Raw genomic sequence first — 55,294 nt, 5'->3', positions numbered from 1 at the left:
AGGAGGGGTTCCCGAGCGGCCAAAGGGATCAGACTGTAAATCTGACGTCTACGACTTCGAAGGTTCGAATCCTTCCCCCTCCACCAAATTTCGAGCGTAAGCAGCATGCTCGGCGGGTATAGTTTAGTGGTAGAACCTCAGCCTTCCAAGCTGATGATGCGGGTTCGATTCCCGCTACCCGCTCCAAGTTTGCTGGTTGTGCAAAGTGTTTCGCTCTTGTAGCTCAGTTGGTAGAGCACACCCTTGGTAAGGGTGAGGTCAGCGGTTCAAATCCGCTCAAGAGCTCCATTTATAAAGGCAGATATGAAAGTATCTGCCTTTGTTTTAAGCGGTTGGTTGGGCCTAGTGTCGTGGCTTCAGGCCTGGGTTCAAGTGGTCGGTAGCGGTGGTTTGGAAGCGTCGAGAATCGACTTTCCGAATGGCTGTTGAAATCTTTCTGTCGGGCCAGCATAATGGTCGGCCTGATTTCGCTTTTAGGTCAGTAGCTCAATTGGCAGAGCGACGGTCTCCAAAACCGTAGGTTGGGGGTTCGATTCCCTCCTGACCTGCCAGATTCGCATAACGTATCTGGCTTTCTTTTCACAGGATTTTAGTAGATGAATCCAAAGGCTGAAGCCCCAGACTCCCGTTTTGATCTCGTGAAGTGGCTCGTTGTAGTCCTCCTGGTCGTGGTGGGTGTTGTCGGAAATCAATACTACTCGGCACAGCCAATCCTGTATCGCGTGCTCGCTTTGCTCGTGATCGCCGCTGTCGCAGCCTATGTAGGCCTGCAGACTGGCAAGGGCAAGGCTTTCTTCGTGTTGGCCAAGGAAGCTCGCGCTGAGATTCGTAAAGTTGTTTGGCCTACTCGTCAAGAAACTACCCAGACTACCCTGATCGTGGTGGCTGTGGTTCTGGTTATGGCGCTGCTGTTGTGGGGTCTTGATTCCCTGCTCGGCTGGCTTGTTTCCTTGATTGTTGGCTAAGGGTGTCCCGTGGCTAAGCGTTGGTACGTAGTGCATGCCTACTCGGGTTACGAGAAGCATGTTATGCGCTCTCTGATCGAGCGTGTAAAGCTGGCAGGCATGGAAGATGGTTTTGGCGAAATTCTGGTCCCTACCGAAGAAGTGGTAGAGATGCGTAACGGCCAGAAACGCAAAAGCGAACGTAAATTCTTCCCTGGTTATGTGCTTGTCCAGATGGACATGAATGAGGGTACTTGGCACTTGGTCAAGGACACTCCACGTGTCATGGGCTTCATCGGCGGTACGGCAGACAAGCCGGCACCGATCACCGATAAGGAAGCTGAGGCTATCCTGCGTCGCGTTGCCGACGGCAGTGACAAGCCCAAGCCCAAGACGCTGTTCGAGCCAGGCGAAGTGGTTCGCGTTACCGATGGTCCTTTCGCGGACTTCAACGGTACGGTCGAAGAAGTTAACTACGAAAAGAGCCGGATTCAGGTCGCAGTGCTCATTTTCGGTCGCTCTACTCCGGTAGAGCTCGAGTTCAGCCAGGTCGAAAAGGTCTAGCTGAGCGAGAAATCCCTTACCCCGCAGCCCTGGGCTGTGGGGTTTTGTCGTCACTGGGATAAACGCGCAAGTAACCGGGGAGCCTTTCGAGGCGTTCGAACCCGTAATTGGAGTGCCTCATGGCCAAGAAGATTACCGCTTACATCAAGCTTCAAGTGAAAGCCGCTCAGGCTAACCCAAGCCCGCCCGTCGGTCCTGCTCTGGGTCAGCACGGCGTGAACATCATGGAATTCTGCAAGGCCTTCAACGCCCGTACTCAGGGTCTTGAGCCAGGTCTGCCGACTCCAGTGATCATCACTGTATACAGCGACCGCAGCTTCACTTTTGAAACCAAAAGTACCCCTGCTTCGGTTCTGCTGAAAAAAGCAGCTGGCTTGACCAGCGGCTCGGCTCGTCCGAACACCGTCAAAGTTGGCACCGTTACCCGTGCTCAGCTGGAAGAAATCGCGAAAACCAAAAACGCGGATCTGACTGCTGCTGACATGGAAGCAGCCGTGCGTACCATCGCCGGTTCTGCTCGTAGCATGGGCCTTAACGTGGAGGGTGTGTAATGGCTAAGCTGACCAAACGCCAAAAGGCAATCGCTTCCAAGATTGAAGCTGGCAAGTCCTACAGCTTCAACGACGCGGCAGCTCTGCTGGCCGAACTGTCGACCGTCAAGTTCAGCGAGTCTTTCGACGTTGCTGTAAACCTCGGTGTTGACCCGCGTAAATCCGACCAGGTCGTTCGTAGCGCTACTGTGCTGCCACACGGCACTGGCAAGACCGTTCGCGTTGCTGTCTTCACCCAGGGTCCAGCTGCTGAAGCTGCTCTGGCTGCCGGCGCTGACCGCGTTGGTATGGACGACCTAGCTGCCGAAATGAAAGGCGGCGACCTGAACTATGACGTCGTCATTGCTTCCCCGGATGCAATGCGTGTTGTAGGTCAACTGGGTCAGGTTCTGGGTCCTCGCGGCCTGATGCCTAACCCGAAAGTCGGTACCGTTACTCCAGACGTAGCCACTGCGGTCAAGAACGCAAAAGCTGGTCAGGTTCGTTATCGCACCGACAAAAACGGCATCATTCACACTTCCGTAGGCAAAATCGGTTTCGACGCCGACAAGCTGCGTGAGAACGTTGAAGCCCTGATCGCTGATCTGAAGCGTATCAAGCCAGCTTCTTCGAAAGGTATCTACGTCAAGCGCGTTACCCTGAGCACCACTATGGGCCCAGGCCTGGTCATCGACCAGGGTTCGCTGAACGCGTAAGACTGGCCACGGTGCGGGTAACCGCACCGTCGCAAAAATTGGGGTCCCTGCGTTGCGGGGGCTATCCAAGACCGTAGGCGGCGCAAGTCTTAAACCACAAGCCTACGCAGATGGTGCTCCCGGTTCCTTACCGAATCAGACACCAAAACGACATCCGGCTCCGGCCAGATGAAACGGTAACATGCAGGAGTTAAACCCGTGGCAATTAAACTCGAAGACAAGAAGGCCATCGTCGCTGAAGTCAACGAGGCTGCCAAAGTCGCTCTGTCTGCTGTCGTGGCTGATGCCCGTGGCGTGACAGTAGGCGCGATGACCGGACTCCGTAAAGAGGCTCGTGAAGCTGGCGTATACGTACGTGTCGTACGTAACACCCTGCTCAAGCGCGCTGTTGCTGACACTGAATTCAGTGTCCTCAACGACGCCTTCACCGGCCCGACCCTGATCGCTTTCTCCAACCAACACCCGGGCGCTGCTGCCCGTCTGTTCAAAGAGTTCGCCAAGGGTCAGGACAAGTTCGAGATCAAGGCAGCTGCGTTTGATGGCAAGTTCCTTGCCGCTAACCAGATCGACGTGTTGGCTACCCTGCCGACCCGCGACGAAGCCATTGCAAAGCTGATGAGCGTGATCCAAGGCGCTACCAGCAAGCTGGCTCGTACCCTGGCAGCTATTCGCGACCAGAAAGAAGCTTCCGCTGCCTAAGGCACCGCAAGCACTTTCGAAATCATATGTTTAATTTGATGGTCGCGTAGGCCGTCACCCCCAATACAGGATATATAGTCATGTCTCTGACTAACGAGCAAATCATCGAAGCAATCGGCCAGAAAACCGTTCTGGAAGTTGTTGAGCTGATCAAAGCAATGGAAGAAACCTTCGGCGTGACCGCTGCTGTTGCCGCTGCTGGCCCAGCTGCTGCTGCCGCTGTTGTTGAAGAACAAACCGAGTTCAACGTTGTTCTGGTTGAAGCCGGCGAGAAGAAAGTCAACGTGATCAAGGCTGTTCGTGAACTGACAGGCCTGGGCCTGAAAGAAGCCAAAGAGAAAGTTGATACCGCTCCTCAGGTCGTTGCAGAAGGCGTTACTAAAGAAGCCGCTGCTGACGCCAAGAAGAAGCTGGAAGAAGCTGGCGCTAAAGTCGAAGTCAAGTAATTTCGACCTTGCGTCTCCAGCCCAAGCGTTGAGCGAACGGCTGATGGCTGGTGGCTTTTGCCACCGGCCTTTTTCCGTTATTGGCAGTCGATCAGGTCGACGCCGTAACGTGCTTCAACCACCGCGAATGGTGGCGCAAACCATGGGGTTTGCAAGATTTTCTGGCCGCTCCCGTCGGGGGAGGCCAAACAAGCAGGTGACCAAGCTGGGGAACGCTGATGGCTTACTCATACACTGAGAAAAAACGTATCCGCAAGGACTTTAGCAAGTTGCCGGACGTCATGGACGTACCGTACCTCTTGGCTATCCAGCTGGATTCGTATCGCGAATTCTTGCAGGCGGGCGCGACCAAGGACCAGTTCCGTGACGTCGGTCTGCATGCGGCCTTCAAATCCGTTTTCCCGATCATCAGCTACTCCGGCAACGCTGCTCTGGAGTACGTTGGCTATCGTCTGGGCGAACCGGCCTTTGATGTCAAGGAATGCGTGCTGCGCGGCGTGACGTACGCCGTACCTTTGCGGGTAAAAGTACGCCTGATCATTTTCGACAAAGAATCGTCGAACAAAGCGATCAAGGACATCAAAGAGCAAGAAGTCTACATGGGTGAAATCCCCCTGATGACTGAAAACGGTACCTTCGTTATCAACGGTACCGAGCGCGTTATCGTTTCCCAACTGCACCGTTCCCCGGGCGTGTTCTTCGACCACGACCGCGGCAAGACGCACAGCTCCGGCAAACTGCTGTACTCCGCTCGCATCATTCCTTACCGCGGTTCGTGGCTGGACTTCGAGTTCGATCCAAAGGACTGTGTATTCGTCCGTATCGACCGTCGTCGCAAGCTGCCTGCATCGGTTCTGCTGCGCGCACTCGGCTACACCACCGAAGAAGTGCTGGATGCGTTCTACACCACCAACGTCTTCCACGTTCATGGCGAAACCCTGAGCCTGGAACTGGTGCCTCAGCGCCTGCGTGGTGAAATTGCCGTTCTGGACATTCAGGATGACAAGGGCAAGGTGATCGTCGAGCAAGGCCGCCGTATTACCGCGCGCCACATCAACCAGCTCGAGAAAGCCGGCATCAAGGCCCTGGACGTTCCGCTGGACTACGTGATTGGCCGTACGACCGCCAAGGCGATCGTGCACCCGGCCACCGGCGAAATCATTGCCGAGTGCAACACCGAGCTGAACACCGAAATCCTGGCCAAGATTGCCAAGGCCCAGGTTGTCCGTATCGAAACGTTGTACACCAACGACATCGACTGCGGTCCGTTCATCTCCGACACCCTGAAGATCGATTCGACCGGCAACCAGCTGGAAGCCCTGGTCGAAATCTATCGCATGATGCGTCCTGGCGAGCCGCCAACCAAGGATGCTGCCGAGACCCTGTTCAACAACCTGTTCTTCAGCCCGGAGCGTTACGATCTGTCGGCTGTTGGCCGGATGAAGTTCAACCGTCGTATCGGTCGCACCGAAATCGAAGGTTCGGGCGTGCTGTGCAAGGAAGATATCGTTGCGGTCCTCAAGACCCTGGTCGATATCCGTAACGGCAAAGGCATCGTCGACGACATCGACCACCTGGGTAACCGTCGCGTCCGCTGCGTAGGCGAGATGGCCGAGAACCAGTTCCGCGTTGGCCTGGTACGTGTTGAGCGTGCGGTCAAAGAGCGTCTGTCGATGGCAGAAAGCGAAGGCCTGATGCCTCAGGACCTGATCAACGCCAAGCCGGTTGCTGCTGCGGTCAAGGAATTCTTCGGCTCCAGCCAGCTGTCGCAGTTCATGGACCAGAACAACCCGCTGTCCGAGATCACGCACAAGCGTCGTGTCTCCGCACTGGGCCCGGGCGGTCTGACCCGTGAGCGCGCAGGCTTCGAAGTTCGTGACGTACACCCGACGCACTACGGTCGTGTTTGCCCGATCGAAACGCCGGAAGGTCCGAACATCGGTCTGATCAACTCCCTGGCAGCGTACGCTCGCACCAACCAGTACGGCTTCCTGGAAAGCCCGTACCGCGTGGTGAAAGAGGGTGTGGTCACTGACGACATCGTTTTCCTGTCCGCCATTGAAGAAGCCGATCACGTGATCGCGCAGGCTTCGGCGACCATGAACGACAAGAAAGTGCTGATCGACGAGCTGGTAGCTGTTCGTCACCTGAACGAATTCACCGTCAAGGCGCCGGAAGACGTCACCCTGATGGACGTCTCGCCGAAGCAGGTTGTTTCGGTTGCAGCGTCGCTGATTCCGTTCCTCGAGCACGACGACGCCAACCGTGCGTTGATGGGTTCGAACATGCAGCGTCAGGCTGTACCGACCCTGCGTGCCGACAAGCCGCTGGTAGGTACCGGCATGGAGCGCAACGTTGCGCGTGACTCCGGTGTCTGTGTCGTTGCCCGTCGTGGCGGCGTGATCGACTCCGTTGACGCCAGCCGTATCGTGGTTCGTGTTGCCGATGACGAAGTTGAGCCGGGCGAAGCCGGTGTCGACATCTACAACCTGACCAAATACACCCGCTCGAACCAGAACACCTGCATCAACCAGCGTCCGCTGGTGAGCAAGGGTGATCGCGTTCAGCGCAGCGACATCATGGCCGACGGCCCGTCCACCGACATGGGTGAACTGGCTCTGGGTCAGAACATGCGCATCGCGTTCATGGCGTGGAACGGCTTCAACTTCGAAGACTCCATCTGCCTGTCCGAGCGTGTTGTTCAGGAAGACCGCTTCACCACGATCCACATTCAGGAACTGACCTGTGTGGCGCGTGATACCAAGCTGGGCCCAGAGGAAATCACCGCAGACATCCCGAACGTGGGTGAAGCTGCGCTGAACAAGCTGGACGAAGCCGGTATCGTTTACGTCGGTGCCGAAGTCGGCCCAGGCGACATTCTGGTGGGCAAGGTCACTCCGAAAGGCGAGACCCAGCTGACTCCGGAAGAAAAACTGCTGCGTGCGATCTTCGGTGAAAAAGCCAGCGACGTTAAAGACACCTCCCTGCGCGTGCCTACTGGCACCAAAGGTACTGTCATCGACGTACAGGTCTTCACCCGTGACGGCGTAGAGCGCGACTCCCGCGCCCTGTCCATCGAGAAGAGCCAGCTGGACGAGATCCGCAAGGACCTGAACGAAGAGTTCCGCATCGTCGAAGGCGCAACCTTCGAGCGTCTGCGTTCGGCTCTGGTCGGTCAGATCGCTGAAGGTGGTGCTGGCCTGAAGAAAGGTCAGGAAATCACCAACGAAGTGCTCGACGGTCTGGAACACGGTCAGTGGTTCAAGCTGCGCATGGTCGAAGATGCTCTGAACGAGCAACTCGAGCGCGCTCAGGCTTACATCGTCGATCGCCGCCGTCTGCTGGACGACAAGTTCGAAGACAAGAAGCGCAAACTGCAGCAAGGCGATGACCTGGCTCCAGGCGTGCTGAAAATCGTCAAGGTCTACCTTGCCATTCGTCGCCGCATCCAGCCGGGCGACAAAATGGCCGGTCGCCACGGTAACAAGGGTGTGGTCTCCGTGATCATGCCGGTTGAAGACATGCCACACGATGCCAACGGCACACCTGTGGATATCGTCCTCAACCCGTTGGGTGTACCTTCGCGTATGAACGTTGGTCAGATTCTCGAAACTCACCTGGGCCTCGCGGCCAAAGGTCTGGGCGAGAAGATCAACCGCATGCTCGAAGAGCAGCGCAAAGTGGTTGAACTGCGCAAGTTCATGAACGAGATCTACAACGAGATCGGTGGCCGTCAGGAAAGCATCGACGACCTGACCGATCAGGAAGTTCTGGATCTGGCGCAGAACCTGCGTGGCGGCGTTCCAATGGCTACCCCGGTATTCGACGGTGCCAAGGAAAGCGAAATCAAGGCGATGCTGCGCCTGGCGGACATGCCGGACAGTGGCCAGATGCAACTGTTCGACGGTCGTACCGGCAACAAGTTCGAGCGTCCGGTAACTGTTGGCTACATGTACATGCTGAAGCTGAACCACTTGGTGGACGACAAGATGCATGCGCGTTCCACTGGTTCTTACAGCCTGGTCACCCAGCAGCCGCTGGGTGGTAAGGCACAGTTCGGTGGTCAGCGTTTCGGGGAGATGGAGGTCTGGGCGCTGGAAGCATACGGCGCGGCTTACACTCTGCAAGAAATGCTCACAGTGAAGTCGGACGATGTGAACGGTCGTACCAAGATGTACAAAAACATCGTGGACGGCGATCACCGTATGGAGCCGGGCATGCCCGAGTCCTTCAACGTGTTGATCAAAGAAATCCGTTCGCTCGGTATCGATATCGATCTGGAAACCGAATAACACGTGACGCGATCGAGAGTGGGTCGGTTTGACCACTCTCTGCTCCGCCAGGAGGAAAGGCCTTGAAAGACCTACTGAATTTGCTGAAAAACCAGGGTCAAGTCGAAGAGTTCGACGCCATCCGTATCGGATTGGCCTCGCCTGAGATGATCCGTTCGTGGTCGTTCGGTGAAGTTAAAAAGCCGGAAACCATCAACTACCGTACGTTCAAGCCTGAGCGTGACGGCTTGTTCTGCGCCAAGATCTTTGGCCCGGTCAAGGATTACGAGTGCCTGTGCGGTAAGTACAAGCGCTTGAAGCATCGTGGCGTGATCTGCGAGAAGTGCGGCGTTGAAGTTGCACTGGCCAAGGTCCGTCGTGAGCGCATGGCTCACATCGAACTGGCTTCGCCGGTTGCCCACATCTGGTTCCTGAAATCGCTGCCGTCCCGTATCGGCCTGCTGATGGACATGACCCTGCGTGATATCGAGCGCGTTCTCTACTTCGAGAGCTATGTCGTTATCGATCCAGGCATGACCACCCTTGAGAAAGGTCAGCTGCTGAACGACGAGCAGTACTTCGAAGCCCTCGAAGAGTTCGGTGACGACTTCGACGCCCGCATGGGTGCCGAGGCTGTCCGCGAGCTGCTGCACGCTATCGATCTGGAGCACGAGATTGGCCGTCTGCGCGAAGAGATTCCGCAAACCAACTCCGAAACCAAGATCAAGAAGCTGTCCAAGCGCCTGAAGTTGATGGAAGCCTTCCAGGGTTCCGGCAACCTGCCTGAGTGGATGGTGTTGACCGTTCTGCCGGTTCTGCCGCCAGACCTGCGTCCACTGGTTCCGCTGGATGGCGGTCGCTTCGCGACTTCCGACCTCAACGATCTGTATCGTCGAGTGATCAACCGTAACAACCGTTTGAAGCGCCTGCTTGACCTGTCCGCTCCGGACATCATCGTGCGCAACGAAAAACGCATGCTGCAGGAAGCTGTGGATGCGCTGCTCGACAACGGTCGCCGCGGTCGCGCCATCACCGGTTCCAACAAGCGTCCTCTGAAATCCCTGGCCGACATGATCAAGGGTAAGCAGGGTCGTTTCCGTCAGAACTTGCTCGGTAAGCGCGTTGACTACTCGGGTCGTTCGGTAATTACCGTAGGTCCGACCCTGCGTCTGCACCAATGCGGTCTGCCGAAGAAGATGGCTCTTGAGCTGTTCAAGCCGTTCATTTTCGGCAAGCTGGAAATGCGTGGTCTGGCGACCACCATCAAGGCTGCCAAGAAGATGGTCGAGCGCGAGCTGCCAGAGGTCTGGGACGTTCTCGCCGAAGTGATTCGCGAACACCCAGTGCTGCTCAACCGTGCACCGACCCTTCACCGTCTGGGTATCCAGGCGTTTGAACCGGTACTGATCGAAGGCAAGGCTATCCAGCTGCACCCTCTGGTCTGTGCTGCGTACAACGCCGACTTCGACGGCGACCAGATGGCGGTCCACGTACCGCTGACCCTGGAAGCCCAGCTCGAAGCCCGTGCGCTGATGATGTCGACCAACAACATCCTGTCGCCAGCCAACGGTGAGCCAATCATCGTTCCGTCGCAGGACGTTGTACTGGGTCTGTACTACATGACCCGTGAAGCGATTAACGCCAAGGGCGAAGGTCGCGTGTTCGCGGACCTGCAGGAAGTCGACCGCGTATTCCGCGCCGGCGAAGCTGCACTGCACGCCAAGATCAAGGTTCGTATCAACGAAACCGTGAACGACCGTGATGGCGGCAGCGTCAAGAACACCCGTATCGTCGACACCACTGTCGGCCGTGCGCTGCTGTTCCAGGTGGTCCCGGCCGGCCTGTCTTACGACGTGGTCAACCAGCCGATGAAGAAGAAGGCGATCTCCAAGCTGATCAACCAGTGCTACCGCGTGGTTGGTCTGAAAGAGACCGTGATCTTCGCTGACCAACTGATGTACACCGGTTTTGCCTACTCGACGATCTCGGGTGTTTCCATCGGCGTTAACGACTTCGTTATCCCTGATGAAAAAGCTCGCATCATCGATGCCGCAACCGACGAAGTGAAAGAGATTGAAAGCCAGTATGCATCCGGCCTGGTAACCCAGGGCGAGAAGTACAACAAGGTGATCGACCTCTGGTCCAAGGCGAACGACGAAGTCTCCAAGGCGATGATGTCCAACCTCTCGAAAGAGAAGGTTGTCGACCGTCACGGCGAGACCGTGGACCAGGAATCGTTCAACTCGATGTACATGATGGCCGACTCGGGTGCGCGGGGTTCCGCAGCACAGATTCGTCAGCTGGCCGGTATGCGTGGTCTGATGGCCAAGCCGGACGGCTCGATCATCGAGACGCCGATCACTGCGAACTTCCGTGAAGGTCTGAGCGTACTCCAGTACTTCATCTCGACTCACGGTGCTCGTAAGGGTCTTGCGGATACCGCATTGAAAACTGCGAACTCCGGTTACCTGACTCGTCGTCTGGTAGACGTTGCGCAGGATCTGGTCGTGACCGAGATCGACTGCGGGACCGAACAGGGCCTGCTGATGACTCCGCACATCGAAGGCGGCGACGTTGTCGAGCCTCTGGGTGAGCGCGTACTGGGCCGTGTTATCGCCCGTGACGTGTTCAAGCCGGGCACCGAAGACGTCATCGTTCCTGCCGGTACGCTGGTAGACGAGAAGTGGGTCGAGTTCATCGAGCTGAACAGCATCGACGAAGTGATCGTGCGTTCGCCGATCAGCTGCGAAACCCGCTACGGCATCTGCGCCAAGTGCTACGGTCGCGATCTGGCCCGTGGTCACCAGGTGAACATCGGTGAAGCTGTCGGCGTTATCGCTGCACAGTCGATCGGTGAGCCGGGTACCCAGCTGACCATGCGTACGTTCCACATCGGTGGTGCGGCAAGCCGTACTTCGGCAGCGGACAGCGTTCAGGTCAAGAACGGCGGTATCGTTCGCCTGCACAACCTGAAGCACGTCGAGCGTGCCGACGGCAACCTGGTCGCGGTCTCGCGTTCCGGTGAGCTGGCGATTGCCGACGAATTCGGTCGTGAGCGTGAGCGTTACAAACTGCCTTACGGTGCAGTGATTTCGGTCAAGGAAGGTGACAAGGTCGACGCTGGCTCCATCGTGGCCAAGTGGGACCCGCACACTCACCCGATCGTTACCGAAATGAAAGGTACCGTGACCTACGTGGGCATGGAAGAAGGTATTACGATCAAGCGCCAGACCGACGAACTGACCGGTCTGACCAACATCGAAGTACTGGACGCCAAAGACCGTCCTGCAGCCGGCAAGGACATTCGTCCTGCGGTCAAGATGGTCGGCATCGATGGCAAGGATCTGCTGCTGCCAGGTACTGACGTACCGGCCCAGTACTTCCTGCCGGCGAACGCCCTGGTTGGTATCGCGGACGGTGCTCAGGTGGGCGTGGGTGATGTTCTTGCCCGTATCCCGCAAGAGACTTCCAAGACCCGTGACATCACCGGTGGTCTGCCACGCGTTGCCGACCTGTTCGAAGCGCGTCGTCCGAAGGAAGCGTCGATCCTGGCGGAAGTCAGCGGTACGATCGCCTTCGGTAAAGAGACCAAAGGCAAGCGTCGCCTGGTGATTACACCGAACGATGGCAGCGATCCGTACGAAGAGCTGATCCCGAAATGGCGTCACCTGAACGTCTTCGAAGGTGAGCAAGTGAACCGTGGTGAGGTTATCTCCGACGGTCCGAGCGATCCGCACGACATCCTGCGTCTGCTGGGTGTCAGCGCGCTGGCGAAATACATCGTCAACGAGATTCAGGACGTTTACCGCCTGCAGGGCGTGAAGATCAACGACAAGCACATCGAAACGATCCTTCGTCAGATGCTGCGTAAAGTCGAGATCTCCGAGTCCGGTGATTCGAGCTTCATCAAGGGCGACCAGATGGAACTCACTCACGTACTGGTCGAGAACGAGCGTCTGGCACAGGATGAGAAATTCGTTTCGAAATTCACTCGTGTGCTGCTCGGTATCACCAAGGCGTCGTTGTCGACCGAATCGTTCATCTCGGCGGCCTCCTTCCAGGAGACCACTCGCGTACTGACCGAGGCGGCGGTAACCGGCAAGCGCGACTACCTGCGCGGCCTGAAAGAAAACGTGGTCGTGGGTCGTCTGATCCCGGCCGGTACCGGTCTTGCCTATCACAGCGAGCGCAAGCGTCGCCGTGATGCCGACAAACCTCTGCGTGTGAGCGCGAGCGAAGTCGAAGCGGCCCTGACTGAAGCGTTGAACTCAAGCAGTAATTGAGACCAGTGCCCCGGATCTCATGCTCAACCTCTCCTGGTCCCGGACCAGGGGAGGAGGGTATGCGACTCGGGGCGCTGTCTTGACTGGGGACAGGATCCTCTTTAGACTCTTGTACCCCAAAATCTGGCGGGACTCGCGTCCTGCCATTTTGCTTTTCTTGCAAGACAATAGCGTCGCAAGACAACAGTGGAGCTAGTAGATGGCAACTATCAACCAGCTGGTACGTCAGCCGCGTAAGCGTATCGTCGAGAAATCCGACGTACCTGCGCTGCAGAACTGCCCGCAACGTCGTGGCGTGTGCACCCGTGTGTACACCACCACGCCGAAAAAACCTAACTCGGCACTGCGTAAAGTATGCCGTGTGCGTCTGACCAACGGTTTCGAGGTTTCCTCGTACATCGGCGGTGAAGGCCACAACCTGCAAGAGCACAGCGTCGTCCTGATTCGTGGCGGCCGTGTAAAAGACTTGCCAGGTGTTCGTTACCACACCGTTCGCGGTTCGTTGGATACTTCCGGCGTCAAAGGTCGTAACCAGGGTCGTTCGAAATACGGTACCAAGCGTCCGAAGTAATTCGCGCCGTTTGCAGTTGTTTCTAAAATTTATTGTGTCGATAAGAGTAAGGTCGGGCACCGCGCTTTTCAGCGTTATGTCCCGAGCGAACCTGAAGACCGTTTGAGGGCTTATCATGCCAAGACGTCGCGTAGCAGCAAAACGTGAGATTCTTGACGATCCGAAGTACGGATCCCAGATTCTCGCCAAGTTCATGAACCACGTGATGGAAAGCGGCAAGAAAGCCGTTGCCGAACGTATCGTTTACGGTGCCCTGGACACAGTCAAGGCTCGTAAGGCTGGTACCGATCCCCTGGAACTCTTCGAAAAAGCACTCGACGCCATCGCTCCGCTGGTCGAAGTGAAGTCGCGCCGTGTAGGCGGTGCTACTTACCAGGTTCCGGTCGAAGTTCGTCCATCCCGTCGTAATGCTCTGGCAATGCGTTGGCTGGTAGACTTCGCGCGCAAGCGCGGTGAGAAATCCATGGCTCTGCGCTTGGCTGGCGAACTGCTGGATGCTGCTGAAGGTAAAGGTGCTGCGGTCAAGAAGCGTGAAGACGTGCACCGTATGGCTGAAGCCAACAAGGCTTTCTCGCACTACCGCTTCTAATTCCAGCGTCACTAATTTTGCGAGGGCTTTATGGCTCGTACTACTCCGATTAACCGCTACCGTAACATTGGTATCGTTGCTCACGTGGATGCTGGTAAAACCACCACCACCGAGCGCGTCCTTTTTTACACCGGCGTAAACCACAAAATGGGCGAGGTGCATGATGGCGCCGCGACCATGGACTGGATGGTGCAGGAGCAGGAGCGTGGTATTACCATTACTTCTGCTGCGACCACTGCTTTCTGGCAGGGTTCTGTCAAGCAGCACAAAGACCGCTATCGCTTCAACATCATCGATACCCCGGGCCACGTTGACTTCACCATCGAAGTAGAGCGCTCGCTGCGCGTACTCGACGGCGCCGTCGTTGTGTTCTGTGGTACTTCGGGTGTTGAGCCGCAGTCGGAAACCGTATGGCGTCAAGCCAACAAGTACGGCGTTCCACGTCTTGTTTACGTAAACAAGATGGACCGTGCCGGTGCAAACTTCCTGCGCGTCGTCGACCAGATCAAGAAGCGCCTGGGTCACACCCCGGTGCCGATTCAGCTGGCAATCGGTTCGGAAGACAACTTCCAGGGCCAGATCGACCTGATGACCATGGAAGCGGTTTACTGGGATGATGCCGACAAGGGTATGACCCCTCGTCGTGAAGCTATCCCTGCCGAGTTGCAAGAGCTGGCCGAAGAGTGGCGCAGCAACATGGTTGAGGCAGCTGCCGAAGCCAACGAAGACCTGATGAACAAGTACCTGGAAGGTGAAGAGCTGTCGATCGAAGAGATCAAGGCTGCTCTGCGCCAACGTACTATCGCCGGCGAAATCGTTCTGGCTGTTTGCGGTTCTTCGTTCAAGAACAAAGGTGTTCCGCTGGTTCTCGACGCCGTCGTCGACTACCTGCCAGCGCCTGTCGAGATTCCTGCGATCAAGGGTATCAACCCGGACGACAAGGAACTGGACAAGGACGATCCGGCCGTTCGTCACGACGAGCGTCACGCAGACGACAACGAGCCGTTCTCGGCTCTGGCGTTCAAGATTGCGACCGACCCGTTCGTGGGTTCGATCACCTTCGTGCGCGTCTACTCGGGTGCTCTGAACTCCGGTGACTCGGTTCTGAACTCGGTGAAAGGCAAGAAAGAGCGTGTGGGCCGTATGGTTCAGATGCATGCCAACACCCGTGAAGAAATCAAGGAAGTACTGGCTGGTGACATCGCTGCCCTGATCGGCATGAAAGATGTGACCACTGGTGAAACCCTGTGCGCACTGGATAAGCCAATTATCCTTGAGCGTATGGACTTCCCTGAGCCGGTGATCTCGGTTGCTGTTGAGCCGAAGACCAAAGACGACCAGGAAAAAATGGGTATCGCTCTGAGCAAGCTGGCTCAGGAAGACCCTTCTTTCCGCGTCAAAACCGACGAAGAGACTGGTCAAACGATCATCTCGGGTATGGGTGAGTTGCACCTGGACATCCTGGTAGACCGGATGCGCCGTGAGTTCAACGTCGAAGCCAACATCGGTAAACCGCAGGTTTCTTACCGTGAGAAGATCACTAAGAACTGCGAGATCGAAGGCAAGTTCGTTCGTCAGTCCGGCGGTCGTGGCCAGTTTGGTCACTGCTGGATCCGTTTTGCACCTGCTGACGAAGGTCAGGAAGGTCTGCAATTCGTAAACGAAGTGGTTGGTGGTGTTGTTCCTAAGGAATACATTCCTGCCATCCAGAAAGGCATTGAAGAGCAGATGAAGAACGGTGTTGTTGCCGGCTATCCGCTCATCGGCCTGAAGGCTACCGTCTTTGACGGTTCTTACCACGACGTCGACTCCAACGAGATGGCGTTCAAGGTGGCTGCCTCCATGGCGACCAAGCAACTTGCCTCCAAAGGTGGCGGTGTGGTGCTTGAGCCGATCATGAAGGTAGAAGTTGTAACACCTGAGGACTACATGGGTGACGTGATGGGTGACCTGAACCGTCGTCGTGGTCTGATCCAGGGTATGGAAGATTCGGTTTCCGGCAAGGTTATCCGTGCCGAGGTTCCGTTGGGTGAGATGTTCGGTTATGCGACCGACGTTCGCTCCATGTCTCAGGGTCGCGCGAGCTACTCTATGGAATTCTCCAAATACTCCGAAGCTCCGTCGAACGTCGTCGAAGCTATCGTTAAAAAACAAGGCTGATTCAGCCCCTTTAGGCTAGGAGTTCACTGTCGTGGCTAAAGAAAAATTTGAACGTAACAAACCGCACGTCAACGTTGGCACCATCGGTCACGTTGACCACGGTAAAACCACTCTGACCGCTGCTCTGACCCGTGTTTGCTCCGAAGTTTTCGGTTCGGCTCGCGTTGACTTCGACAAGATCGACAGCGCTCCAGAAGAGAAAGCTCGTGGTATCACCATCAACACTGCACACGTAGAGTACGACTCCAACGTCCGTCACTACGCGCACGTTGACTGCCCAGGTCACGCCGACTACGTCAAAAACATGATCACCGGTGCTGCCCAGATGGACGGCGCGATCCTGGTTTGCTCGGCTGCCGATGGTCCGATGCCACAAACTCGTGAGCACATCCTGCTGTCCCGTCAGGTTGGCGTTCCGTACATCGTGGTCTTCCTGAACAAGGCTGACCTGGTAGACGACGCTGAGCTGCTGGAACTGGTTGAAATGGAAGTCCGCGACCTGCTGACTACCTACGACTTCCCAGGCGACGACACTCCGATCATCATCGGTTCGGCTCGTATGGCTCTGGACGGTCTCGACGATAACGAGATGGGCACCACTGCCGTCAAGAAACTGGTTGAAACCCTGGACAGCTACATCCCAGAACCAGTTCGTGCTATCGACAAGCCGTTCCTGATGCCAATCGAAGACGTATTCTCGATCTCGGGTCGCGGTACTGTTGTAACTGGTCGTGTTGAGCGTGGCATCGTTCGCATCCAGGAAGAAGTCGAGATCGTGGGTCTGCGTGACACCACCAAGACTACTTGCACCGGCGTTGAGATGTTCCGCAAGCTGCTGGACGAAGGTCGTGCTGGCGAGAACTGCGGCGTTCTGCTGCGCGGCACCAAGCGTGACGACGTTGAGCGTGGTCAGGTTCTGGTCAAGCCAGGCAGCGTCAAGCCTCACACTCAGTTCGAAGCTGAAATCTACGTTCTGAGCAAGGAAGAAGGCGGTCGTCACACTCCGTTCTTCAAAGGCTACCGTCCACAGTTCTACTTCCGTACTACCGACGTAACTGGTAGCTGCGAACTGCCGGAAGGCACCGAAATGGTTATGCCAGGTGACAACGTTAAAGTTTCCGTCACTCTGATCAAGCCAATCGCAATGGAAGACGGCCTGCGTTTCGCCATCCGTGAAGGCGGTCGTACCGTCGGCGCTGGTGTCGTAGCCAAAATCATCGCCTAAGCGTTGATTTGCCAAAAAAGCCCCCGCCCTGCGGGGGCTTTTTTATTGGGTTGACACCCTGATTCGTCGTCTATAGAATTGCGCCTCCTTTTAACGGGCGCATTGCGCCCGGTGGGAATAGCAGCCGGAGTCTGAAATCCAATGCAAAATCAGCAAATCCGTATCAGGTTGAAGGCTTTTGACCATCGCCTGATCGACCAATCCACCCAGGAAATCGTGGAAACCGCGAAACGTACTGGTGCTCAAGTGCGTGGTCCAATTCCACTGCCTACTCGCAAAGAGCGGTTCACCGTTCTGGTCTCCCCGCACGTCAACAAAGACGCGCGTGACCAGTACGAGATCCGTACTCACAAGCGCGTTCTGGACATCGTCCAGCCAACGGATAAAACCGTTGACGCTCTTATGAAGCTTGATCTTGCGGCAGGTGTGGAAGTGCAGATCAGCCTCGGCTAAGACTCGGGTCTTAGTCGTGTAACGCTCTGAAATGGGCGGCCATAGCGGGTGAAAGCCCCGTACACTCATGAGGTTTACAACATGACTATTGGTGTAGTCGGTCGAAAAGCGGGCATGACCCGTATTTTCACCGAAGAAGGTGTCTCCATTCCGGTCACGGTCATTGAGATCGAGCCGAATCGCGTCACCCAGTTCAAAACCGAAGAAAGCGATGGCTATCGTGCAGTGCAAGTCACTGTCGGTGAGCGTCGTGCTTCGCGTGTCACTGCAGCCCAGGCGGGTCACTTCGCCAAGGCTAACGTTGCCGCTGGTCGCACTGTCCTGGAATTCCGTCTTGAAGAAGGCGAATACAAGGCCGGTGACCTGATCAACGCAGAAATCTTCGCTGCTGGCCAACTGGTAGATGTTACCGGTCAGTCGAAAGGTAAAGGCTTTGCCGGTACCATCAAGCGCTGGAACTTCCGCGGTCAGGACAACACCCACGGTAACTCCGTTTCCCACCGCGTCCCGGGCTCTATCGGCCAGTGCCAGACTCCTGGTCGTGTATTCAAGGGCAAAAAAATGTCCGGTCATATGGGCGCTGAGCGCGTGACCGTGCAGTCCCTGGAAGTAGTGCGCGTGGACGCTGAACGCAATCTGTTGTTGGTCAAGGGCGCTGTTCCTGGCGCTACTGGCGGCAATCTGGTTGTACGTCCAGCAGCCAAGGCTCGCGGTTAAGGGGAAGCTGACATGCAATTAAACGTAAATGACGCTCAAGCGATCGAAGTTTCCGAACTGACATTTGGCGGCGAGTTCAACGAGACGCTGGTTCACCAAGCAGTCGTGGCCTACATGGCTGGCGGCCGTCAAGGTAGCAAGCAGCAAAAGACCCGTTCCGACGTTTCCGGTGGCGGCAAGCGCCCATGGCGTCAGAAGGGTACTGGCCGTGCTCGTGCCGGTACTATCCGTAGCCCAATCTGGCGTGGCGGTGGTACCACTTTCGCAGCACGTCCTCAGGACCACTCTCAGAAGCTCAACAAGAAGATGTACCGCGCAGCTCTGCGCTCCATCCTCGCTGAGCTGGTTCGTACTGATCGTCTGGTCGTGGTTCAGGATTTCGCCGTTGAATCGCCGAAAACCAAAGACCTGCTGGGCAAGCTGAACAGCATGAGCCTGACCGATGTTCTGATCGTGTCGGACGCTGTTGACCAGAATCTGTACCTGGCTGCTCGCAACCTGCCACACGTTGATGTCCGTGACGTGCAAGGTTCCGATCCAGTTAGTCTGATCGCATACGACAAAGTGTTGATCACTGTGTCGGCCGTGAAGAAATTCGAGGAGCTGCTGGGATGAACCAGGAACGCGTATTTAAAGTTCTGCTTGGCCCGCACGTTTCCGAGAAGGCTACGGTTCTGGCAGACAAGAAAGGTCAGTTCGTTTTCAAGGTTGCGACTGACGCAACCAAGCTGGAAATCAAGAAGGCCGTCGAAAGCCTGTTCAGCGTGAAAGTAGAGCGCGTGACTACCCTGAATGTTCTGGGTAAGACCAAACGCACTGCTCGCGGTCTGGGCAAGCGTAATGACTGGAAGAAGGCAGTTATCTCCCTTCAGCCAGGCCAAGATCTCGATTTCAGCAGCAGTGCTGAGTAAGGAAGGGGCGCATCATGGCAATCGTTAAATGCAAACCGACTTCCGCTGGCCGCCGTTTTGTGGTCAAGGTGGTCAACCAGGAGCTGCATAAAGGCGCTCCTCACGCACCGCTGCTCGAGAAAAAATCGAAGTCTGGTGGTCGTAACAACAATGGCCGCATCACTACTCGTCACGTAGGTGGTGGTCATAAGCAGCATTACCGTCTGGTCGACTTCCGTCGCAACGACAAGGATGGCATCGCTGCCACCGTCGAGCGTATCGAATACGATCCAAACCGTACTGCTCACATCGCACTGCTGCTGTACGCAGACGGCGAGCGCCGCTACATCATCGCCCCTAAAGGCGTGAGTGCTGGCGATCAGCTGATCGCAGGCGCACTGGCTCCAATCAAGCCAGGCAACGCTCTGCAGCTGCGCAACATCCCGGTCGGTTCTACCGTTCACGGTATCGAGCTCAAGCCAGGCAAAGGTGCTCAGATCGCTCGTTCCGCTGGTGCTTCGGCTCAGCTGGTCGCTCGTGAAGGTGTCTACGTGACTCTGCGTCTTCGCTCCGGTGAAATGCGTAAAGTCCTGTCCGAATGCCGTGCAACTCTGGGTGAGGTTTCGAACTCCGAGCACAGCCTGCGTTCGCTGGGTAAAGCTGGTGCCAAACGCTGGCGTGGCGTTCGCCCAACCGTTCGTGGTGTTGCCATGAACCCGGTTGACCACCCACATGGTGGTGGTGAAGGTCGTACCTCCGGTGGTCGTCATCCGGTATCGCCGTGGGGCTTCCCGACTAAGGGCGCGAAGACTCGTGGTAATAAGCGTACCGACAAAATGATCGTCCGTCGTCGCAAGTAAATAGAGGGATACGACAGTGCCACGTTCTCTGAAAAAAGGTCCTTTTATTGATCTTCACCTACTGAAGAAGATCGAAGTGGCGGCGGAAAAGAACGATCGCAAACCAGTTAAGACCTGGTCGCGTCGTTCGATGATCCTGCCACAAATGGTCGGTCTGACCATTGCTGTGCATAACGGTCGTCAACATGTTCCAGTTCTCGTGAACGAAGACATGGTCGGCCACAAACTGGGCGAGTTCGCCGGTACCCGCACCTATCGCGGGCACGTGGCTGACAAGAAAGCCAAGCGTTAAGGGGTAAGGAACGATGGAAGTAGCCGCTAAGTTGTCGGGCGCTCGAATCTCCGCCCAGAAAGCCCGCTTGGTCGCCGACCAGATCCGCGGGAAGAAGGTGGGCGAAGCGCTCAACCTGTTGGCTTTCAGCAGTAAGAAAGCCGCCGAGATCATGAAAAAAGTGCTGGAGTCGGCCGTAGCCAACGCCGAGCATAACGAAGGCGCAGACGTTGATGACCTGAAGGTCTCCACCGTTTTCGTCAACGAAGGGCGTTCGCTGAAGCGCATCATGCCACGTGCCAAAGGCCGTGCTGATCGCATCGTCAAGCGGTCTTGCCATATCACTGTCAAGGTTGCTGACAAGTAACGGAGTCGAAGAGATGGGTCAGAAAGTACATCCCATTGGCATTCGCCTGGGAATCGTCAAGGAGCACACCTCCGTCTGGTACGCAGACGGTCGGACTTATGCGGACTATTTGCTCGCAGATCTGAATGTGCGTGAGTATCTCCAAGACAAACTAAAAAGCGCGTCCGTTAGCCGTATCGATATCCATCGTCCGGCTCAAACTGCACGCATCACCATCCACACCGCTCGTCCAGGTATCGTTATCGGGAAGAAAGGTGAAGATGTTGAAAAACTGCGTCAGGACCTGACCAAGCAAATGGGTGTGCCTGTGCACATCAATATCGAAGAGATCCGCAAGCCGGAACTTGACGGTATGCTGGTTGCTCAGAGCGTAGCTCAGCAGCTGGAGCGTCGTGTGATGTTCCGTCGCGCCATGAAGCGCGCCGTACAGAACGCCATGCGCATTGGTGCCAAAGGCATCAAAATCCAAGTGAGCGGTCGTCTCGGCGGTGCTGAAATCGCACGTACTGAATGGTATCGCGAAGGTCGTGTGCCACTGCACACCCTGCGTGCCGATATCGACTATGCCACCTACGAAGCTCACACCACTTACGGTGTGATCGGTGTCAAGGTTTGGATCTTCAAAGGCGAAGTAATTGGTGGTCGCCAGGAAGAACTGAAACCTCAAGCACCAGCGCCTCGTAAAAAAGCTGCCAAGTAAGGGGTACGCCAAATGTTGCAACCAAAGCGTACGAAGTTCCGCAAGCAGATGACCGGCCACAACCGTGGTCTGGCACTGCGCGGTAGCAAAGTCAGCTTCGGCGAGTTCGCGCTGAAGTCTGTTGCTCGTGGTCGTCTCACCGCCCGTCAGATCGAGTCTGCACGTCGTGCTCTGACCCGTCACGTTAAGCGTGGCGGCAAGATCTGGATCCGTGTTTTCCCGGACAAGCCGATCTCCAAAAAACCTCTCGAGGTTCGGATGGGTAAAGGTAAGGGTAACGTGGAGTACTGGGTTGCCCAGATCCAGCCAGGCAAAGTCCTGTACGAGATCGAGGGTGTTTCCGAAGAGTTGGCGCGTGAGGCATTTGCCCTGGCTGCTGCGAAGCTGCCACTCGCCACCTCCTTTGTTAAGCGGACGGTGATGTGATGAAAGCGAATGAACTTCGTGAAAAATCAGCACAGCAACTGAACGAGCAACTGCTCGGCTTGCTGCGCGACCAGTTCAATCTGCGTATGCAGAAAGCAACTGGCCAGTTGGGGCAGTCTCACCTGCTCTCGCAAGTTAAGCGTGACATCGCTCGCGTGAAGACTGTGCTCAACCAGCAGGCAGGTAAGTAATCATGGCTGAAGCCGAAAAAACCGTCCGTACGCTGACTGGCCGTGTCGTCAGCGACAAGATGGACAAGACCATCACCGTACTGATCGAGCGTCGCGTCAAGCACCCTATCTACGGTAAATACGTTAAGCGTTCGACTAAGCTGCACGCGCACGACGAAACCAATCAGTGCCACATCGGCGACAAGGTCACTATCCGTGAAACTCGTCCGATGGCCAAGACCAAGTCTTGGGCCCTGGTTGATGTTCTCGAACGCGCTGTGGAAGTCTAAGGGCTAAGGGTCGGAGAAATTATATGATTCAGACTCAATCCATGCTCGATGTGGCCGATAACAGCGGCGCTCGCCGCGTTATGTGCATCAAGGTGCTGGGTGGCTCCCATCGTCGTTACGCTGGTATCGGTGACATCATCAAAGTGACCGTCAAGGAAGCAATTCCGCGCGGTAAGGTGAAGAAAGGCCAGGTGATGACTGCTGTTGTAGTCCGCACTCGCCACGGTGTTCGTCGTGCAGACGGCTCCATCATCCGCTTCGATGGCAACGCTGCTGTTCTGTTGAACAACAAGCAAGAGCCGATCGGCACCCGTATCTTTGGGCCAGTGACCCGTGAACTTCGTACTGAGAAGTTCATGAAGATCGTCTCGCTCGCCCCAGAAGTGCTGTAAGGAGATCCGACATGCAAAAGATTCGTCGTGACGACGAGATCATCGTGATCGCCGGCAAAGACAAAGGCAAGCGCGGTAAGGTGCTCAAGGTTCTCGCTGACGACCGTCTGGTCGTTGGTGGGATCAACCTGGTGAAGCGTCATACCAAGCCTAACCCGATGTCGGGCGTACAGGGCGGTATCGTCGAGAAAGAAGCGCCACTGCACGCTTCTAACGTCGCCATTTTCAACGGCGCAACCAACAAGGCTGACCGCGTTGGTTTCAAAGTTGAAGACGGCAAAAAAATTCGTGTCTTCAAGTCGACCCAAAAAGCGGTTGATGCTTGAACACTGCTAGGTAGATGAGACCATGGCACGACTGAAAGAGATTTACTGGAAAGAAATCGCACCCAAGCTTAAGGAAGAACTTAAGCTTGAGAACGTGATGGAAGTTCCACGCGTTACCAAGATCACCCTGAACATGGGTCTGGGCGAAGCGATCGGCGACAAGAAAGTCATCGAGCACGCTGTTGCTGACCTGGAAAAGATCACCGGCCAGAAAGTCGTTGTGACCTACGCTCGCAAATCCATCGCAGGCTTCAAAGTCCGCGAAGGTTGGCCGATCGGCGTCAAAGTGACCCTGCGCCGTGAGCGTATGTACGAGTTCCTGGATCGTCTGCTGTCGATCTCCCTGCCTCGGGTTCGCGACTTCCGCGGCCTGAATGCCAAGTCCTTCGATGGTCGTGGCAACTACAGCATGGGCGTGAAAGAGCAGATCATCTTCCCGGAGATCGACTACGACAAGATCGATGCCCTGCGCGGTCTGGACATTACCCTGACCACCACTGCTCGTACGGACGAAGAAGGTCGCGCACTGCTGCGTGCTTTCAAGTTCCCGTTCCGCAACTGATTGGAGTAGGACCATGGCCAAGAAGAGCATGAAAAACCGTGAGCTGAAGCGTCAGCTCACCGTTGCCAAGTACGCCACCAAGCGTGCAGCACTGAAAGCAATCATCGTCGACCTGAACGCAAGTCCAGAAGCACGTTGGGAAGCGACAGTTGCCCTGCAGAAGCAACCACGTGACGCAAGCGCCTCGCGCATGCGTAACCGTTGCCGCCTGACTGGTCGTCCGCACGGTGTTTACCGCAAGTTCGGCCTGGGCCGTAACAAGCTGCGTGAAGCCGCCATGCGTGGTGACGTACCAGGTCTGGTTAAAGCCAGCTGGTAAGCCGCACTTCTCGCGCAACGCCGTTCGGGATCTCCGGAACCCGACCGGCGTAACGCCTGAATCTGAATCAAGCCCCTTTTGGGGCTTGATTCGTTTGTGGCGTACGTCTAGAATTGCCGGCTCGCCAGAGCCCGTGTTTTCACGTGGCCGGAATTTCCAGGCGAACGTTGTAGCCGAAAGGCTCATTTTATTTGTATCAGGAGCGTCTAGCCCATGAGTATGCAGGACCCGTTAGCGGACATGCTAACTCGTATCCGTAATGCCCAGATGGCCGAAAAGCCCGTCGTAAGCATGCCATCCTCCACTTTGAAGGTGGCTGTAGCCAAAGTCCTGAAGGACGAAGGTTACATCGCGGGTTACCAGATCAGCAGCGAAACCAAACCGTTGCTCTCTATCGAGCTGAAGTACTTCGAAGGCCGTCCGGTTATCGAAGAAGTGAAGCGCGTCAGCCGTCCAGGCCTGCGCCAGTACAAGTCCGTCGATGATCTGCCAAAAGTTCGTGGCGGTCTCGGTGTGTCTATCGTCTCCACCAACAAAGGTGTGATGACGGATCGTGCTGCGCGCGCTGCCGGTGTCGGCGGCGAAGTGCTTTGCACAGTGTTCTAAGGGGGGATAAGCATGTCACGCGTAGCTAAGAACCCCGTTAAGTTGCCCGCAGGCGTTGAAGTCAAGATCGCCGGTCAGCAACTTTCGGTAAAGGGTACCAAGGGTACTCTGGACCTGAACGTTCACTCGTCCGTTGAAGTAGTCCAGGAAGCTGGCGAGCTGCGTTTCGCCGCCCGCAATGGCGACCAGCAGACTCGTGCAATGGCCGGTACCACTCGTGCTTTGGTCAATAACATGGTCCAGGGCGTAAGCCAAGGCTTCGAGCGCAAGCTCCAGCTGGTCGGTGTTGGTTACAAGGCGCAGGCAAAGGGTCAGATTCTGAACCTGGCACTCGGCTTCTCGCACCCAGTGGATTACGAACTGCCGGAAGGCGTCACCGCTGAGACTCCAAACCAGACCGATATCCTGATCAAGGGCATCGACAAGCAGCTGGTTGGTCAAGTGGCCGCGGAAATCCGCGACTTCCGTCGTCCAGAGCCGTACAAAGGCAAAGGCGTGCGTTACGCGGACGAAGTTGTCCGTCGTAAAGAAGCCAAGAAGAAGTAGGGCATAGCAAATGACCGTCAAAAAAGTTACCCGACTGCGTCGCGCTCGCAAAGCACGCCTGAAAATGCACGAACTCGAAGTCGTGCGTCTCTGCGTGTACCGCTCTTCGCAGCACATCTACGCCCAGGTCATTTCGGCCGACGGCAGCAAAGTCTTGGCAAACGCCTCGACTTTGGACAAGGAACTGCGTGATGGTGCCACCGGCAACATCGACGCGGCCACTAAAGTTGGCCAGCTGATCGCTGAGCGTGCGAAAGCCGCCGGTGTATCTCAAGTGGCTTTTGATCGTTCCGGCTTCAAGTACCACGGTCGCGTCAAGGCGCTGGCTGATGCTGCTCGTGAAGGCGGGCTGGAGTTCTAAGTTATGGCAAATAACGACCAAAAACGCGACGAAGGCTACATCGAGAAGCTGGTCCAGGTTAATCGCGTAGCAAAAACCGTAAAAGGCGGCCGTATCTTCACTTTCACCGCGTTGACCGTGGTTGGTGATGGTAAAGGGCGTGTTGGCTTTGGCCGTGGCAAGTCGCGTGAAGTGCCTGCTGCGATCCAGAAGGCGATGGAAGCTGCTCGCCGCAACATGATCCAGGTTGATCTGAACGGCACCACCCTGCAGTACGCCATGAAGTCCGCCCACGGCGCTTCGAAGGTTTACATGCAGCCTGCTTCCGAAGGTACCGGCATCATCGCCGGCGGCGCAATGCGTGCTGTCCTGGAAGTAGCCGGCGTTCAGAACGTCCTGGCCAAGTGCTACGGTTCGACCAACCCGGTCAACGTTGTTCACGCAACGTTCAAGGGTCTGAAGTCGATGCAATCGCCTGAGTCCATCGCTGCCAAGCGCGGCCTGAACGTTCAGGAGATCATCTGATCATGGCAACCGTTAAAGTCACTTTGATCAAAAGCATGACCGGCCGTATCCCTAACCACAAACTGTGCGTTAAGGGTCTGGGTCTGCGTCGCATCGGTCACACTGTAGAAGTCGCTGACACCCCGGAAAACCGTGGGATGATCAACAAGGCTTACTACATGCTGCGCGTCGAGGGTTAATCGATGAAACTCAATGATCTGAGTCCAGCGCCGGGTTCCCGTCGCGAGAAGCATCGTCCGGGTCGTGGTATCGGTAGTGGTTTGGGCAAGACCGGTGGCCGCGGCCACAAAGGTCAGACCTCCCGCTCCGGTGGCACCATCGCTCCGGGCTTCGAAGGCGGCCAACAGCCGTTGCATCGTCGTCTGCCAAAGTTCGGCTTCGTCTCTTTGAAGGCTATGGATCGTGCAGAAGTTCGCACCTCCGAGCTGGCTAAAGTTGAAGGCGTCGTAACTGTGCAGTCCCTGAAGGATGCCAACGTGATCAACCAAAACGTACAGCGCGTGAAAATCATGCTGTCCGGTGAGGTTACTCGCGCAGTCACCCTTAAAGGTATCGCAGCCACCAAAGGTGCGCGTGCGGCTATCGAAGCAGCTGGCGGCAAGTTCGAGGAATAAATGGCTAAGCAAGGTGCTCTCTCAGCGCTCAGCAAAAGTGGCGGGTTGTCCGAGCTCTGGGCTCGTCTGCGTTTTCTGTTCCTGGCGATTATCGTCTACCGGATCGGCGCGCATATCCCAGTTCCAGGTATCAACCCCGATCGGCTGGCGGACCTGTTTCGACAGAATGAGGGGACCATTCTTAGCTTGTTCAACATGTTTTCCGGTGGTGCGCTGGAGCGCATGAGCATTTTTGCACTGGGGATCATGCCGTACATCTCGGCATCGATCATCATGCAGCTCATGACCGCTGTCAGCCCACAGCTGGAGCAGTTGAAGAAGGAAGGTGAGGCTGGTCGTCGCAAGATCAGCCAATACACCCGCTATGGCACCGTCGTCCTGGCTCTGGTTCAAGCTATTGGCATGTCCATTGGCCTGGCCGGTCAGGGCGTTGCTTTCTCTGCAGATATCGGCTTCCACTTCGTGGCGGTCACCACCTTCGTGGCTGGTGCGCTGTTCATGATGTGGCTGGGCGAGCAGATCACAGAGCGCGGTGTAGGTAACGGTATCTCGATGTTGATTTTTTCGGGTATCGTCGCCGGTCTTCCGAGAGCGATCGGACAGTCTTTCGAGTCTGCACGTCAGGGCGATATCAACATCTTCGCTCTGGTCGCCATCGGTTTGCTGGCAGTAGCGATCATCGGTTTCGTGGTGTTCATTGAGCGTGGTCAGCGTCGTATCGCCGTTCACTACGCCAAGCGTCAGCAAGGCCGCAAGGTCTTCGCTGCGCAGACCAGCCACCTGCCGCTGAAAGTGAACATGGCTGGTGTTATTCCGGCCATTTTTGCGAGCAGCATCTTGCTGTTCCCGGCTTCGTTGGGTGCCTGGTTCGGTCAGTCTGAAGGTATGGGCTGGCTGCAGGACATCTCGCAGTCGATCGCTCCTGGTCAGCCGTTGAATATTCTGCTGTTTAGTGCAGGGATTATTTTCTTCTGCTTCTTCTATACGGCGTTGATGTTCAATCCGAAAGACGTAGCGGAAAACCTGAAGAAGTCCGGTGCCTTTATTCCGGGTATCCGTCCTGGTGAGCAGTCTGCACGCTATATTGATGGCGTTTTGACTCGTCTGACCATGTTCGGTGCTCTTTATATGATGGCCGTGTGCCTGCTGCCCCAGTTCCTGGTGGTGGCTGCAAACGTGCCGTTCTACCTTGGCGGGACCTCGTTGCTGATCGTGGTCGTGGTTGTGATGGACTTCATGTCCCAAGTGCAATCTCACCTCGTTTCGCACCAGTATGAATCCCTGATGAAGAAAGCCAACCTGAAGGGCTACGGCAGCGGCATGCTGCGCTGAAGCACCCATAAGGTTCGAGGAGTTGGTGATGAAAGTTCGTGCATCGGTGAAAAAGCTGTGCCGTAACTGCAAGATTATTCGCCGCGAAGGTGTTGTTCGAGTAATTTGCAGCGCGGAACCACGTCACAAGCAGCGCCAAGGCTGAGTGTGATCTGTGCTAAAGCCCAGCAGCTAGTGCGCTGCTGGGTTGATTATTTGTTATTACAGCGATATTATCTCGCGCCCTATTTCTTGGCTTCCGGGGCGTAGGTAGCTGTCAATTGGAGTCCCACTGAATGGCCCGTATTGCAGGCGTTAACATTCCAGATAACAAGCATACTGTTATCTCGCTGACCTACATCTATGGTGTTGGTCGCACGACTGCACAGAAAATCTGTGCTACCACCGGGGTTAACCCGGCGGCAAAGATCAAAGATCTGAGCGATGAGCAGATTGAATCGCTGCGTGGCGAAGTCGCGAAGTTCACCACTGAAGGTGACCTGCGTCGCGAAATCAACATGAAAATCAAGCGCTTGATGGACCTCGGTTGCTACCGCGGTCTGCGTCATCGTCGCGGTCTTCCAGTGCGCGGTCAGCGTACCAAGACCAACGCGCGTACCCGTAAAGGTCCGCGTAAGCCGATCCGCAAGTAATCGCCCCAGCGAATCGACAGGAATTAAATCATGGCAAAACCTGCTGCTCGTCCTCGTAAAAAAGTTAAAAAGACAGTGGTTGATGGCATCGCCCACATCCATGCATCTTTTAACAACACCATCGTGACCATTACCGACCGTCAAGGTAACGCTCTTTCCTGGGCTACCTCCGGTGGCTCGGGTTTCCGCGGTTCCCGCAAGTCCACCCCGTTCGCTGCTCAAGTAGCTGCTGAGCGTGCTGGTCAAGCTGCGCTGGAATACGGCCTGAAAAACCTCGACGTAAACGTCAAGGGCCCAGGTCCGGGTCGTGAATCCGCTGTCCGTGCTTTGAACGGCTGTGGCTACAAGATCGCCAGCATCACCGACGTGACGCCAATCCCGCACAACGGGTGCCGTCCGCCGAAGAAGCGCCGCGTGTAATCCAGGAGATTGTAAAGAATGGCTCGTTACATTGGTCCAAAATGCAAACTCGCTCGTCGCGAAGGCACCGATCTCTTCCTGAAGAGCGGCGTGCGCGCTATCGAATCGAAGTGCAACATCGAAGCAGCCCCAGGCATCCACGGCCAGCGCCGCGGTCGTCAGTCCGACTACGGCACCCAGCTGCGTGAAAAGCAAAAAGTCCGTCGTATCTACGGCGTTCTCGAGCGTCAGTTCAGCGGTTACTACAAGCAAGCTGCCGGCAAGAAAGGCGCTACTGGTGAGAACCTGCTGCAACTGCTCGAATGCCGTCTGGACAACGTTGTATACCGTATGGGCTTCGGTTCGACTCGTGCCGAATCGCGTCAGCTGGTATCGCACAAGTCGGTTAGCGTAAACGGCAAAACCGTTAACGTTCCGTCCTTCCAGGTTCGTGCTGGTGACGTCGTTGCTATTCGCGAAAAAGCGAAAAACCAACTGCGTATCGTCCAGGCTCTCGATCTGTGTGCCCAACGTGGCCGCGTAGAATGGGTAGAAGTAGACACTGAGAAGAAATCTGGCGTTTTCAAAAGCGTCCCAGCTCGCAGTGATCTGTCCGCCGACATCAACGAAAGCCTGATTGTCGAGCTCTACTCCAAGTAAGGGCTAGAAAATAGGTGCATCCATGCAGATTTCGGTAAATGAGTTTCTGACACCTCGTCACATCGACGTGCAGGTTGTCAGTCCAACCCGCGCCAAAATCACTCTCGAGCCTCTCGAGCGTGGTTTCGGCCATACCCTGGGCAACGCGCTGCGCCGCATCCTGTTGTCCTCCATGCCCGGCTGTGCAGTAGTCGAGGCCGAGATTGACGGTGTACTCCATGAGTACAGCGCAATCGAAGGTGTACAGGAAGACGTCATTGAAATCCTGTTGAACCTGAAAGGTCTGGCTATCAAGCTGCACGGTCGAGACGAAGTTACGCTGACCTTGTCGAAGAAGGGTTCGGGGGTGGTTACCGCTGCCGATATTCAGCTGGATCATGATGTCGAGATCGTTAACCCCGATCACGTAATCGCTAACCTGGCGTCTAACGGCGCCCTGAACATGAAGCTCGTTGTAGCTCGTGGTCGCGGTTATGAACCAGCAGACTCGCGTCAGAGCGATGAAGACGAAAGCCGCAGCATCGGTCGCTTGCAGCTCGACTCTTCGTTCAGCCCGGTTCGCCGTATCGCATACGTGGTGGAAAACGCCCGTGTCGAACAGCGTACCAACCTGGACAAACTGGTTATCGATCTGGAAACCAACGGTACTCTGGATCCTGAAGAGGCTATCCGTCGCGCTGCAACCATCCTGCAACAGCAGTTGGCTGCGTTCGTCGACCTCAAAGGTGACAGTGAGCCGGTCGTAGTCGAACAGGAAGACGAGATTGATCCGATCCTGCTTCGTCCGGTTGACGATTTGGAACTGACCGTACGTTCGGCCAACTGCCTTAAGGCGGAGAACATTTACTACATCGGCGATCTGATTCAGCGCACCGAAGTAGAACTGTTGAAGACTCCGAACCTGGGCAAGAAATCCTTGACCGAAATCAAGGATGTTCTGGCTTCTCGTGGTCTCTCCCTCGGCATGCGCCTCGACAACTGGCCGCCTGCAAGTCTTAAGAAGGACGACAAGGCGACTGCCTGATCGTCGTAATCACCGAACGTTGTGTTTGGTAAGGAATGAACCATGCGTCATCGTAAAAGTGGACGTCACCTGAGCCGTACCAGCTCTCACCGCAAGGCCATGTTCCAGAACATGGCGGTGTCGCTGTTCGAGCACGAGCTGATCAAAACTACCCTGCCAAAAGCCAAGGAACTGCGCCGCGTTGCCGAGCCGCTGATCACCCTGGCCAAGGTAGACAGCGTTGCAAACCGCCGTCTTGCTTTCGACCGTACTCGTTCGAAAGAAATGGTTGGTAAGCTGTTCAACGACCTGGGCAAGCGTTATGCAACCCGTGAGGGTGGCTACCTGCGCATCCTGAAGTGCGGTTTCCGCGCTGGCGACAACGCTCCTATGGCGTACGTCGAACTGGTTGACCGTCCTGTCGGTGGCTCTGTAGAAGCCGCTGAATAAGACGTCAAGTCGTTACAAAGAACCGGGCCTAGCGCCCGGTTTTTTGTTGCCCGCGATTTATGGGAATACAACGCGTTATCAGTTGAAATGAGCGATTATTGCGCTGATCGCTAGTGATAAACAGAACTCTCCTCATTTACTCGTGTTTTCGACACCAAATGTCAGAAAATCACTGCTTTTCTTCGTTTTTCTGCCTTTGAAAAGATGACCTTGAGCAGATGTTGGTTCAAACTATCGTCTTTCAAGAAGGAGATTCACGGCGATGCAAGGCCACCCGGACGTCATCGATTACCTCAACACGCTGCTGACCGGCGAACTGGCTGCGCGCGACCAATATTTCATCCACTCGCGGATGTATGAGGATTGGGGTTTCAGCAAGCTCTACGAGCGTATCAACCACGAGATGGAAGAAGAGGCAGGTCACGCTGATGCGTTGATGCGCCGGATTCTGATGCTCGAAGGTACGCCGCGCATGCGCCCGGATGACCTGGATGTAGGCACCACAGTCCCTGAGATGCTCGCCAGTGACCTTCGCCTGGAATACAAGGTCCGTGCCGCACTGTGCAAAGGCATCGCCCTCTGTGAGCAGCACAAGGACTACATCAGCCGTGACATCCTGCGCCTGCAACTGGCAGACACTGAAGAAGATCACACCTACTGGCTTGAAAAGCAGATGGGCCTGATCAAATCCATCGGCCTGGAAAACTACCTCCAATCGCAGCTCTGATTCCGGTCCCATAAAAAAGCCCCTGGCGCGATCTTCGTGCCAGGGGCTTTTTCGTTACTGCTGCCTTCAGGCGATCAGGCGCGATCGCGTTCCAGCAGTGGCTTGAGGTAGTGCCCGGTGTAGGACTGCTTCATCTCGGCCACCTGTTCCGGCGTGCCGGTGGCGATGATCTGGCCGCCTTTAGAGCCGCCTTCAGGGCCCAGGTCCACCAGCCAGTCAGCGGTCTTGATGACATCCAGGTTGTGCTCGATGACCACCACGGTGTTGCCGTGGTCGCGCAATCGGTGCAGCACGTCCAGCAATTGCTGGATGTCCGCGAAGTGCAGGCCGGTCGTAGGCTCGTCGAGGATGTACAGCGTCTTGCCGGTGTCGCGCTTGGACAGCTCGCGAGACAGCTTCACACGCTGCGCTTCACCACCAGACAGCGTGGTCGCCGATTGCCCCAGCTTGATGTAGGACAGGCCCACGTCCATCAGGGTCTGGAGCTTGCGCGCCAGTGCCGGTACGGCGTCGAAGAACGCTCGCGCTTCCTCGATGGTCATCTCCAGCACTTCGTGGATGCTCTTGCCCTTGTATTTGATCTCAAGGGTTTCGCGGTTGTAGCGCTTGCTCTTGCACACGTCGCACGGCACGTAGATATCCGGCAGGAAGTGCATCTCGACCTTGATCAGGCCGTCGCCCTGGCAAGCGTCGCAGCGGCCGCCCTTGACGTTGAACGAGAAGCGCCCTGGACCGTAACCCCGGGAGCGCGACTCGGGCACGCCGGAAAACAACTCGCGGATCGGCGTGAACAGCCCGGTGTAAGTTGCCGGGTTGGAGCGTGGCGTGCGCCCGATGGGGCTCTGGTCGATGTCCACCACTTTGTCCAGGTGTTGCAGGCCGTCGATGCTGTCGTGGGTGGCGGCTTCCAGCGTCGTGGCGCCATTGAGGGCCGTGGCACTGAGCGGGAACAGGGTGTTATTGATCAGCGTCGACTTGCCTGAGCCCGATACGCCGGTCACGCAGGTCAGCAAGCCAATCGGAATTTCCAGATCGACATTGCGCAGGTTGTTGCCGCGGGCGCCCTTGAGCTTCAGCGACAGCTTCTTGTTGCGCGGGGTGCGCTTGGCTGGCACCTCGATCTTCACCCGCCCGGACAGGTACTTGCCGGTCAGCGAGTCAGGGTGAGACATCACGTCCTGCGGCGTGCCTTCGGCGACGATCGATCCGCCGTGAACGCCGGCACCCGGGCCGATATCGACCACGTAGTCCGCCAGGCGGATGGCGTCTTCATCGTGCTCGACCACGATCACCGTGTTGCCGATGTCCCGCAGATGGCGCAGGGTGTCGAGCAGCCGGTCGTTATCCCGTTGATGCAGGCCGATGGACGGCTCGTCGAGGATGTACATGACGCCCACCAGCCCCGCGCCGATCTGGCTGGCCAGACGGATACGCTGGGCTTCACCGCCAGAAAGTGTATCTGCGCTGCGATCCAGGGTCAGGTAATCCAGGCCGACGTTGACCAGAAATTGCAGGCGCTCGCGGATTTCCTTGAGGATCTTGTCAGCGATCTCGCCACGACGGCCGGTCAGTTTCAGTCCGCCGAAGTAATCGGTGGCGTCGCCGATAGGCAGGTTGGTCACGGCAGGCAGGGTTTTTTCCCCGACCCAGACATGACGCGCCTCGCGACGCAGGCGAGTGCCGCGGCAATCCGGGCAAGGCTGGGTGCTGAGGAACTTGGCCAGTTCTTCGCGCACGGTCGCCGATTCGGTTTCCCGGTAGCGGCGCTCCAGGTTTGGCACGATCCCTTCGAACGGGTGTGCGCGTTTGACGATATCGCCACGGTCATTCAGATAGCGGAAGTCGACGTTCTGCGTGCCGCTGCCGTTGAGCAGGATCTTCTGCTGGTCGGCCGGCAGCTCCTTGAACGGCACTTCCAGGCTGAAACCGTAGTGTTTGGCCAGTGAGCCGAGCATCTGGAAGTAATAGACGTTACGCCTGTCCCACCCACGTATAGCGCCTTCGGCCAGCGTCAGGTCGCCGTTGACCAGCCGCTTGGTGTCGAAGAACTGCTTCACACCCAGGCCGTCGCAGGTCGGGCAGGCGCCGGCCGGGTTGTTGAAGGAGAACAGCTTGGGTTCCAGTTCGCTGATGGCGTGGCCGCAGATCGGGCAGGCGAAGCGGGCCGAGAAGATGACCTCTTCACCAGGCTCGTCGTCCATCGGCGCAACCAGTGCGATGCCGTCCGCCAGTTTCAGCGCGGTCTCGAAGGATTCTGCCAGGCGTTGCTGCAGGTCGGCGCGAACCTTGAAACGGTCTACGACCACGTCGATGGAATGCTTCTTCTGTTTGTCCAGCTTGGGCAGCTCGTCGAGCTCGCACAGCTTGCCGTTGACCCGCGCACGGACGAAGCCCTGGGCGCGCAGCTCATCGAACACCGCCAGGTGCTCGCCCTTGCGCTCGCGCACCACCGGCGCCAGCAGCATCAGCTTGCTGCCTTCAGGCTGGGCCAGCACCAGGTCGACCATCTGGCTGACGGTTTGCGCCTCCAGCGGGATGTCGTGGTCCGGGCAGCGCGGCGTGCCTACCCGCGCATACAACAGGCGCAGGTAGTCGTAGATTTCAGTGATGGTGCCCACGGTGGAACGCGGGTTGTGCGACGTGGATTTCTGCTCGATCGAAATGGCCGGCGAAAGGCCTTCGATGGTGTCCACGTCCGGCTTTTCCATCATCGACAGGAACTGGCGGGCGTACGCAGAGAGCGATTCGACGTAGCGGCGCTGACCTTCGGCGTAAAGCGTATCGAACGCCAGCGACGACTTCCCGGAGCCCGAGAGCCCGGTGATGACGATCAGCTTGTCGCGGGGCAGGGTCAGGTCGATGTTTTTCAGGTTGTGGGTTCGAGCCCCACGAATCAGGATCTTGTCCAAGGCGGCCTCGCACGGCGGGCGTAAAACACTGGAGTATACGGCCAAATACTGGATGGATGCACACTATTGCGCTGGCTTGCGCCGTACGTAAGAAAAAGAATTTTCCTGCGATGCGCGGCAAAGCGTCGTATGTGCTGTACATCGATGGGACTGGTAGAATCGCCGCCGGTTCACATGAGGTTCTTCCATGCACGATTCTCACAGCGAGCGCATGAGTGGCAGCGAAACCCGCGCGGCGGGCGGTCTGGCGCTGGTGTTCGCGTTCCGTATGCTTGGCATGTTCATGGTGCTGCCAGTCCTGGCCACCTATGGCATGGACCTGGCAGGCGCAAGCCCGGCACTCATTGGTCTGGCGATTGGCGCCTATGGCCTGACCCAGGCCGTGCTGCAAATCCCGTTCGGCATCATTTCCGACCGCATCGGCCGTCGCCCGGTGATTTACCTGGGCTTGATCGTCTTTGCCTTGGGCAGCGTGCTGGCCGCGCAGTCGACCTCCATCTGGGGCGTCATCGCCGGCCGCATCCTGCAAGGCGCGGGCGCGATTTCCGCAGCCGTGATGGCATTGCTCTCGGACCTGACACGCGAACAGCACCGCACCAAGGCCATGGCCATGATCGGCATGACCATCGGCGTGTCGTTCGCCATCGCCATGGTCGTCGGCCCGATCCTGACCAGCGCTTTCGGTCTCAAGGGGCTGTTCCTAGCGACTGGCGCGATGGCCCTGCTCGGCATCCTGATCGTTGCGTTCGCCGTTCCCAAATCGACAGTCACGTTGCAGCACCGCGAATCGGGGCTTGCCCGACAGGCGCTGGGAGCGACGCTTCGCCATCCGGACCTGCTGCGCCTGGATTTGGGTATCTTTGCGTTGCACGCGATGCTCATGTCCAGTTTCGTCGCGTTGCCGCTGGCACTGGTGGAAAAAGCCGGCCTGCCCAAGGAGCAGCACTGGTGGGTCTACCTGACTGCGCTGCTGATTTCCTTCTTCGCGATGATCCCGTTCATCATCTACGGGGAAAAGAAGCGTCAGATGAAGCGTATTTTACTCGGCGCCGTGATGGTGCTGATGCTCACTGAGCTATTCTTCTGGGAGTTCGGCAACACGCTTCGGGCACTTGTTATCGGCACGGTGGTCTTTTTCACGGCGTTCAACCTGCTGGAAGCATCGCTGCCTTCGCTCATCAGCAAGGTGTCTCCGGCAGGTGGGAAGGGCACGGCCATGGGGATCTATTCCACCAGCCAGTTCCTCGGTTCGGCGGCAGGCGGCATCCTTGGCGGGTGGCTGTTCCAGCATGGTGGGCTCGGGGTGGTGTTCCTCGGCGGCGCCGGTCTGGCCGCCATCTGGCTGGCGTTTGCTGTTACCATGCGCGAACCTCCGTACGTGACCAGCCTTCGCTTGCCATTGTCGCCCGAAGCCCAGCGCGACACAGGCCTTGCCGATCGCGTGTTGGCCGTACGTGGAGTAACAGATGCAGTAGTGGTGGCCGACGAGGCCGCCATCTATATCAAATTTGACAAAGAACTGTTGGATCGGGCGTCTTTCGACGACGTGGTCAATCCAGCGTCGGAAACGGTTGAAGCCTAGGAGAACGTTATGGCCCGTGGGGTTAACAAAGTCATATTGGTCGGCACATGCGGCCAGGATCCCGAAGTTCGCTACTTGCCTAACGGTAACGCCGTGACCAACCTGAGTCTGGCGACCAGCGAACAGTGGACCGACAAGCAAACCGGCCAGAAAGTCGAGAAGACCGAATGGCACCGTGTTTCGATGTTCGGCAAGGTCGCAGAGATCGCCGGCGAGTACCTGCGCAAAGGTTCGCAAGTCTACATCGAAGGCAAGCTGCAGACCCGCGAGTGGGAAAAAGACGGCATCAAGCGCTACACCACTGAAATCGTCGTCGACATGCAAGGCACCATGCAGTTGCTGGGCGGCCGTCCACAGGGCGACGCTCAACAAGGTCAAGGCGGTGGCGGTTACCAGAACTCCGCACCTCGTCCTCAGCAATCGCGTCCGCAGCCAGCTCCTCAGCCACAGCGCGAGTCGCGCCCGGCTCCGCAACAGGCGCCGCAGCCGGCTCCTGATTTCGACAGCTTCGATGACGATATCCCGTTCTGATCCCACCGGATCAACCGCGGTAGCGCCATGAAAAAAAGCCCCCGGCAAGCTCAGCTTCCGGGGGCTTTTCATTTCGGTAAGGTGCATTGATCAGCCAAACCGCACGCCATCCACCAGGCGTTTCGCCAGCCACGGCTGTTTGAGTTTTTCCAGCCACCATCCAAGTGCGCGGCCTTCTTCATCGCCGCGCCAGCCCACGTAGAGGATGTTTGGCTCTCGCGGGTCGGCCATCTGTTTTTCCAGCAACTGGCCGCTTTCCAGTAATGAGCTGACCCGATGACGCGGCAGCCAGCCGACGCCAAGACCCTGAAGCTGGGCGCGGATTTTCGATTGCATGGTGGGGACGGCCAGGGTCTGCTGGCCCCCGGAAACGCCGTATGTCCGGCCCTCGCTGGTACGCGAGGAATCGGCAACGACGATTGCGCGATGTTTCAGGATCGTGGCCCGATCGATACTGCCGGTAACCTTCGCCAAGGGGTGTCTGGGTGAGACGGCGAACACCCAGTCCAGTTGGCCCAGTTGCATCCAGCGCAGTGACGCAATCTTGGGCGGCTCGTTGGTGGCACCAATGACCAGATCGGCCTGGCCGTTTTGCAGCACTTCCCACACACCCTTGAGGACTTCGTGGGTGAAGCGTAATGGCACGCCGGACTCTAGCGCGTCGAACTCCTGGATCACTGGCAGCAGGGTTTCGAACTCCAGCAGCTCGTCGGTGACGATGCGCAGGCGGCTTTCCCAACCGTTGGCCACTTGCTGCACGCGCTGGGTGAGCCGCCCCAGTTCGTGCATCAGGCGTGCGGCTTCCTCGACCAGCAGCTCACCGGCAGGCGTCAGTTGCAGGCGATAACGACGGCGGTCGAAGAGCAGGGCGTCAAAGCGTTCTTCCAGTTGCCGGGCGGCATAAGACACGCTGGAGGGGGCCTTGCCCAAGCGAGCGGCAGCCCGGGAAAGGCTGCCGGTTTCGCGGATAGCGTCGAGCAGGGCGAAGTCGTCAGTGGACAACATGTTCCAATCCTTCGAACGAAAGAGCCTTGCGAGGATAGATCAGGCGCAACGTTTTGGCGCTTAGTTCTTGCTGTCGAGGAAGGCCTGGATCTTCGGCACCACGAACTCAGGCTGCTCTTCCATGATCCAGTGACCGGCTTTGGGCACGACCAGGCCATCTACATGATTGAAGGCTGATGCTGCGTAGGTCTGCATGCTGGCGCCGAAGGACTTCTCACCGCCGATGGCCAGCACTGGCATGTTCAGCTTGCCGACTTTGGCGAAGCGCGCCTGATTGTCGATGGCGTCCTGGGAGAACGCGGCGAATTGATTGAACGCCGAGTGAATGGCGCCGGGGCGAGCGTAAAGCGCGGCGTAGTGGTCGCGGGTCTGTTCGTCGATCTTCGATGGATCGTAGGACATCTCGTTGTAGAAGCGATCCAGATAGATGCGTTCGCGACCGGCCACCAGGCGCTCGACATCCGGCCCGCGGAAGTTGAAGTGCCAGACGCCCTGATTCAGCAGAAACGCCTGCCATTGGCCCAGGCCTGGCAGTGGCGCGTCCATCAGCACCAGGCGGCTGACGCGCTCCGGGTACTGCGAGGTGAAGGCGTAGGCGACCATGTTGCCGATGTCGTGTGCGACCACTTCGGTCGGGCCGATCTTGAGTGAATCCAGCACGCCGGCGATGTCTTTGGCCTGATTCTGTTTGTCGTAGCCGTCGTCAGGGTGGGCGGAAAGGCCCATGCCACGCAGGTCCGGCACGATCACCTGATGGTTTTTCGCAAGTTCCACCGCCAGAGGCTGCCACATGTCGCCGGTGTCGGCGAAGCCGTGCAGCAACACCACCGCCGGGCCGTTACCGCCGACCCGTACATGCAGGGTCGTGCCGTTGGTGGCGATTTCCTTTTCCGTAAAGCTGGCAGGGAAGGATTTGACATCGGCCATGGCGGAAACGGAGGACAGGGCCGAAACAATTGAAGCAAGGGCGAGCGATAAGCTGATCTTGAACATGATGACCTCTGGAGGAAGATGATGTTGTGCTCCGGCCGGTCGAGGGACCGGCCAGAACCTGCGCGTTACTGCGCTTCGTTTTGCGGGAACAGGGCGCGACGGGTTTCTTCGTCGAACTCGGCCTTGAGCACCAGTTTCTCTTTCAGGCCCAGGGCACGTTGCGCGGCAGGGCGTGCGCTGATTTCATCAACCAGGCGTTTGACGTTCGGGTAGCCGCTCAGGCCCGCTTCGCCGAGGATGTAACCGGCGTAGTTGGCCCAGCCCCACAGCGCCATGTCGGCGATGCTGTATTGGTCACCGGCGAGGTAGCGCGAAGTGGCGAGCTTGTTGTCGAGCACTTTGTAGTGACGTTCGACTTCCTTGAAGTAGCGATTGCGGGCGTACGGCAGGGCTTCCGGGGCGTGGTGCAGGAAGTGCACGGCTTGGCCCGAGAAGGGTGACAGACCGGTGGCGATGAACAGCAGCCAGGACAGCAGCTCGGCATTGCCTGCAGCAGTGGTCGGCAGGAAGCGTTGGTGTTTCTGCGCCAGGTACAACTGGATGGCGTGGGAATCGAACACGGTCGCGTCGCCATCGACCAGGGCTGGCACCTTGGCGTTCGGGTTGATCTTGAGGAAGGCGGGCAGGTGCTGTTCGCCCTTGAAGGTGTCCACGCCGATCAGCTCGTAAGGCACTTGCAACTCTTCGAGCAGCAGGGCGACTTTCATCGGGTTCGGCGAAGGGTGGAAATAGAATTTCATGGTGTGGCCTCAGATGATTGGCAAGTGGGTCAGTCGCGAAGGTGCGGCTGAATCTGAGGGCCATGTTGCGCGGATGTCGTTCGAATGACTTACGGGTTATTGCGTGAAAACGTTCGTAAAAGTAGAACGTGTAGCAGCCCGGCCGGGCGGCGCTCCGCTTGCCAGCGGGGGCGATTGATCTGACGCCCCCGCCGGCAAGCCGTGCTGCTACGGGATGGGGTGGTTACAGCCCAAGATCCGACAACCCCGGATGATCATCCGGGCGGCGGCCGAGCGGCCAGTGGAACTTGCGCTCCGATTCCTTGATCGGCATGTCGTTGATGCAGGCAAAGCGGCGGTGCATCAGGCCGTCTTCGTTGAACTCCCAGTTCTCGTTGCCGTAGGAGCGGAACCAGTTGCCCGAGTCGTCGTGCCATTCGTAGGCGTAACGCACGGCGATGCGGTTGTCGGTGAAAGCCCACAGCTCCTTGATCAGCCGGTAATCCAGCTCCTTCTTCCATTTACGGGTGAGGAAATCCTTGGCTTCCTGGCGATTTGTGGCGAATTCGGCGCGGTTACGCCACTGGGTGTCCAGGGTGTAGGCCAGCGAGACTTTCTCGGGATCGCGGCTGTTCCAGCCATCTTCGGCCAGACGAATCTTTTCGATGGCTGACTCACGGGTAAAAGGGGGAAGTGGCGGACGAGTTTGGGCAGTGGACATGGCAGAGCCTCCAGACGGTCAGTGGATACGGCGTTTAGTGGAGCGTTCTTGAAGCGCAGGCCTTCAGCGCGCGTGAGGCAAGGCCTGTTTCAGCAACAGCTGCGCAACGTCCCTTGCGCTGTCGGCGGCCCGGTAGTCCCCCATGACACGAGCCATGGTGATGGCGCCTTCCATCAGGATCAGCAACTGGGTGGCCAGTGCTGACGGATGTTCGATGTTCAGTTGCTCGCACAACTCCTGTGTGTAATCGAGCAGCTTCTGTTTGTGCAGCCTGGCGATCAGCCGGATCGGGTCGTTCGGATCGCCCACTTCGCCTGCGGTGTTGATGAAGGCACAGCCGTGAAACCCTTCGGATTCGAACCAGCCCTTGAGCACCGTGAACATGTTGAGGATTCGCCCCTGGGGCGTTTGCGCCTTGTCGGACTCGGTCCTGAACCACTGCATCCAGCGCACGTCGCGGGCGTTGAGCGCGGCGGCGGCGACTTCGTCCTTGGTGGCGAAGTAACGGTAGATGCTTTTTCTGGCCACGCCCGAGGTCTTCACCAGAAGGTCCATGCCGGTGGCGTGGATGCCGTTCTCGTAGATCAGCCGCTCGGCGGTGGCGAGGATTTTTTCCCGTGTGTCTGTCGTCGGTGTGTTCATGTTTTTAAGGTAGAACGATCGTTCTCCCTGGTCAAGGTGGTTTAAGAAAAATTCCTGCCGACGCGATCAATGGCTGGCGACGCAGATGAAGGTTTTGCCCTCGAAGCGAACTTGCTGGATGAAATTCGATCAGTTCTTTGGGGCGCTGATTTCCCTCAGCCCAAGCCCGCGTTCCTCAACACACAAGGAGTGACCTGCGTTTTGTCGAACTTCAAATCCGTCCTTGTCCTGTGCCTGATGCTTTGCGTCAGCAGTTTTCACGTATCGGCCGCCGACCCTGCACCTGCGGCCAGCACCGCCCAGTCCACCGCGCCGGCAGACCCTGCGCCTGCGGCGGAGCCCGCCAAACCGGAGTTGCTGGTCAAGGGCGGATTGCTGGGTGCCATCAGTTCCAGCATCGACAGCGTCCAGGACAAGCTCGACCTGGATGGCAACCTGATCGACTCCTGGCGCCTGCGTGCCGACCGCGCAGCCGATGAAATCGATACGCTGGTCAGCAAGCCGCTGACCCGGTCACCCTGGAGCATCCTGGGGGACTTCCTCATTCTGTCGGTGGTGTGGATCGGCACCTTCCTGTTGATAAACCGCATTGCCATGTTTGTCGTCGGGCGCCTGTCGCGGCATCGGTTGCTGATAAAACGGGAGCGCACGGTGGGTGTGCTGGGCTACGTGCTGCCGTTCACGCTGCCGGCGCTTGTGTGCCTGCCGCTGACGCTGTACGTCAGTCATTTCATGTCACCTTCGATTGGCCGGGCGCTGGCGCTGTGCTTCGCTTATGCGACCAGCAGCGGTATTTTCTCCACGTCGGTGCTGATGTCGGTGATCGTGCTGTTCAACTCCGGGCACAAACGCCCGGCGGTGAAGATCATTCGGGGTTATGCGCCACACCCACTGTTCATCATCGGATTTCTCGCCGCCCTGAGCGACGCCCTGACCAGCCCGCAGATTTCCCGGCAGTTCGGCGGCAACGTGACCACCAGCATCGCGGCGTTCACCGGGCTCATGGCGTCGGTGATGTTCTGCATTGTCGTCATTCGCATGCGCAGACCGGTGGCGCACCTGATCCGCAATCGGCCTCTGAGCGCGCGCCTGGCCCGACCGGCGCTGCAGCAGACCTTGAAGATTTTCTCGAGCCTGTGGCATTTGCCGATCCTGCTGATGATTCTGGTGTCGGCGGTCAACCTGATCGGTGCCGGCGAAGACAGCCAGGAGGCTCTGCGCTGCGCATTGTTGACCACCGTGCTGCTGATCGGGACGGTGTTTCTCAGCACCCTGTTCCAGCACATGTTCAAACCGGCAGAGGCGCGCACCGAACGGGTCTACAAAGAGCGATTGCTGAGCCTGTTGCACGCGGTACTGCGCATTGCGCTGGCAATCGGGTTCATCGAGATCCTGGGCCGGATCTGGGGCTTCTCGCTGTTCGAGTTCGCCCAACGCAATGCACTGGGCAAGGTCATCAGCGACTCGTTGAGCAGCATCGGGCTGATCTTTCTCGTCACCTGGCTGCTCTGGGTGGTGATGGACACCGCGATCCAGGAAGCACTGAAGCCGCCGACCAACAGCCGGTCCTCTCGCCAGCCCAGCACCCGGGTCAAGACCATCCTGCCGCTGTTGCGCAACGCGATCAAAATCATCCTGGTGGTTATCTGCACCATCACCACCATGGCTAACCTGGGGATCAACGTCGCGCCGCTCCTGGCCGGTGCCGGGGTGGTCGGCCTGGCCATCGGTTTCGGTTCGCAACAATTGGTGCAGGACGTGATTACCGGCCTGTTCATCATTATCGAGGACACCATCTCCATCGGCGACTGGGTGGTGCTGGATTCCGGCCATGCGGGCACCGTGGAGAGCCTGACCATCCGCACCCTGCGCCTGCGCGACGGCAAGGGCTTCGTGCATTCGGTGCCGTTCGGGCAGATCAAGGCCGTGACCAACCAGTCCCGCCAGTTCGCCTATGCGTTCTTCTCGTTCCAGTTCACCTACGATTCGGATGTGGATTCGGCGACCTCGCTGATTCGCGAGGCGGGGCAGGCGGTGTCCGACGACTTCCTGCTGGCCAGCAAGCTGCAAGGGCCGCTCGAGGTGTTCGGGCTTGATCGCATGGACATGAACGGCATTGTGATCACTGCGCAGTTCCGCACCTCGTCGGGCGGGCAGTATGCGGTGAGCCGCGCATTCAACGACAAACTCAAACGCCTTGTGGATAAGTCCACCGACGTGCGTTTCGCGCAGACTTATCCACAACTGGTGATGAGCCCGCACAACGGCCAGTTCTCGCAGATGGACGAGGGCGATGAGCAGCAGGTGTTACCGGGCAAGACGTCGGTGGTGAACAAGGATGGCTCAGAAACCCCGGTTTAGCGCTCCCCCCCGTAGCAGCACGGCTTGCCGGCGGGAGCAGTGTGTCAGCGCCGAAGATGCTGCCTGACACACCGCTCCCGCCGGCAAGCCGTGCTGCTACGGGGAATGGGGCTATCTGAACAAACGGTTCCGTACCTGGAGCATGACCTGCTGCTCCAGTTCGCCCCAATACTGCGGCTTGCCGGCGATGATGGCGGCGATGGGGATGCCGTCGCGGTACACCAGGCGATTGCCCACCACGGCGGGCACCTTGGCGCCGGGCAACAAAGTGCCTGCCAGATTCAGTGGATCGACGCCGCTGACGCCGATCAGGCTGCCGTCCAGTGGCCGCTTGCGGACTTCGCGCAGCAGTGGAATCGCTTCGGGCAAGGCGAATTGTTCGCCCGCAAGCCCGGCGATGAAACGCCCGCCGCGAATGTCGCCCCGGGCTTCCAACCGGTGGAAGGTACGCAGCAGCTCGCGCCAGGTGGGCAGCCAGTCTGCTTCACGCTCCAGCAAGCGCCAGAACACCACGCCGTACCGACGCAGCAAGGTCATGGCGATGTGCTCGAGCGTATCGCTGTCCAGGCTTTGAGCGGATGCCGCCGCGGGCGCCCGGCGTAACAGGGCCCAGCGTCCGGCGTCATCCATGCCGCCGATGAACGCCCCACGATTGCGCCGGCTGGTGTGCGCTGCGCGCTTGCTGGCGGGGGTGATGAGTGCGCGCAGCCCGGCGAAACTGTCGGCGTTGACCAGCCCGGCGCCAACCAGCTCCTGCAAGGCGTTCTCCAGTTCGGTGCGCAGCAGGTGCGCTTCGCTGGTCAGCTCATCGAAGAACATCGCGCCCTGGGTCGAAAGCACCTCATGCACCCGCTGGGCGCGCAACGACAGCTCGGTGGGCGCGGGCTGTTCAGTCAGGCCGCTCCACAAGCGCACCTGTGGGCGCGGCAGCAACACAATCGGCGTACTGCGCAATGCAGCGCTGGCAACCTTGTTGCGGCTGGTCAGACGCATCCACACCACTTTGCCGGACCGACACAGGTCATCCAGCCAGCTCGGGGAATAATCCTTCAAGCGTGCAGGAAGAATGTCGCTGTCCCAGGCGCCGGCGGCTGCGGAAAATCCTTCCAGTTGATCCACCACTTCCGGCAAGGCCGCCTTGCCTTGGCTGAGGGTCGAAGTGGACAGGTGCTGCCAGTCGAACAGAAAACGGGTGAAGTCCTGCAGCGATACCGGCTCGATCTCCCGGCGCAGGCGTTTGACCGTGTAGCGATGGATGCGCGACAGCAGATGCCGCTCGCACCACTGTTCTTCGCTGGCGCCAGGACTGAAGCGGCCGCGCAACACGTAGCCCTGGTTTTCCAGTTGGGCCAGTGCCTGGGCGACATCGCCCCGGGCCATGGCCAGCGGCCCGGCGATGGCGGTAATGGGCAGCGGGCCAAAGCCGCTCAGGCGTGCGCGCAGTAGCTCCACCCGGGCATCGTCTTCATTCCAGGCTTCATCGAAACCGGCGAGCGCGGTCAGTGGCGGATGCATTTCCGCCGTCGGATACAGCGCCTGCAAACAGGTCAGGCGCTCAAGGGGAATCCACAGGGCATTTTCCGGCGTGATTTGCAGACGGGTCGCACGCCCGCAGCGTGCCAGGCTTTCCAGCCACGTCATCCAGCCCTGGTTTTCCCGAGCCTCGGCGCCACTGATGCAGCCCAGGCTCATCAGCGCTTCGTGAATTTCATCGGCGTTCTGCGGTTGCGGCCAGGCTTCCTGACCCACTGCGGTGATGGCATCTGCGTCGAGGGCGCCCAGATCGTCGCTTGATTCAGGGTCGCTCCAGCGCCGGTTGAGCACCGCCTGGGTGCGCCGCTCTTCCAGCGGCGCGTCGTCGAGAAAGCTGTAGGGTTTGGCGCTGAGTATTTCCGCAGCCAGTGGCGAGGGGGCTGGCAGGTCGCGGCTGATCAGGCGCACATCGCCGCTTTCCATGCGCCGCAGCAGCGCTAGCCAGCCATCGGCGTCCATCGCTTCGTGCAGGCAGTCATCAAGAGTCTGCTCGACGAGCGGGTGATCGGGCACTTCGCGCTCTCCTACCAGGTTTTCGAGGCAGGCGATCTGATCGGGAAACACCGTGGCGATCAAATCTTCACTTTTCATGCGCTGAAGTTGCGGCGCGACTTTGCGGCCTCCCGCATAACGCGGCAGGGCCAGCGCCACACCGGCGTTCCAGCGCCAGCGCACGCCGAACAAAGGCGCATCCAGTACCGCTTGAATCAGCAGGTGCTCGGCCGTGTTGGCGTTCAGATAGCGCCAGACTTCATCCAGGGCAAAACTGTGGCTGGTGGACAGCGACAGCACGATGGCGTCTTCGCTGGCGGCGGCCTGCAATTCGAAATTGAAGGTGCGGCAGAAACGCTTGCGCAGCGCCAGCCCCCAGGCCCGGTTGATGCGGCTGCCGAACGGCGTGTGTATCACCAGTTGGGTGCCACCGGATTCGTCGAAGAAGCGCTCCATCACCAGCGTGTCCTGGGACGGCAAGGCGCCAAGGGCCGCGTGGGCGCGCGCCAGGTACTCGACCAGTTGCCCGGCGCTGTCGGCGTTGAGGCCCAGGGTGTTCATGAGCCAGTCGATGCAGGGCCTGAGGTTGCCAGGATGCTCGCTCAACTGTTGGTCGATCCCGGCCTGCAAGCGGGCGACGGCAAAGGACAGTTCATCGCTGCGCCCGGGCGCCTCTCCCAGCCAGAACGGGATGTTGGGCGGCATGCCTTGGGCATCTTCAACCCGCACCCGGCCTGCCTCGATGCGCAGGATACGGTACGAAGTATTGCCCAGCTGGAAGATATCGCCGGCGATGCTTTCCACCGCGAAATCCTCGTTGACCGTGCCGATGTTCAGCGCCTGGGGTTCGAGGATCACGCTGTAGTCGGCGTTGTCCGGAATGGTCCCGCCGCTGGTGACGGCGGTGAGTTTGCTGCCCCGTCGCCCGCGCAGCGTCTGGCTCACGGCGTCACGGTGCAGATAAGCGCCGCGCACGCCCTGACGCCCGCTGTAGCCCTCGGCCAGCATGGCGAGCAGCGCCTGATAGTGGCCTTCATCGACCTCGGCGTAAGGCGAGGCCTTGCGAAACATTGCCAGCAGGGCCTGCTCTTGCCATTCCTGGCAACTGACCTCAGCGATGATCTGTTGCGCCAGCACGTCCAGTGGCGCCTGGGGAATCAACAGGGTGTCCAGTTCGCCACGGCGTACGCAGTCCAGCAACGCGGCGCATTCGATCAGATCGTCGCGGGAAATGGCGAACAGGCGGCCTTTGGGCGTGCCGCCGACGTGGTGCCCGGAGCGGCCGACTCTCTGCAGGAAGGCTGCGATGGAGCGTGGCGAACTGATCTGGCAGACCAGGTCCACATCACCGATGTCGATGCCCAACTCCAACGAGGCGGTGGCGATCAGCACCTGCAGATCGCCGCGCTTGAGCCGTTGCTCGGCATCGAGGCGCTGCTCCTTGGCGAGGCTGCCGTGATGGGCTGCCACCGCGTCTTTGCCCAGACGCTCGCTCAAATGCCGGGCCATGCGCTCGGCGAGGCGTCGGGTATTGACGAATATCAGCGTGGTGCGGTGTTCGCGGGCAAGGTCGGCGAGCCTGTCGTAGACCCGTTCCCAGACATCGTTGGCCATCACCGCCGTCAGCGGCACGGGCGGCACTTCGATGGCCAGGTCGCGAGGCCGGGCATGGCCGATATCGACAATGGCGCATGGCCGGCTGACCGGATCGCTGCCCACCAGAAAGCGCGACACTCGCTCGATGGGCTTCTGCGTGGCCGACAGGCCGATCCGCAGCAACGGCGTGTCACACAACGCCTGCAAACGCTCAAGACTCAATGCCAGATGGCTGCCACGCTTGCTGGCGGCGATGGCGTGGATCTCGTCGACGATCACGGTTTGCGTACTCGACAACATGCGCCGGCCTGAATCCGAACCGAGCAGCACGTAGAGCGATTCGGGCGTGGTCACCAGAATATGCGGCGCCCGCTTGCGCATCGCCGAACGCTCTTTCTGCGGGGTGTCGCCGGTGCGCACTGCGGTGGTGATACGCAGCCCCGGCAGGCCTTGCTGTTCGAGCTGTTCGGTGATGCCCGCCAGCGGTTGCGCAAGGTTGATCTGGATGTCGTTGGACAGCGCCTTGAGGGGCGAGACGTAGACCACGAAGGTCTGCTCGGGCAGTTCGCCGCCTGCTTCAAGGCCCTGATGGACCAGGTCATCGATCACCGCCAGAAATGCAGTCAGGGTCTTGCCGGAGCCGGTGGGCGCGGCGATCAGCGTGGATTGGCGCTGTTTTATCAACGGCCACGCCTGGGCCTGAGCCGGCGTGACAGCGGCAAATCGGCTGGTGAACCATGCGCTGACCGCCGGGTGGAAGGCTGCGAGCACAGTGTCCAGGGGCTTGAGAAGGTTCATGAATGAGTTTATGCGGGCACCGGGCGACAGATGCAAGTCCCTGTGATCGGTGTCACGCCTTCTGCAGGAGCGCGCTTGCCCGCGACGGCGTTGTATCAGTCAATGTATTGATGGCTGGAGAAACGCAGTCGCGGGCAAGCGCGCTCCTACAGTCCAAGAGGCCAAGGCCCGGTTGTTGGGCGAAACTGCTACAACGTGCTATGTTTGCGGCCGTTTTTCACCTATTTTTCTAATTGATTTCCAGGACCGAGCCTGCTGACTCTATGCGAATGCGCCTTATGCTGTTGGGCGGTGGGAATGCCCTCGGGCAGGCGTTGATCCGTCTGGGTGCCGAGGAGGACATTGGCTTCCTCGCGCCGCGTCCACCGCAAGACGGTTGGGATGCGGCAAGCCTGACGCAACTGCTCGATGACACCCGCCCGGATGCCTTGATCAATCTGGCTTACTACTTCGACTGGTTTCAGGCGCAGGATGTGAGCAGTGAGAGGCTGGACAACCAGGAACGCTCCGTCGAGCGTCTTGCTGAATTGTGCCAGCATCACAATATCGTTCTGCTCCAGCCATCCAGCTACCGAGTGTTCGATGGCTCGCGCGCGACCGCCTACAGCGAAAAAGACGAACCCGTGCCCCTGGGCGCCCGCGGCCAGGCGTTGTGGCGGATCGAGCAGAGCGTTCGCGCCACTTGTCCGCAACATGTGCTGCTGCGTTTCGGCTGGCTGCTCGATGACAGTGCCGATGGCGTGCTGGGGCGCTTTCTGGAGCGCGCCGAGCGGCTTGATGAAATCCTGATGGCCGACGACCGCCGGGGCAACCCGACGCCGGTGGACGACGCCGCACGCGTCATCATTTCAGTGCTCAAGCAGCTCGATTGTGCCGCGCCGCTGTGGGGCACCTATCACTACGCCGGTCACGAAGCCACGACGCCGCTGGCGCTGGGCCAGGCGGTGCTCACCGAAGCCCGCCTGCTGCGTGAGCTGAAGGTCGAGGCACCCACCGCCCAGGCCCACGCCGCCAGCCCCGACGTGACCGACGAGCCGCAGAACGCAGTGCTGGCCTGCAAGAAAATCCTTCATACCTTTGGTATCAAACCCCGCGCCTGGCGTGCCGGTTTGCCCAGCCTACTGGATCGCTACTACCGTCATGTCTGATGCACCTGTTCTCATCACCGGTGGTGCCGGGTTCATCGGCTCGCATCTGGTCGACGCCCTGCTGGCCAAGGGATACGCGGTGCGAGTGCTCGACGACCTGTCCACCGGCAAGCGCAGCAACCTGCCGCTGGACAACCCGCGAGTCGAGCTGATTGAGGGCGACGTCGCCGATGCCGCGCTGGTGGCTCGCGCGGCTGTGGGCTGCCAGGCAGTGGCGCATCTGGCCGCAGTGGCTTCGGTGCAGGCCTCGGTGGATGACCCGGTCAAGACGCACCAGAGCAATTTCATCGGCACGCTGAATGTCTGCGAGGCCATGCGCCAGGCGGGCATCAAGCGCGTGGTGTTTGCCTCCAGTGCGGCGGTGTATGGCAACAATGGCGAAGGCCAGGCCATCACCGAGGACACCCCCAAGGCGCCGCTGACGCCTTACGCGTCGGACAAGCTGGCCAGTGAGTACTACTTCGACTTCTACCGTCGTCAGCACGGGCTGGAACCGGTGGTGTTTCGCTTCTTCAACATCTTCGGCCCGCGTCAGGATCCTTCCTCGCCCTACTCGGGCGTGATCAGCATCTTCGCTGAACGCGCAGAGAAGGGGCTGCCGATTTCGGTGTTTGGCGATGGCGAACAGACCCGGGATTTCTTCTACGTTGAAGACCTGGTGGACCTGGTGGTGCAGGGGTTCGAGAAGGATTCGGTGGAAGAGGGCGCGGTCAACGTCGGGCTCAACGCCACTACGTCGCTGAACCAGTTGCTGGCGGCCTTTGGCGAGGTGGTGGGCGATCTGCCTGCGGTGACCAACCTGCCGGCGCGTTCGGGGGACATCAAGCATTCCCGGGCGGATAACCAGAGGTTGCTGGAGCGGTTCACGGTTGCCACGCCTACGCCTTTGAAAGTCGGCTTGGCGCGGCTGTTGGGACGCTGAACTCCTCTTCCCATAGCAGCACGGCTTGCCGGCGGGAGCAGTGTGTCAGACAGCATATTCGTTGCTGCCTCACCGCTCCCGCCGGCAAGCCGTGCTGCTACGGGGTCGATTTCAACCAGTCAGAACTTGTAACCCAACCCCACCATGTAGACCCACGGATCAATGTCCACGTCCACCTTGGTCTTGCCCACGCTCAAGGCGGACGGGCCGTCGACGGTGGCCTTGGTGTCGATGTCGATGTACCAGATCGAGGCGTTGAGCATGACGCGGTCGGTGAGCATGTAATCCATGCCGATCTGCCCGGCCAGGCCTACCGAGTCCTTGAGTTTCAGGTTGCTGAAGCCCTGCTGCTTGCGCTCGCCGGTGAGGTCGTTGTTGAAGAATTTGGTGTAGTTCAGGCCGATGCCGGCGTAGGGCTGAAACTTCGACGAACTGTCCATCGGGTAGTACTGCAGCGACAGGGTCGGCGGCAGTTGCTTGACGTCCGCCAGCTTGCCGTCCAGGCCCGGGCCGAGGCCTTTGACGCCGATGGTGTGGCTGAACGGCGTGGCGGCGAGCAGTTCCAGACCCAAGTGGTCGCTGAGCATGTAGGCGAAAGTCAGGCCCAGTTGCGTCGAGTTGTCAGCAGTGGCTTTGGTGCCGGCGACCTTGGTGCCGTCCAGTTTCAGGTTGCCGCTGTCTTCGTTGGGAACGACACGCGCGGCACCGGCGCGCACGATGATGTCGCCGGTCTGGTGCGCCTCGGCGACAGGGGCAAGTAGAGCGAGCGCAACGAGCGGCGCGCCGAGGAGAGACTTGTTCATGGGGGCTCCGTAAAGGCATTAAAAAGGGATGCCTTATGTTACGAAGCGTCTGGAACAGGGGTTTTGACCTGGCTCAACGAAAGCGCGATTAGCCTTATCGCGAGCAAGCTCACTCCTGCAACTGACCGCGCTCCCCTGTAGGAGTGAGCTTGCTCGCGATGACGGTCACCCAAACGAAGAGCATCTGGACCTACTGATCAGGCAGTTCGTACACCAGAATCTTGTCCGCTTCCATCTGATACCCGGCATCGGCCAGTTCGCTGCTGGACGCCTTGACCTGTATCGGCCCTTCGATCCAGTACGGCTGGTACAGCTCGTCCACCTTCACCCCCAGCTCACTGGTGACGTGCACGATCTGGTTCGGTGGCGGTGGCGGGACGTGAATACAGGCGCCGAAGTACGGCACCAGCAGAAACTCGATCACGCGGCCTTCTTCACTGACTTCCAGCGGCACGATGTACCCCGGCAGCCGCACCATCTGGCCGTCCAGCGCCTTGACAACCGGCGCGTGGGGCGCCAATTGGTGTGCGGCGGGCGCGGATTCCACTGACAGGGTGTCGGCCATTTTCGACAGGTCGTGGATCGGCGCGGTGATGAGCTTCACCGGCGGCGCGTCGGGCGGGATCATCTCCTGCCAGGTCAGCACCCGCACGTCCTGCGCCCACGCCGAGGTCGCGACCAGCATCGACAGAACCGCGCCCATCAGCATCCAGCACCTGCGCATCAACATACCCTCACAGACGAATCGACAAACCGTCGGACAACGACTGGCGATAGGCGCGCCACGCAGGCACGGTGCCCATCAACAGCGCCGCGCACAGAATGCCGCCCAACAGCGTCCATTCATAGGTGCTCGGCAGCGACAGCGGCAAGTACAGGCCATAGTTGGCCTGCACGTAACCCTGCGCCGCCGCGATGCCGATGTACAGCAGCGCCAGCCCGCTCACCGAGCCTGCCAGCGCCAGGGCGAAGGCTTCCAGAACCAGCAGGCTTGCGACATGCCAGGGCCTGGCGCCCACTGAGCGCAGAATCGCCATCTCGCGCCGGCGCTCGTTGAGGCTGGTCAGGATGGCCGTGAGCATGCCGATCAGGCCGGTCAGCACCACGAACAGAGAGATCACGAACAGGGCTTTTTCCGCCGTACCCATCAGGCTCCACAACTCTTGCAGCGCCACGCCGGGCAGGATCGCCAGCATCGGTTCGCCGCGGAATTCGTTGATCTCACGCTGCAAGGCGAAGGTCGAAATCTTGCTGTTCAAGCCGAGCATGAAAGCGGTGATGGCCGTGGGCGTCAGGTCCATGTTGCGCGCCTGATCGGCGCTGATACGCCCGGCGCCCTGGGCGGGAACGCCGTTGTGCCAGTCGATGTGAATCGCTTCCATGCCGCCCAGGCTGATGTGCAGCGTGCGGTCCACCGGTGTACCGGTGCGCTTGAGAATTCCGACCACGGTGAAGGGCTTGTCGTCATGCTTGACCAGGCTCACCGTCGCCACGCCGTGGGCCAGTACCAGCTTGTCGCCGAGTTTGTAGTGCAGGGCCTCGGCGACTTCGGCACCGAGCACCACTTCGAACGGATCGGTGGCGAAAGGGCGCCCATCAGCCAGCTCCAGATGCTGCTGGCGGCCATATTGGTAGTGCTCGAAATAGGCTTCGGTGGTGCCCATGACGCGATAGCCGCGATGGCTGTCGCCCAGGGAAATCGGGATCGCCCACTTCACCTGCTTGCTGCCCGCAAAGTGTTCGAAGCTGTCCCAACGAATGTTGTTGGTGGCGTTGCCGATGCGGAACACCGAATACAGCAGCAGGTTCACCGAGCCGGAACGGGCACCGACGATCAGGTCCGTGCCGCTGATGGTGCTGGCGAAGCTGGCACGGGCTTCGGTGCGCACCCGTTCCACTGCCAGCAGCAGGCAGACCGACAGGGCAATGGCGAATGCGGTGAGAAAGGCGGTGAAACGGCGGTTGGCGAGGCTGGCCAGCGCCAGGCGAAGAAGATACATCTCAAACCTCTGGGGCGACGGCGGCGCGATTGAGTTCGGCCAGCGACAGGTTGCGGTCGAACAGCGGCGCCAGGCTCTGATCGTGGCTGACGAACAACAGGCTGGCACCGGCCTCGCGGCATTCGGCGAACAGGAGCTGAATGAATGCCTCGCGGGCATCGGCGTCGAGCGCTGAGGTGGGCTCGTCGGCGATCACCAGTTCCGGCTGGCCGATCAGCGCACGGGCTGCAGCGACACGCTGCTGCTGGCCAATGGACAGGGAATCGGCACGACGCCCCAGCAACGCCGGATCTTTCAGACCCAGGTGAGCGAGCAGGGTGGCGGCGGCCTGAACGACGCTGCCGTGGCGCTGGGTCGCCCGCTGCGCACGCAGCTTTGAGAAGTGGCAGGGCAGCTCGACGTTTTCCCGCACCGACAGAAACGGCAGCAAATTGAATTGCTGGAAAATGTAACCGGTGTGATCGACGCGAAAGCGGTCGCGAGCGCCCGCCGACAACTGCGCCAGTTCCTGACCGAGCAGGCGGATGCTGCCACGATCAGGTTTCTGCACACCGCCCAACAGGCCCAGCAACGTGGTTTTGCCACTGCCGCTGGGGCCCTTGAGGAACAGGGTTTCGCCCGGTTCCAGGCGAAACGCAGGAATGTCCAGCAGCGGCTCATGACCGGGCCAGGCAAAGCCCAGATCGGACAGTTCGATAAGCGCCTGGGTCATGTTCAGAACTTGACCACTGGGTTGCTCGGACGCACTTCTGCGCCCATCTGGCGTTTTGGCGTGACCAGTTGAACCTGGATGGTCTGGGTCGCCGGGAAGCTGGTGAACAGCTGGGTCAGGTCCAGCTTGTTCAACACCGCAGGCACGCTACAGGTGAACTGGTAGTGGCCGTGGATTTCGCTGTGCTCGTGCTCATGTTCGTCGGCATCGCCGTCGTCGTCCTTGTCACCGAACAGCGGGCTTTCCAGCTTCGCCTTGACCACAGTGCAACCTGCGGCTTCCGGAATGCTGAACAGGCCATGGGGCTTGAGCAGGGTTTCGCGGGCCAGCGCCAGTTTCATCTTGTCGGCATCGGTGGTTGCCGCGTGCTCGAAGCCGACGATGTTCATGGCCGGGGTATCCAGTTCCAGCTCCAGCGTGCGGCCATCGAGCGCCAGGTCCAGACGCGCAACGCCATGCACATGCGCGCCGAGGCTGCCATGCTCATGATCGTGGTCATGTTCGTCAGCAGCGTGGGCGAAGGTCAGCGGCAGCAACGCGAAGGGCAGGGCGAGTAACAGACGACGCATGGAGGGCTCCGGAGAAGTGTTAGAAAATTGTTATGTAATCTTATAACAATATTTGTTGGCGTTTCTTAACTTTTTCGATAGGCACTTGTAGGAGCGTGCTTGCCCGCGACGGCGTTCTTTCATCCACATCTGTGTTGCTGACCCACCGCAATCGCGGGCAAGCGCGCTCCTACGGGTAATGGCGTCTGCCGCGAATCCTGTGGGACCATGCCACACCGCCAATCAGAGGACACACAAAATGTTGCGAATCCGTGGAACCGTTGGCGATGTGCCGGTGGATCTGACTGTGGAAATGGACGACAGCGATTGGGCCAAACTGGGCGCGCAGCTCGGCGTCCAGGCAGAGAACAAACCTGCGGCTGACCCTGTCGCCAAGCCGCTGGCCAGCCGCAACGATGCCGCGTGGGACATCGCCCAGGAACTGCTGCGCAAGGCCGGGCATTTGAGCGGGCCGGATCTGCTGGGGCAGCTTGAAGGGTTGGCGGGCAGCACGGCGGCGGGCAAGCGCCTGATGGTGCGCATGCGCCACAGCGCCAACGTCAGGGTCGAGAGCCATGGCGATGCGCCGGAGTATTACTGGGTTGAATCCTGAATCTTTTTGGGGCTTATGCACACCGTTTCCCCTGTAGGAGTGAGCTTGCTCGCGATGGCGGTGTATCAGACGCAAATTGTTCGTCTGGGACAACGCAATCGCGAGCAAGCTCACTCCTACAAGGTTGAGTGCATCTCAATACAGCGCAGCAAACAGCTTGCGGCGGTAGGTGGTGACCAGCGGGTGGTCGTTGCCCAGCAGATCGAACACCTGCAGCAGCGTCTTGTGCGGCTGGCCTTCGTTGTAGTTGCGGTTGCGGATGAACAGCTTCAACAGGCCGTCCAGCGCAGCTTCGTACTGCTGGCGCGAAAGCTGGTGAATCGCCAATTGGTACACGGCTTCATCGTCCTGCGGGTTTTGCGCAAGGCGGGTCTTGAGGTCAGCTGCGTCCGGCAGGACTTTCGCTTCACCCAGGAAGGTCAGTTGCGCCTTGGCACCGGCCAGCGCTGCCTTGTGCTCGTCGCCCTTGACCGCATCCAGCACAGTCCGCGCTTCAGCCAGTTCACCACGTTCAGCCAGGCAGCGCGCGTACAGAATCAGCGCGGCAGCGTTGGTGTTGTCTTCGGTGAGAATGGTCTGCAGCACCGCTTCCGCTTCCGCGAAATGGCTCTCGGCGAACATCGCCTGGGCGGTCTGCAAGGGATCGCCCGCAGCCGGTGGCGGCATTTGCACATGGGGTTCGAGCAGTTTGCGGATTTCCGATTCAGGCTGCGCACCGGCAAAGCCGTCAACCGGCTGGCCGTCCTTGAACAGCACCACGGTCGGCAGGCTGCGAATGCCGAAGCGGCCGACGATGTCCTGCTCGGCATCGCAGTCGACCTTGGCCAGCAGCAGCTCGCCCTGGTAGCTCTCGGCGATCTGTTGCAGCAGCGGCATCAGCACCTTGCACGGCGCGCACCACTCGGCCCAGAAATCCACCAGCACGGGTTTGTGAAAGGAGTTTTCGATAACCAACTGATCGAAAGTGGCGGTGGTCGCATCGAAGATGTACGGCGTTTCCTGGCTCATCGCAAGTCTCGAAAAAAGGCTCAATGGCGGCAACTATAAAGGGCTGTCGCGTATTCCACCAAACCTGTAGGAGCGCGCTTGCC

At 58.7% G+C, this 55,294-nt stretch carries 59 protein-coding genes, 4 tRNA genes and 1 pseudogene; 51 read left to right on the top strand and 13 right to left on the bottom strand.

The window, feature by feature from the left end; genetic code table 11:
- The first annotated feature begins 1 nt into the window (after position 1).
- The 45 genes from NPS29_RS21405 to bfr all read left to right on the top strand — a co-directional run bounded on the left by NPS29_RS21405 (position 2) and on the right by bfr (position 31,575).
- Positions 2-86, top strand: a tRNA-Tyr gene (locus tag NPS29_RS21405).
- 26 nt (positions 87-112) lie between these two features.
- Positions 113-186 (top strand) — tRNA-Gly (locus tag NPS29_RS21400).
- A 26-nt stretch (positions 187-212) separates the two neighbouring features.
- Positions 213-288: transfer RNA gene (locus NPS29_RS21395), tRNA-Thr, on the top strand.
- 187 nt (positions 289-475) lie between these two features.
- Positions 476-551 (top strand) — tRNA-Trp (locus NPS29_RS21390).
- A gap of 45 nt (positions 552-596) precedes the next feature.
- Positions 597-965, top strand: coding sequence for a preprotein translocase subunit SecE (gene secE / locus NPS29_RS21385; protein ID WP_081569200.1), 369 nt, complete (start codon positions 597-599; stop codon positions 963-965).
- Positions 966-974: 9 nt separating this feature from the next.
- Positions 975-1,508, top strand: coding sequence for a transcription termination/antitermination protein NusG (nusG, locus tag NPS29_RS21380; RefSeq protein WP_010443972.1), 534 nt, complete (start codon positions 975-977; stop codon positions 1,506-1,508).
- Positions 1,509-1,627: 119 nt separating this feature from the next.
- On the top strand, positions 1,628-2,059 hold the full coding sequence (gene rplK / locus NPS29_RS21375) for a 50S ribosomal protein L11 (RefSeq protein ID WP_007933726.1): 432 nt from the start codon (positions 1,628-1,630) through the stop codon (positions 2,057-2,059).
- Positions 2,059-2,754 (top strand): 50S ribosomal protein L1, encoded by a 696-nt coding sequence (rplA, locus tag NPS29_RS21370; RefSeq protein WP_274134934.1) that lies wholly within the window; start codon positions 2,059-2,061, stop codon positions 2,752-2,754. Before rplK ends, rplA begins: the two co-directional genes overlap by 1 nt.
- A gap of 198 nt (positions 2,755-2,952) precedes the next feature.
- Entirely contained in the window at positions 2,953-3,453 is a 501-nt protein-coding gene (gene rplJ, locus NPS29_RS21365; protein WP_274134933.1) for a 50S ribosomal protein L10, read from the top strand.
- 80 nt (positions 3,454-3,533) lie between these two features.
- Entirely contained in the window at positions 3,534-3,899 is a 366-nt protein-coding gene (gene rplL, locus NPS29_RS21360) for a 50S ribosomal protein L7/L12 (protein WP_274134932.1), read from the top strand.
- A 218-nt stretch (positions 3,900-4,117) separates the two neighbouring features.
- A complete protein-coding gene (gene rpoB, locus NPS29_RS21355; protein ID WP_274134931.1) occupies positions 4,118-8,191 on the top strand; it encodes a DNA-directed RNA polymerase subunit beta in 4,074 nt (1,357 codons plus the stop codon).
- 62 nt (positions 8,192-8,253) lie between these two features.
- Entirely contained in the window at positions 8,254-12,453 is a 4,200-nt protein-coding gene (rpoC, locus tag NPS29_RS21350) for a DNA-directed RNA polymerase subunit beta' (protein WP_274134930.1), read from the top strand.
- 199 nt (positions 12,454-12,652) lie between these two features.
- Positions 12,653-13,024: a 30S ribosomal protein S12 gene (gene rpsL / locus NPS29_RS21345; protein ID WP_003186084.1), complete on the top strand. Its 372-nt coding sequence runs from the start codon at positions 12,653-12,655 to the stop codon at positions 13,022-13,024.
- Between the two features lie 115 nt (positions 13,025-13,139).
- Positions 13,140-13,613, top strand: a complete 474-nt coding sequence (gene rpsG / locus NPS29_RS21340; protein ID WP_007970418.1) for a 30S ribosomal protein S7 — start codon at positions 13,140-13,142, stop codon at positions 13,611-13,613.
- Between the two features lie 30 nt (positions 13,614-13,643).
- Positions 13,644-15,773, top strand: a complete 2,130-nt coding sequence (gene fusA / locus NPS29_RS21335) for an elongation factor G (RefSeq protein ID WP_274134929.1) — start codon at positions 13,644-13,646, stop codon at positions 15,771-15,773.
- A 31-nt stretch (positions 15,774-15,804) separates the two neighbouring features.
- A complete protein-coding gene (gene tuf, locus NPS29_RS21330; protein ID WP_274134928.1) occupies positions 15,805-16,998 on the top strand; it encodes an elongation factor Tu in 1,194 nt (397 codons plus the stop codon).
- Between the two features lie 141 nt (positions 16,999-17,139).
- Positions 17,140-17,451, top strand: a complete 312-nt coding sequence (gene rpsJ, locus NPS29_RS21325; protein WP_003186070.1) for a 30S ribosomal protein S10 — start codon at positions 17,140-17,142, stop codon at positions 17,449-17,451.
- An 81-nt stretch (positions 17,452-17,532) separates the two neighbouring features.
- Positions 17,533-18,168 carry a 50S ribosomal protein L3 gene (rplC, locus tag NPS29_RS21320; protein WP_274134927.1) on the top strand — a complete coding sequence of 212 codons (636 nt, stop codon included), beginning with the start codon at positions 17,533-17,535 and terminating at the stop codon, positions 18,166-18,168.
- Between the two features lie 12 nt (positions 18,169-18,180).
- Positions 18,181-18,783, top strand: a complete 603-nt coding sequence (gene rplD / locus NPS29_RS21315; RefSeq protein WP_274134926.1) for a 50S ribosomal protein L4 — start codon at positions 18,181-18,183, stop codon at positions 18,781-18,783.
- Positions 18,780-19,079 (top strand): 50S ribosomal protein L23, encoded by a 300-nt coding sequence (gene rplW, locus NPS29_RS21310; protein ID WP_008374165.1) that lies wholly within the window; start codon positions 18,780-18,782, stop codon positions 19,077-19,079. The genes rplD and rplW overlap by 4 nt, the downstream gene beginning before the upstream one ends.
- 14 nt (positions 19,080-19,093) lie before the next feature.
- Positions 19,094-19,918: a 50S ribosomal protein L2 gene (gene rplB / locus NPS29_RS21305; RefSeq protein ID WP_274134925.1), complete on the top strand. Its 825-nt coding sequence runs from the start codon at positions 19,094-19,096 to the stop codon at positions 19,916-19,918.
- Between the two features lie 16 nt (positions 19,919-19,934).
- Positions 19,935-20,210 (top strand): 30S ribosomal protein S19, encoded by a 276-nt coding sequence (gene rpsS, locus NPS29_RS21300; protein WP_002555486.1) that lies wholly within the window; start codon positions 19,935-19,937, stop codon positions 20,208-20,210.
- A gap of 13 nt (positions 20,211-20,223) precedes the next feature.
- Positions 20,224-20,556 carry a 50S ribosomal protein L22 gene (gene rplV, locus NPS29_RS21295; protein ID WP_003103908.1) on the top strand — a complete coding sequence of 111 codons (333 nt, stop codon included), beginning with the start codon at positions 20,224-20,226 and terminating at the stop codon, positions 20,554-20,556.
- A 13-nt stretch (positions 20,557-20,569) separates the two neighbouring features.
- On the top strand, positions 20,570-21,256 hold the full coding sequence (gene rpsC, locus NPS29_RS21290) for a 30S ribosomal protein S3 (RefSeq protein WP_007924192.1): 687 nt from the start codon (positions 20,570-20,572) through the stop codon (positions 21,254-21,256).
- Between the two features lie 12 nt (positions 21,257-21,268).
- A complete protein-coding gene (gene rplP / locus NPS29_RS21285) occupies positions 21,269-21,682 on the top strand; it encodes a 50S ribosomal protein L16 (RefSeq protein ID WP_003228729.1) in 414 nt (137 codons plus the stop codon).
- Positions 21,682-21,873, top strand: coding sequence for a 50S ribosomal protein L29 (gene rpmC / locus NPS29_RS21280; protein ID WP_002555481.1), 192 nt, complete (start codon positions 21,682-21,684; stop codon positions 21,871-21,873). The genes rplP and rpmC overlap by 1 nt, the downstream gene beginning before the upstream one ends.
- A 2-nt stretch (positions 21,874-21,875) precedes the next feature.
- Positions 21,876-22,142 (top strand): 30S ribosomal protein S17, encoded by a 267-nt coding sequence (rpsQ, locus tag NPS29_RS21275; RefSeq protein WP_003194644.1) that lies wholly within the window; start codon positions 21,876-21,878, stop codon positions 22,140-22,142.
- Positions 22,143-22,165: 23 nt separating this feature from the next.
- Positions 22,166-22,534, top strand: coding sequence for a 50S ribosomal protein L14 (gene rplN, locus NPS29_RS21270; protein ID WP_002555479.1), 369 nt, complete (start codon positions 22,166-22,168; stop codon positions 22,532-22,534).
- Positions 22,535-22,545: 11 nt separating this feature from the next.
- Positions 22,546-22,860, top strand: coding sequence for a 50S ribosomal protein L24 (rplX, locus tag NPS29_RS21265; RefSeq protein WP_002555478.1), 315 nt, complete (start codon positions 22,546-22,548; stop codon positions 22,858-22,860).
- Between the two features lie 22 nt (positions 22,861-22,882).
- The gene (gene rplE / locus NPS29_RS21260) at positions 22,883-23,422 is read left to right on the top strand and encodes a 50S ribosomal protein L5 (protein ID WP_093468877.1); all 540 of its coding nucleotides are present in this window, start codon (positions 22,883-22,885) and stop codon (positions 23,420-23,422) included.
- 13 nt (positions 23,423-23,435) lie between these two features.
- Positions 23,436-23,741, top strand: coding sequence for a 30S ribosomal protein S14 (rpsN, locus tag NPS29_RS21255; RefSeq protein ID WP_003228726.1), 306 nt, complete (start codon positions 23,436-23,438; stop codon positions 23,739-23,741).
- A gap of 213 nt (positions 23,742-23,954) precedes the next feature.
- A complete protein-coding gene (gene rpsH, locus NPS29_RS21250) occupies positions 23,955-24,347 on the top strand; it encodes a 30S ribosomal protein S8 (protein WP_020290698.1) in 393 nt (130 codons plus the stop codon).
- A gap of 12 nt (positions 24,348-24,359) precedes the next feature.
- A complete protein-coding gene (gene rplF, locus NPS29_RS21245; RefSeq protein ID WP_274134922.1) occupies positions 24,360-24,893 on the top strand; it encodes a 50S ribosomal protein L6 in 534 nt (177 codons plus the stop codon).
- Between the two features lie 10 nt (positions 24,894-24,903).
- The gene (rplR, locus tag NPS29_RS21240) at positions 24,904-25,254 is read left to right on the top strand and encodes a 50S ribosomal protein L18 (RefSeq protein WP_037017727.1); all 351 of its coding nucleotides are present in this window, start codon (positions 24,904-24,906) and stop codon (positions 25,252-25,254) included.
- A 3-nt stretch (positions 25,255-25,257) separates the two neighbouring features.
- Positions 25,258-25,758 (top strand): 30S ribosomal protein S5, encoded by a 501-nt coding sequence (gene rpsE / locus NPS29_RS21235; RefSeq protein ID WP_274134920.1) that lies wholly within the window; start codon positions 25,258-25,260, stop codon positions 25,756-25,758.
- 2 nt (positions 25,759-25,760) lie between these two features.
- On the top strand, positions 25,761-25,937 hold the full coding sequence (gene rpmD / locus NPS29_RS21230) for a 50S ribosomal protein L30 (RefSeq protein WP_093468886.1): 177 nt from the start codon (positions 25,761-25,763) through the stop codon (positions 25,935-25,937).
- Between the two features lie 3 nt (positions 25,938-25,940).
- A complete protein-coding gene (gene rplO / locus NPS29_RS21225; RefSeq protein WP_037017733.1) occupies positions 25,941-26,372 on the top strand; it encodes a 50S ribosomal protein L15 in 432 nt (143 codons plus the stop codon).
- Positions 26,373-27,704: a preprotein translocase subunit SecY gene (gene secY / locus NPS29_RS21220; protein WP_062384496.1), complete on the top strand. Its 1,332-nt coding sequence runs from the start codon at positions 26,373-26,375 to the stop codon at positions 27,702-27,704.
- 28 nt (positions 27,705-27,732) lie between these two features.
- Positions 27,733-27,849, top strand: coding sequence for a 50S ribosomal protein L36 (rpmJ, locus tag NPS29_RS21215; protein WP_002555468.1), 117 nt, complete (start codon positions 27,733-27,735; stop codon positions 27,847-27,849).
- A 130-nt stretch (positions 27,850-27,979) separates the two neighbouring features.
- Entirely contained in the window at positions 27,980-28,336 is a 357-nt protein-coding gene (gene rpsM / locus NPS29_RS21210) for a 30S ribosomal protein S13 (protein WP_274134917.1), read from the top strand.
- 30 nt (positions 28,337-28,366) lie between these two features.
- Positions 28,367-28,756 (top strand): 30S ribosomal protein S11, encoded by a 390-nt coding sequence (gene rpsK, locus NPS29_RS21205; RefSeq protein WP_002555466.1) that lies wholly within the window; start codon positions 28,367-28,369, stop codon positions 28,754-28,756.
- An 18-nt stretch (positions 28,757-28,774) separates the two neighbouring features.
- The gene (rpsD, locus tag NPS29_RS21200; RefSeq protein WP_274134916.1) at positions 28,775-29,395 is read left to right on the top strand and encodes a 30S ribosomal protein S4; all 621 of its coding nucleotides are present in this window, start codon (positions 28,775-28,777) and stop codon (positions 29,393-29,395) included.
- Positions 29,396-29,417: 22 nt separating this feature from the next.
- Positions 29,418-30,419: a DNA-directed RNA polymerase subunit alpha gene (locus NPS29_RS21195; protein ID WP_007970428.1), complete on the top strand. Its 1,002-nt coding sequence runs from the start codon at positions 29,418-29,420 to the stop codon at positions 30,417-30,419.
- Positions 30,420-30,461: 42 nt separating this feature from the next.
- A complete protein-coding gene (gene rplQ, locus NPS29_RS21190; protein WP_062384499.1) occupies positions 30,462-30,848 on the top strand; it encodes a 50S ribosomal protein L17 in 387 nt (128 codons plus the stop codon).
- Positions 30,849-31,110: 262 nt separating this feature from the next.
- Positions 31,111-31,575, top strand: a complete 465-nt coding sequence (gene bfr, locus NPS29_RS21185; protein WP_274134915.1) for a bacterioferritin — start codon at positions 31,111-31,113, stop codon at positions 31,573-31,575.
- Between the two features lie 74 nt (positions 31,576-31,649).
- Here bfr and uvrA read toward each other — a convergent pair whose 3' ends face one another.
- Positions 31,650-34,484 carry an excinuclease ABC subunit UvrA gene (gene uvrA / locus NPS29_RS21180; RefSeq protein ID WP_274134914.1) on the bottom strand — a complete coding sequence of 945 codons (2,835 nt, stop codon included), beginning with the start codon at positions 34,482-34,484 and terminating at the stop codon, positions 31,650-31,652.
- Between the two features lie 187 nt (positions 34,485-34,671).
- Between uvrA and NPS29_RS21175 the strand changes: the two genes are divergently transcribed.
- Together NPS29_RS21175 and NPS29_RS21170 are read left to right on the top strand one after the other, a co-directional pair.
- Positions 34,672-36,066, top strand: coding sequence for an MFS transporter (locus tag NPS29_RS21175; RefSeq protein WP_274134912.1), 1,395 nt, complete (start codon positions 34,672-34,674; stop codon positions 36,064-36,066).
- Positions 36,067-36,075: 9 nt separating this feature from the next.
- Positions 36,076-36,597 carry a single-stranded DNA-binding protein gene (locus tag NPS29_RS21170; protein WP_274134910.1) on the top strand — a complete coding sequence of 174 codons (522 nt, stop codon included), beginning with the start codon at positions 36,076-36,078 and terminating at the stop codon, positions 36,595-36,597.
- Between the two features lie 90 nt (positions 36,598-36,687).
- Here the strand turns inward: NPS29_RS21170 and NPS29_RS21165 are convergent, their stop codons facing one another.
- The 5 genes from NPS29_RS21165 to NPS29_RS21145 form a co-directional block, all read right to left on the bottom strand.
- Positions 36,688-37,602 (bottom strand): LysR family transcriptional regulator, encoded by a 915-nt coding sequence (locus NPS29_RS21165; protein WP_274134908.1) that lies wholly within the window; start codon positions 37,600-37,602, stop codon positions 36,688-36,690.
- Between the two features lie 60 nt (positions 37,603-37,662).
- A complete protein-coding gene (locus NPS29_RS21160; protein ID WP_274134907.1) occupies positions 37,663-38,595 on the bottom strand; it encodes an alpha/beta fold hydrolase in 933 nt (310 codons plus the stop codon).
- Positions 38,596-38,660: 65 nt separating this feature from the next.
- The gene (locus tag NPS29_RS21155; RefSeq protein WP_274134905.1) at positions 38,661-39,335 is read right to left on the bottom strand and encodes a glutathione S-transferase family protein; all 675 of its coding nucleotides are present in this window, start codon (positions 39,333-39,335) and stop codon (positions 38,661-38,663) included.
- 223 nt (positions 39,336-39,558) lie between these two features.
- On the bottom strand, positions 39,559-40,035 hold the full coding sequence (locus NPS29_RS21150) for a nuclear transport factor 2 family protein (protein WP_274134903.1): 477 nt from the start codon (positions 40,033-40,035) through the stop codon (positions 39,559-39,561).
- Positions 40,036-40,098: 63 nt separating this feature from the next.
- The gene (locus NPS29_RS21145) at positions 40,099-40,677 is read right to left on the bottom strand and encodes a TetR/AcrR family transcriptional regulator (protein ID WP_274134902.1); all 579 of its coding nucleotides are present in this window, start codon (positions 40,675-40,677) and stop codon (positions 40,099-40,101) included.
- 237 nt (positions 40,678-40,914) lie between these two features.
- On the opposite strand from NPS29_RS21145, the gene NPS29_RS21140 reads away from it, so the two are divergent.
- The gene (locus NPS29_RS21140; protein ID WP_274134938.1) at positions 40,915-43,038 is read left to right on the top strand and encodes a mechanosensitive ion channel family protein; all 2,124 of its coding nucleotides are present in this window, start codon (positions 40,915-40,917) and stop codon (positions 43,036-43,038) included.
- Between the two features lie 111 nt (positions 43,039-43,149).
- Here the strand turns inward: NPS29_RS21140 and NPS29_RS21135 are convergent, their stop codons facing one another.
- A complete protein-coding gene (locus NPS29_RS21135; RefSeq protein ID WP_274134900.1) occupies positions 43,150-47,457 on the bottom strand; it encodes a DEAD/DEAH box helicase in 4,308 nt (1,435 codons plus the stop codon).
- A gap of 263 nt (positions 47,458-47,720) precedes the next feature.
- Here NPS29_RS21135 and NPS29_RS21130 point away from each other — a divergent pair, with 263 nt between their 5' ends.
- Both NPS29_RS21130 and NPS29_RS21125 read left to right on the top strand, forming a co-directional pair.
- Positions 47,721-48,605 (top strand): sugar nucleotide-binding protein, encoded by an 885-nt coding sequence (locus tag NPS29_RS21130; RefSeq protein ID WP_274134899.1) that lies wholly within the window; start codon positions 47,721-47,723, stop codon positions 48,603-48,605.
- On the top strand, positions 48,598-49,527 hold the full coding sequence (locus NPS29_RS21125; RefSeq protein WP_274134897.1) for an NAD-dependent epimerase/dehydratase family protein: 930 nt from the start codon (positions 48,598-48,600) through the stop codon (positions 49,525-49,527). The genes NPS29_RS21130 and NPS29_RS21125 overlap by 8 nt, the downstream gene beginning before the upstream one ends.
- A gap of 119 nt (positions 49,528-49,646) precedes the next feature.
- On the opposite strand, the gene NPS29_RS21120 is transcribed toward NPS29_RS21125, so the two are convergent.
- The 5 genes and pseudogenes from NPS29_RS21120 to NPS29_RS21100 form a co-directional block, all read right to left on the bottom strand.
- On the bottom strand, positions 49,647-50,330 hold the full coding sequence (locus NPS29_RS21120) for an OmpW/AlkL family protein (protein WP_274134895.1): 684 nt from the start codon (positions 50,328-50,330) through the stop codon (positions 49,647-49,649).
- Between the two features lie 190 nt (positions 50,331-50,520).
- Positions 50,521-51,054 (bottom strand): DUF3299 domain-containing protein, encoded by a 534-nt coding sequence (locus NPS29_RS21115; protein WP_274134893.1) that lies wholly within the window; start codon positions 51,052-51,054, stop codon positions 50,521-50,523.
- 10 nt (positions 51,055-51,064) lie between these two features.
- Complete coding sequence (locus tag NPS29_RS21110) at positions 51,065-52,330, bottom strand: ABC transporter permease (RefSeq protein ID WP_274134892.1); 1,266 nt, start codon at positions 52,328-52,330, stop codon at positions 51,065-51,067.
- A gap of 2 nt (positions 52,331-52,332) precedes the next feature.
- Positions 52,333-53,042, bottom strand: a pseudogene (locus NPS29_RS21105) (ABC transporter ATP-binding protein); the annotation flags it as partial.
- 2 nt (positions 53,043-53,044) lie between these two features.
- Complete coding sequence (locus NPS29_RS21100; RefSeq protein ID WP_274134890.1) at positions 53,045-53,611, bottom strand: DUF2796 domain-containing protein; 567 nt, start codon at positions 53,609-53,611, stop codon at positions 53,045-53,047.
- A 238-nt stretch (positions 53,612-53,849) separates the two neighbouring features.
- On the opposite strand from NPS29_RS21100, the gene NPS29_RS21095 reads away from it, so the two are divergent.
- Positions 53,850-54,203, top strand: a complete 354-nt coding sequence (locus NPS29_RS21095) for a hypothetical protein (RefSeq protein ID WP_274134889.1) — start codon at positions 53,850-53,852, stop codon at positions 54,201-54,203.
- Between the two features lie 135 nt (positions 54,204-54,338).
- On the opposite strand, the gene trxA is transcribed toward NPS29_RS21095, so the two are convergent.
- Complete coding sequence (gene trxA, locus NPS29_RS21090) at positions 54,339-55,211, bottom strand: thioredoxin (RefSeq protein WP_274134888.1); 873 nt, start codon at positions 55,209-55,211, stop codon at positions 54,339-54,341.
- Positions 55,212-55,294: the final 83 nt, after the last annotated feature.

The sequence above is a fragment of the Pseudomonas putida genome, assembly GCF_028682175.1.
In the GTDB taxonomy this organism is placed as follows: Bacteria; Pseudomonadota; Gammaproteobacteria; order Pseudomonadales; family Pseudomonadaceae; genus Aquipseudomonas; species Aquipseudomonas putida_AD.
Note: the sequence above shows the minus strand (reverse complement) of the source record. Positions and strands in the feature narration are given on the sequence as shown.

Bases quoted from the DNA above. Each gene is read 5' to 3' on its own strand.
- rpmJ (WP_002555468.1), top strand. From the start codon at position 27,733: ATGAAAGTTCGTGCATCGGTGAAAAAGCTGTGCCGTAACTGCAAGATT.
- NPS29_RS21160 (WP_274134907.1), bottom strand. From the start codon at position 38,595: ATGTTCAAGATCAGCTTATCGCTCGCCCTTGCTTCAATTGTTTCGGCC.
- NPS29_RS21125 (WP_274134897.1), top strand. From the start codon at position 48,598: ATGTCTGATGCACCTGTTCTCATCACCGGTGGTGCCGGGTTCATCGGC.
- rplL (WP_274134932.1), top strand. From the start codon at position 3,534: ATGTCTCTGACTAACGAGCAAATCATCGAAGCAATCGGCCAGAAAACC.
- rpmD (WP_093468886.1), top strand. From the start codon at position 25,761: ATGGCAACCGTTAAAGTCACTTTGATCAAAAGCATGACCGGCCGTATC.
- rplD (WP_274134926.1), top strand. From the start codon at position 18,181: ATGCAATTAAACGTAAATGACGCTCAAGCGATCGAAGTTTCCGAACTG.
- rpsN (WP_003228726.1), top strand. From the start codon at position 23,436: ATGGCCAAGAAGAGCATGAAAAACCGTGAGCTGAAGCGTCAGCTCACC.
- secY (WP_062384496.1), top strand. From the start codon at position 26,373: ATGGCTAAGCAAGGTGCTCTCTCAGCGCTCAGCAAAAGTGGCGGGTTG.
- bfr (WP_274134915.1), top strand. From the start codon at position 31,111: ATGCAAGGCCACCCGGACGTCATCGATTACCTCAACACGCTGCTGACC.
- NPS29_RS21140 (WP_274134938.1), top strand. From the start codon at position 40,915: ATGCTTTGCGTCAGCAGTTTTCACGTATCGGCCGCCGACCCTGCACCT.
- rpsJ (WP_003186070.1), top strand. From the start codon at position 17,140: ATGCAAAATCAGCAAATCCGTATCAGGTTGAAGGCTTTTGACCATCGC.
- rplX (WP_002555478.1), top strand. From the start codon at position 22,546: ATGCAAAAGATTCGTCGTGACGACGAGATCATCGTGATCGCCGGCAAA.
- fusA (WP_274134929.1), top strand. From the start codon at position 13,644: ATGGCTCGTACTACTCCGATTAACCGCTACCGTAACATTGGTATCGTT.
- NPS29_RS21135 (WP_274134900.1), bottom strand. From the start codon at position 47,457: ATGAACCTTCTCAAGCCCCTGGACACTGTGCTCGCAGCCTTCCACCCG.
- trxA (WP_274134888.1), bottom strand. From the start codon at position 55,211: ATGAGCCAGGAAACGCCGTACATCTTCGATGCGACCACCGCCACTTTC.
- rplK (WP_007933726.1), top strand. From the start codon at position 1,628: ATGGCCAAGAAGATTACCGCTTACATCAAGCTTCAAGTGAAAGCCGCT.
- rplP (WP_003228729.1), top strand. From the start codon at position 21,269: ATGTTGCAACCAAAGCGTACGAAGTTCCGCAAGCAGATGACCGGCCAC.
- rplN (WP_002555479.1), top strand. From the start codon at position 22,166: ATGATTCAGACTCAATCCATGCTCGATGTGGCCGATAACAGCGGCGCT.
- NPS29_RS21095 (WP_274134889.1), top strand. From the start codon at position 53,850: ATGTTGCGAATCCGTGGAACCGTTGGCGATGTGCCGGTGGATCTGACT.
- NPS29_RS21130 (WP_274134899.1), top strand. From the start codon at position 47,721: ATGCGAATGCGCCTTATGCTGTTGGGCGGTGGGAATGCCCTCGGGCAG.
- NPS29_RS21195 (WP_007970428.1), top strand. From the start codon at position 29,418: ATGCAGATTTCGGTAAATGAGTTTCTGACACCTCGTCACATCGACGTG.
- rpsH (WP_020290698.1), top strand. From the start codon at position 23,955: ATGAGTATGCAGGACCCGTTAGCGGACATGCTAACTCGTATCCGTAAT.
- rpsC (WP_007924192.1), top strand. From the start codon at position 20,570: ATGGGTCAGAAAGTACATCCCATTGGCATTCGCCTGGGAATCGTCAAG.
- rplC (WP_274134927.1), top strand. From the start codon at position 17,533: ATGACTATTGGTGTAGTCGGTCGAAAAGCGGGCATGACCCGTATTTTC.
- rpmC (WP_002555481.1), top strand. From the start codon at position 21,682: ATGAAAGCGAATGAACTTCGTGAAAAATCAGCACAGCAACTGAACGAG.
- rpoB (WP_274134931.1), top strand. From the start codon at position 4,118: ATGGCTTACTCATACACTGAGAAAAAACGTATCCGCAAGGACTTTAGC.
- rpsQ (WP_003194644.1), top strand. From the start codon at position 21,876: ATGGCTGAAGCCGAAAAAACCGTCCGTACGCTGACTGGCCGTGTCGTC.
- NPS29_RS21165 (WP_274134908.1), bottom strand. From the start codon at position 37,602: ATGTTGTCCACTGACGACTTCGCCCTGCTCGACGCTATCCGCGAAACC.
- rplR (WP_037017727.1), top strand. From the start codon at position 24,904: ATGACCGTCAAAAAAGTTACCCGACTGCGTCGCGCTCGCAAAGCACGC.
- NPS29_RS21175 (WP_274134912.1), top strand. From the start codon at position 34,672: ATGCACGATTCTCACAGCGAGCGCATGAGTGGCAGCGAAACCCGCGCG.
- NPS29_RS21145 (WP_274134902.1), bottom strand. From the start codon at position 40,677: ATGAACACACCGACGACAGACACACGGGAAAAAATCCTCGCCACCGCC.
- rplF (WP_274134922.1), top strand. From the start codon at position 24,360: ATGTCACGCGTAGCTAAGAACCCCGTTAAGTTGCCCGCAGGCGTTGAA.
- secE (WP_081569200.1), top strand. From the start codon at position 597: ATGAATCCAAAGGCTGAAGCCCCAGACTCCCGTTTTGATCTCGTGAAG.
- NPS29_RS21120 (WP_274134895.1), bottom strand. From the start codon at position 50,330: ATGAACAAGTCTCTCCTCGGCGCGCCGCTCGTTGCGCTCGCTCTACTT.
- rplO (WP_037017733.1), top strand. From the start codon at position 25,941: ATGAAACTCAATGATCTGAGTCCAGCGCCGGGTTCCCGTCGCGAGAAG.
- rplV (WP_003103908.1), top strand. From the start codon at position 20,224: ATGGAAGTAGCCGCTAAGTTGTCGGGCGCTCGAATCTCCGCCCAGAAA.
- rpsK (WP_002555466.1), top strand. From the start codon at position 28,367: ATGGCAAAACCTGCTGCTCGTCCTCGTAAAAAAGTTAAAAAGACAGTG.
- rpsM (WP_274134917.1), top strand. From the start codon at position 27,980: ATGGCCCGTATTGCAGGCGTTAACATTCCAGATAACAAGCATACTGTT.
- NPS29_RS21170 (WP_274134910.1), top strand. From the start codon at position 36,076: ATGGCCCGTGGGGTTAACAAAGTCATATTGGTCGGCACATGCGGCCAG.
- rpsG (WP_007970418.1), top strand. From the start codon at position 13,140: ATGCCAAGACGTCGCGTAGCAGCAAAACGTGAGATTCTTGACGATCCG.
- NPS29_RS21100 (WP_274134890.1), bottom strand. From the start codon at position 53,611: ATGCGTCGTCTGTTACTCGCCCTGCCCTTCGCGTTGCTGCCGCTGACC.
- rplA (WP_274134934.1), top strand. From the start codon at position 2,059: ATGGCTAAGCTGACCAAACGCCAAAAGGCAATCGCTTCCAAGATTGAA.
- rpsL (WP_003186084.1), top strand. From the start codon at position 12,653: ATGGCAACTATCAACCAGCTGGTACGTCAGCCGCGTAAGCGTATCGTC.
- NPS29_RS21115 (WP_274134893.1), bottom strand. From the start codon at position 51,054: ATGCGCAGGTGCTGGATGCTGATGGGCGCGGTTCTGTCGATGCTGGTC.
- NPS29_RS21155 (WP_274134905.1), bottom strand. From the start codon at position 39,335: ATGAAATTCTATTTCCACCCTTCGCCGAACCCGATGAAAGTCGCCCTG.
- rpsE (WP_274134920.1), top strand. From the start codon at position 25,258: ATGGCAAATAACGACCAAAAACGCGACGAAGGCTACATCGAGAAGCTG.
- rplW (WP_008374165.1), top strand. From the start codon at position 18,780: ATGAACCAGGAACGCGTATTTAAAGTTCTGCTTGGCCCGCACGTTTCC.
- rplB (WP_274134925.1), top strand. From the start codon at position 19,094: ATGGCAATCGTTAAATGCAAACCGACTTCCGCTGGCCGCCGTTTTGTG.
- NPS29_RS21150 (WP_274134903.1), bottom strand. From the start codon at position 40,035: ATGTCCACTGCCCAAACTCGTCCGCCACTTCCCCCTTTTACCCGTGAG.
- rplE (WP_093468877.1), top strand. From the start codon at position 22,883: ATGGCACGACTGAAAGAGATTTACTGGAAAGAAATCGCACCCAAGCTT.
- NPS29_RS21110 (WP_274134892.1), bottom strand. From the start codon at position 52,330: ATGTATCTTCTTCGCCTGGCGCTGGCCAGCCTCGCCAACCGCCGTTTC.
- rpsD (WP_274134916.1), top strand. From the start codon at position 28,775: ATGGCTCGTTACATTGGTCCAAAATGCAAACTCGCTCGTCGCGAAGGC.
- rplQ (WP_062384499.1), top strand. From the start codon at position 30,462: ATGCGTCATCGTAAAAGTGGACGTCACCTGAGCCGTACCAGCTCTCAC.